Raw genomic sequence first — 49668 nt, forward strand, 5'->3', positions numbered from 1 at the left:
GTACGAGGGCGATCCTCCGCCTTGCGACTGCACGCACCAGACGCCGCGGGCCCCGCCCTCCGGGCGGACGGCGCCACTTTCGAAACACGCCCTAGTGGCCCGACGGTGCCGGGCCGGGCTGCGCAGAAGCATTCCGTACCACTGTCCCGCGCGGACGCGGGCCGCGCCGCGCGTACCCCCGCCGGGTGTCCGCCGGTGGGGTGGCCGACGCGTCCCATCAGGCGAAGGCCCCGGTGGCCGGCGCTCCCGAGTGGAATGGGTGTTGTTGCCGCCGCTCCGACGCCACCCGTACGCCCCACCGGGCGAACGCATGTGTACAGCCCTGTGCCCGCACCGACGAGAGGAACCGGGATGCGCCCCAGCAGCGCCCGACAGGGTACGCGCGACGAGCACCCGCCCGATCCGGCCGAGCCCGGGACCGTCCCGCGCGGGGAGGACGTGGACGCCGACGTACCGGCTGCCGTCGAACGGAGCCTGCGGCAGATCCTGGACGAACGTGTCGCGCAGGCATCGTCCTTGGAGCCGCTGTTCGGCCAGGACCTGGCGGCACGACTGGCCGCCTTCACCTTGGCGGGGGGCAAGCGCACCCGACCACGGTTTCTGTGGTGGGCGCTGCGCTCCTGCGGCGGTGGCGGCGAACCGGCACGGACGAAGGCCGCCCTGCGCATCGCGGCCGCACTCGAACTGATCCAGACCTGTGCCCTCGTGCACGACGACGTGATGGACGACTCCGACCGGCGCCGCGGACGGCCGTCGGTGCACGCCGACATCGCGAGGCGGCACTCGCCGTGCTGCGGCAGGACCGACCGCGGTTTCGGCAGGGCCGCGGCCATCCTGGTCGGTGACCTCGCCCTGGCCTGGGCGGACGACGTCGTGGCCGCCACCGTGACGGAGCCGGCCGCCGCGGACGCCGTCGCCGCCATCTGGCGTGCCCTGCGCACCGAGATGGTGGCCGGACAGTACCTGGACCTGCACGGCCAGGCCACCGGCACACGCTCCCCAGCCGCCGCCGTGCGTGTCGCGTACCTCAAGAGCGCCCTGTACTCCGTCGAACGGCCGATCGCCCTGGGCGCCGCGCTGGCGCGGGCCGATCCGCGCACCACCGCGGCGCTGTGTGCGGCGGGACGATGCTCGGGCATCGCCTTCCAACTGCGTGACGACCTTCTCGGTGCCTTCGCGGAGCCGCAGGTCACCGGGAAACCCTCGGGGGACGACATCCGGCAGGGCAAGCCGACCTATCTCGTCGCCGTCGCCAGGGACCGGGCCGTGGCAGAGGCCGACACGGACGCGCTGACCGTACTCGACCGGTGCGTGGGCGCGGGCCGGCTGACGGAGGCGCAGATGGTGGAGGTGCGGCAGGTACTGATCCGCACCGGAGCCAGGGCCGCCGTCGAGCACCGCATCGAGCAGTTGGTCGCCCGCAGCCTGCGCCATCTGACCGAGGCCCACCTGCGGCACCCCGGCCGCGATCGGTTGCGGGACCTGTTGTGCGCCGCCGCGGGCGTCATGTCCGAACCGGACGTGGCCGCGGGCCCCCGTCGGCCCGGGGCCGGGGCGGAACCGGTCGCCGCGCCGCACGGCCCGGCACGGGGGCGGCCCCGATGAGGACGGTGGCCGGCCGCAGCGATCGCGTCGTGGTCGTCGGCGCGGGCCTGTCCGGCCTGTCGGCCGCACTGCACCTGCTCGGGGCCGGACGGCGGGTGACCATCGTGGAACGCGACCACCTGCCCGGCGGCCGGGCCGGCCGGCTCGACCGGAGCGGCTACCGCATCGACACCGGCCCCACCGTCCTGACCATGCCCCACCTGGCCGACGAGGCGTTCGCGGCCGTCGGCGACCGGCTCCGCGACCACGTCGAGCTGCTGCCCCTGGACCCGGCCTACCGGGCGTGCTTCGCCGATGGCAGCAGGCTCGACGTGCACACCGACGCCACCGCGATGGCGACCGAGATCGAACGGTTCGCCGGGCCGCGTGAGGCGGCCGGGTATCTGCGGCTGCGCGCCTGGCTGACACGGCTGTACACCGTGCAGATGCGCCGGTTCATCGACGCCAACTTCGATTCTCCGCTGGGGCTGTTCACCCCCGACCTGGCCCGATTGGCCGCACTCGGCGGCTTCGGCCGCCTCGACGCGCGCATTCGACGATTCCTGACCGACGAGCGTCTGCGGCGGGTGTTCACCTTCCAGGCCCTGTACGCCGGTGTCGCACCGGCCCGCGCCCTGGCCGCCTATGCCGTCATCGCCTACATGGACACCGTGGCGGGCGTGTACTTCCCGCGCGGCGGCATGCACGCCCTGCCCCGTGCGATGGCCACCGCCGCGGTCGACGCCGGCGCCGACCTGCTCCTCGGCCGTGAGGTCACGCGCCTGGAGCGGTCCGGCAGCCGGGTCACGGCCGTGGTCACCGCCCGGGAACGGATCCCCTGCGACGCGGTCGTCCTCACTCCCGACCTGCCGACCGCCCACCGGCTGCTGGGCCGCGCACCCCGCCGCCCGGTACCGCTGCGACACGCGCCGTCGGCCGTCGTCCTGCATGTGGGCACGGACGCCACCTGGCCGCATCTGGCCCATCACACCCTCTCCTTCGGGGCCGCGTGGCACAGAACGTTCGACGAACTGACCCGGACCGGGAGCCTGATGACCGACCCCTCCCTGCTCATCACCCGCCCCACGGCCAGTGATCCCGCGCTCGCCCCCCGGGGCAGGCACCTGCACTACGTTCTGGCCCCTTGCCCCAACACCGACGTCGGGCCGTCGGCCGCGGCCTGGCACGACCTCGCGCCGCGTTACCGCGACAGCCTCCTGGCCGTCCTGGAGGCACGCGGGCTGCATGGCATCACCCGGCACATCGACGAGGAATGCCTGGTGACGCCCGCCCACTGGGCCGCCCAGGGGCACGCCGCGGGCACTCCGTTCTCGGTGGCCCACACCTTTTCCCAGACCGGTCCGTTCCGCCCCCGCAACGTCGTGCGCGGGACGGACAACGTGGTCCTCGCGGGCTGCGGCACCACCCCCGGCGTCGGAGTGCCGACCGTTCTGATCTCCGGCAGGCTGGCCGCCGCCCGCATCACCGGCACCCCCCGTCGCCGCCGTCCGCACACCTCCCCATCCGGTACGGCAGCGCGCGGCGGCCGCCCATGACCGCGCGGGAGCTGAACGCCGCCGGCATCACCGACCCGGTGCTGCGCTCCGCCTACGCCCGTTGCCGCCGCCTCAACGCCCGCCACGGCCGGACCTACTTCCTGGCCACCCGCCTGCTGTCCGCCGATCGCCGACCGGCTGTGCACGCCCTGTACGGCTTCGCCCGGTGGGCCGACGACATCGTCGACAGCCACCACGTCGCCGGACGCGACGACCGGGCCGCGGCCCTCGCCCGGCTCGACGCGCAACTGCGGCGGGCACTGAGCGGTCGCCGGAGCACCGGCGGCTGCGACGAGCCCGTGGTGCTGGCCGTGGCCGACACCGCTGCCCGCTACACCATCGCCACCGAACACTTCACGGACTTCATGGCTTCCATGTGCAGCGACCTGACGGTCACCGAGTACGCCACCTACGACGATCTCTGTGTCTACATGCACGGCTCGGCCGCGGTCATCGGCCTCCAGATGCTGCCGGTACTCGGCACCGTGAGCCCCCTCGCCGAAGCCGCCCCGCACGCCGCCGCCCTCGGGCGTGCCTTCCAGTTGACCAACTTCCTCCGCGACGTCGGCGAGGACCTGGACCGCGGCCGTGTGTACCTGCCGACCGACCTGCTCAGCGCCCACGGCGCCGACCGGGCCCTTCTGCAGTGGAGCAGGTCCACCGGGCGAGCGGACCCCCGCATCACCGCCGCGCTCCGGGCGGCCGAGGGCCTCACCCGAGACGTCTACCGTCAGGCCGCGCCCGGACTGGCGATGCTGGACCGGTCGGCCCGCCCGTGCATTCGTACCGCCTACACCCTCTACCAGGGCATCCTGGACGCCATCGCCCGCGACGGATACTCCGTACTGCACCGGCGCGCCGTGGTCCCCCGCCGTCGTCGGGCACTCCTCGCCGCCGACGGGCTCGTCCGGGTCTGCGCCGCTCGCCTGGGCGCCCGCCGGGGCAGCGGATGTGCTCCGGGTGCCTCCGTCCCGACGAGGTCCGTCCCGCCGTGGAGTGACGCGAAGGAGACCGGATGAGCCCCGGACCCACGCCGCCCCGTGGACGTTCTCCGCTGCGACTGCGGCGCGGCCCGCTCCCCTGGGCACGCCAGCGACCGACCTGGCGGGAAGCACGGCCCGCGGTCATCGCCTCCGCCGTCGAGCGGGCCACGGCCCGGCCGTCCGGCAACTGGTTCGTCGTGGGCGCCGTCAGGGACGTGCGGCCCACCCGACCGCTGTCGCGGAACGTCGCCGGTCTGGAGGTGGTGGTATGGAGGGACGGCAGCGGGCGCCTGGTGGGCGGGCCCGGCGTCTGCCCCCACCTCGGCGCGCCGCTGGGCGACGGCCCGGTGCACTGCGGCACCCTGGTCTGCCGCTGGCACGGCCTCGCCCTCGACGGTTCCCGATCCGCCGGGTGGGAACCTCTCCCGGTGTACGACGACGGCGTACTGGTGTGGGTGCGGCTCGACGCCGTCGGAGGGGAACACCCGACGCACGCTCCCGTAGTGCCCCTGAGACCTCCGTCGGCGACTGCTCTCCAGACCGTCTGGCACGGTGTGGGACGCTGCGAACCGGTGGACGTGATCGCCAACCGACTCGACCCGTGGCACGGAGCCTGGTACCACCCGCACACCTTCGTCGACCTCACCGTCGTCGAAACCCCGGCCGACACGGAGGACGCGGAGGACGCGGATCGATTCGTCGTGGACGTCTCCTTCCGCCTCACTCGTCGCTTCGTCGTACCCGTTCGCGCGGAGTTCACCGCGCCCGGACCGCGCACCGTGCTCATGCGGATCACGGAGGGCGAAGGAGAGACATCCGTCGTCGAGACCCATGCCACGCCTCTGGGTCCTGACGACCGCGGCGGACCCCGCACCCTGGTCCTCGAAGCCGTGACGGCCACGTCCCCCCGGCCGGGCTTCGTCCTCGCACGCAGAGCCGCCCCCCTCCTGAGGCCCCTCGTGCACGCCGTCGTCGGCCGCCTCTGGCGTGACGACCTGGCCTACGCCGAACGTCGCCGACGTCTGCGTGAGACCGGCCGGTCACCCGGCTGACCGGGGCGGGATCCCGGCCCGTGTGCGGTCAGCCGCCGGTGCCGGGCCACTGCCACGTATGGGTGCCGAGCCACCAGGTGACCACAGCGACGAAGACCAGGACGAAGAGGCTCACGAACAGCGCGCACCCGAACGCGGCAGCCAGGATCCACGCCCGCACACCCCGGCCATCGGTGTTCCGGCGCCGTGGCGGTGCTTCGTTCGGCATGACCTCATCGTCCGTCCCCGGTCGGTGAGCCGCACCCCGACGGGCAGCCCGCGGACGGCGATAACCGGCCGGTTTTCCAAGCGCACTCCCGGTCCGACACGGAATCGCTTAGATTAATCGGCACAACTTTTGCCGCAGAGAGCGGGAGCGGTTGCCGTGGCCCAATCCTTCAGCGAAGATCACGAGCAGTTGCGCGAAGTGGTACGTCGCTTTCTCGCGGAAAAGTCGTCCGAAAGCGACGTCCGGCGCCTGATGGAACAGCCGGAGGGTTTTGACCCGGCTGTCTGGAAACAGATGGCGGATCAACTGGAACTCATGGCGCTGACAATTCCGGAGAGATATGGCGGATCAGGCCACTCTTATGCGGAATTGAGTGTCGTACTGGACGAGATGGGCCGGGCGCTGTTGTGCGCCCCCTACTTCTCGACCGTGGCGCTGGCGGCCAATCTGCTGCTCGCCACACAGGACGAGTCGGCGAAGTCGGACTACCTGCCCGGTATCGCGCGCGGCCGGACCGTCGCCACGGTCGCGATCGCCGAACGGCAGGGGCGGTGGAGCGAGGACGGCATCACCCTGGAGGCCGTCGCCACCGCGGACGGGGTGTGGCGGCTGACGGGGGAGAAGCACTACGTTCTCGACGGCCATGTCGCCGACGTCGTCCTCGTGGTCGCCAGAACCCGGGCGGGAGTGTCGCTGTTCGCGGCCGAGCGGGACACGGCCGGCCTCGTCGCCACCCCGGTCGCCACGATGGACGGGACCCGCAAGCTCGCCCGGCTCTCCCTCGACCGGGTGCCGGCCCGCCTGATCGGCACCGAGGGTGAGGGCTGGCCCGCCGTGGCCCGGATGCTCGACCTGGCGGCCGTCGCGCTGGCGGCGGAACAGGTCGGCGGAGCGCAGCGGGTCCTGGAGATGGCCGTCGAGTACGCGAAGCTCAGGGTGCAGTTCGGACGGCCCATCGGCAGCTTCCAGGCCATCAAGCACAAGTGCGCCGACATGCTGCTCGCGGTGGAGTCGGCGCGTGCGGCGGCCTACCACGCGAGCTGGGCGGTGGCCGAGGGGAACGACGAGGAAGTGCCCACCCTGGCGAGCCTGGCCAAGTCCTGCTGCTCCGAAGCCTACTTCCACGCCGCCGCGGAGAACATCCAGATCCACGGCGGCATCGGCTACACCTGGGAGCACCCCGCCCATCTCTACTTCCGGCGGGCCAAGAGCAGCGAACTGCTCTTCGGCGACGCCGCACACCACCGCGAGCTGCTGGCTCAGCGGATCGGAGTCTGAGAACCGACGGACAGAAGGACGGACGACCGTTGGAACGAGCGCCGGACGAACCTGTGTTCTCACACCTGCCCAGCTCACCCGCCCCCACCGCGCCCCATCGAGCCGCGTCCCACCGGGCCGGGGCCCACACCGAACCGTTCCGCCGACGCGTGCGGGAGTGGATCTCGGCCAACATCCCGGCCGGGCCGGCCGGGCCCGCGCCGTGGTCCGCGCCGGAGGCGCACGGCGCCGCCGGCGACGAGGAGACCCGCCCGGCGGCGGCCGCGGCGTCGTACGCGCGGTGGGAGCGCAGACTGCTCGCCGCGGGTCTGGTCTGCCCCGCGTGGCCGCGACGGTACGGCGGTGCCGCTCTCGGTCCGGACGAGGTGCTGGTGCTTGAGGAGGAGTGTGCGCGGGCGGGCGTCCCGCGGATCGGGCGGGGAACCGGCGAACTGGTCGTGGGACCGGTTCTGCTGGCGCACGGCACCGAGGAACAGCGCTCCCGCCTGCTGCCCAGGATCCTCTCCGGCGAGGACACCTACTGCCAGGCGTACTCCGAGGCGCCGCACGGATCCGACCTCGCCTCCGTGACGACCCGGGGCACGGTGACGGGCGACGAGATCACCGTGACCGGCCGCAAGTCGTGGGTCCACGGTGCCCACCGGGCCACCACCGCACTGGTCCTGTGCCGGACGGACCCCGGCGCCGCCCGCCACCGTGGGCTGTCCTGCGTCGCGGTCCGGCTGGACGACGGTGACACGGAGCTGCGCCCGGTGCGGACGGCGGACGGGGCGCGTGACGCCCACGAGATCGTGTTCGACGGCGCCCGCGCGCCGCTCCGCGACGTCATCGGCGGGCCGGGCGGCGGATGGTCGACGGTCATGACCGCCGTGGCGCACCACCGGGCCGGCCGGGCGGCAGCGGCGCACCTGGGCTTCCAGGCCGAGTTCTGGGACCTCGTCAGCCAGGCACGGAAGTCCGGAAGAACCCGCGATCCCCTGGTCAGGGACCAACTGGCCTGGGCCTACACACGCCTGGCGCTGCTGCGCTGGGCCGCCGTGGACCGGCCGGAGCACGGCGCGGCGTTCGGCGCGACGGGCCCCGAGTCGGCCGTGCCGAGCCTGCTGCGCGCGGAGTACCACCGCCGGTTCGGCGAGATCGCCCTGAACATCACCGGCGCGGCCGGCCTGGTCCGCCCCGAGGCCGGGGAAAGCCCGGAGCGGACGGACCGCTGGCAGCAACTGTTCCTCTCGAGCCGGGGTGACACGATCGCGGGCGGGACCGCCGAGATCCTGCGCGACATCATCGCGGAACGCGTGCTGGGACTGCCGAAGGAGCCACGCACGGGAGGGAGCGGCACGAATGGCGGGAGTTGATCGCTCCCGCCCGCGCGAACGGTCCGCATCACACCGCGTCACTAGGATTCCGCACATGGTCACCACCACACGAGCAGTCCTCGACGTCCTCGACCGCTACCAGCCGCGGACCGCCACCGAGCACACCGACGTGGAACGCGTGCGCGCTCTCGCCGAGGCGGGGGACCCCTGGGGGCGGGAGACACCGCTGCACGTCACGGGATCCGCGTTGATCGTGCACCCGGACAGCGGACGGGTCCTGCTGCGCTGGCACCATCGGCACGAGTCCTGGCTGCTGGTCGGCGGGCACGCCGACCCGGAAGAGTACGATCCGCTCGCCATCGCCCTGCGGGAAGGGCGGGAGGAGACGGGGCTGCCCGACCTCGCACCCTGGCCGGACGCGGAGGTCCGGCACCTCGTCGTCGTGCCGGTGCCGGCGAACAGCCGGGAAGGAGCGCACGAGCACGCGGACATCCGCTTCGTGCTGGCCACCCGGACCCCCGAGGCGGCCCGGCCGGAGAACCCGCAGGCGCCCCTGCGCTGGCTGTCCCCGCAGGAGGCACGCGGACTGATCACCGAGGAGAACATCCACGACACCCTGTCCCGCGTGGAGCCGTTGCTCGCGGGCTGACCCGGCAGGAGGGCAGATGTACGCCGTGCTGTCAGTGACGGACAAGACGGGGATCACCGAACTGGGAGCCGGTCTGAGCCGTCTCGGGATGCGACTGGTGGCCACCAGCGGTACCGCCGGGCTGCTGCGGGAGGCCGGTCTCGATGCGACGGTCATCGGGGACCTTTCCGGCGTGCCCGAGCTGATGGGGGGCCGCGTCCGCGCCTTCCACCCGTCGGTCTTCGGCGGACTGCTCTACCGCCGGGGACACCCGCGGGACGAGGCGGACGTCCGACGGCACCGCGTTCCCCGCATCGACGTCCTCGTCTGCAACTTCCGGGACGTGCCGCCGGACGACAGCACCGACGGCGCGGTGGACTCCATCGACGTGGGCGGCCCCGCCATGGTGCGCGCCGCGGCCAAGAACCACGCCGACGTGCTGCCGGTCGTGGACCCGGCGGACTACGGGGACGTCGTCGACGCCCTCACCGCGGTCGGCGGCGTGGTCAGCGAGACCGGCCTGGCGTTCCGGCGCCGGCTGGCACGGAAGGCGTTCCTCCGCACGGCGGCCTACGACCAGTCGATCCACCGGCTCCTCACCCGGCTGACGGAGACCGGTCAGGCGCCGCCGCGCTCCTGAGCATCTGTCACCCCAGTCGCCCCAGACATCGAGAGTGGTGGTCTTCCGCATGGACATCCGGGCCCTGCACGCACAAGCCCTCCAGTCGACCCACCGGTTCGTCGCCGCCGTCGGCGCGGACCAGTGGGAGGCGCCGACACCCTGTGAGAAGTGGACCGTACGACAGCTCGTGAACCACCTCGTGGCCGGGAACCTGTGGGTGCGCGAACTCGGGAACGGCCGGACCGTCGGGGACGTAGGAACGGAACTCGACGGGGACCTGCTCGGCGACGATCCGTCGGCCGCGCACGAGGCGTCGGTCGCGTCGGCGACCGAGGCGTTCGCGGCCGCCGACGCCATGGAACGACTGTGGCCGCTCTCCTACGGGGAACGGCCGGGCCGGGTCTACGCCCGGCATCGATTCGTGGACGTGCTGGTCCACGGGTGGGACGTCGGCCGGGCCGTGGGCGCGGACCCCCGGCTGCCGGCCGGCCTCGTCGACGCCTGCCTGGAACTCTTCGACAGCCGCCCCCAGTCGTTCGCCGCGTGGGGTTTCGCCGAGGTGGCGCCGCAGCCGGGTGCCGCTCCCCAGGACCGGCTGCTCGCCCTCACCGGCCGTCGCCCCTGACCGGTCCCGCGCCCGGCCCGCAACCGCGGACCGGGCGCGGGACCTCGGTCCGTTCCCCCGGGAGAGCGTTCCCTCACCCGTTCCCCTCTTTGTCCCCGTCCCCGTTTTCGTTCCTGTCCCCGTTCCTCGTCCCGGACGCGCCGTCCGTCTCCAGGCGTGCCAGGACCTCCGCGGTGTGCTCACCGAGCATCGGCGGACGCCGGTACACACCCGAGGGCGTCGCGGTGAAGCGGATCGGGCAGTTCGGGAACACCACGGGACGGCCCCCGCCCGGCTGTTCCACGGCGACGAGCATCTCCCGGGCCCGGACATGGGGATCGTCGAACAGGTCGGCGGCGTCGTTCACCGGCCCCACGGGGACCCGGCCGCCGAGCTCCGCGGCGATCTCCGCCGTGGTCCGCTCCCGCGTCCAGTCGGCGATCACGCGCTGCACGAGTCCGGCGTGGGCGACCCGGTCGCCGTTCGTGCGGGTCCGCTCGTCGGCGACGAGTTCCGGACGCCCCATCGTCTCGCACAGCACCTTCCAGTGGTTGTCCGTCGGGGCGGCGATCGCGCACTGGCCGTCCCTCGTGGGGAAGATGTCGAACGGCACCAGCTGCGGATGACTGTTGCCCGTCGGGCGGCTGACCACACCGGTGTACGAGTAGCGGTAGACGGCGGTCTCGCACAGGGAGACGATCGAGTCGACCATGGCCACGTCGACCATCTGGCCCTCGCCCGTGGCACGCGCGTGGTGCAGGGCGGAGAGCACCCCGATCGCCGCCAGCGTCGCGGGGTACAGGTCGCCGATGGTCGGGCCCACGCGCACGCCGTCGTTTCCGGAAGGACCGGTCATGCTGACCAGTCCGCCCATGGCCTGGGCGACGACGTCGTAGGCCGGCCAGTCCACGTACGGGCTGGCCCCGGTGCGCGGATCGCCGAACCCGCGGATGGACGCGTACACCAGTCGGGGGTTACGGGCGTGGAGCGCCTCGTATTCCAGACCCCACCGCTCCATCACGCCCGACCGGTAGTTCTCCATCAGCACGTCCGCGGTGTCGACGAGCTTCAACAGCCGTTCCCGGTCGGCGGGCAGGCCCAGGTCCAGGACGATCCCAAGCTTGTTCCGGTTGATGCTGGCGAACAGCCCGCCGTAGTCGCGGTCGTCGTCGTCCTTGGTGAACGGGCCGCTGTAGCGGGGCAGATCCCCGGCGGGCGGCTCGATCTTGATCACTTCGGCGCCGAGATCGGCCAGGATCATCGTGCAGAAGGGACCCGACACCGCACGGGTGAGGTCGACGACCCGGACGCCCCTGAGCGGGCCCGAGGGACCGGGCCGCATCGGCGCGGCGTTCTCGTGGCCCGTGAGGTGGTCGGCCCGGCTGTCCGACGTCTCCCGGGGCTCCCGTGGACTATGCCTGGTCAATGCGTTCCGTCCCTTCCAGAGCGCTCACATCGGCGCGGCAGACGTACCGGACGGGGCGGAACACCACGTCCCCGGTGAAGGAGACCGCGGATATCGGGTGCGACGGACGGAGCCGGGGCTCGCCCCAGTCCGCGGCGTCGAAGACCGCAAGCGACGGCCGGCCGCGTTCCGCCGTCGTCACGTCGTAGCCGCGCTCGGCCTGGATGAGCCGGTTTCCGCGCGGCGTGCGGGCCAGGTGCACCGAGTCGGTGAACTGCAGGTCGGCGGCGGCCAGCGGAACGGGGTCGAGGAGCCGCACGTCGAGTACGGGACGGCCGTCGAGGCGGACCGAGGCGGCCGAGCCGTGGTAGCGGCGGTGCAGCTCGACCGCGGCCGGCCGGGTCCGGTGCCCCCACCGCTCGGCGAGCACCGCGGCGGCCTGTTCCCCGTCCACGAAGCACGACACCTGGAACCCCCGGCTGCGGGCGCCGCTGCGGCACACGATGCGGGTCTCGGCCAGCGTGAACGGTCCGGCCACGCTCTCCTCGACGCGCAACACGGTCACCGTGATCGCCGGGGGATTCACCGGATGCAGGGCCGGCGGCAGGACGTCCTGCCGGGCACGGCTGTCCACCTCGTAGACCGCCTGCAGCACCTCCGTGCCGCGGCACACCAGGGATTCCGTGGCGGGGACGGCGACGAAGGGCGCGTTCGCCGCCATCGCCTCGGGGTCGGCGGTTCCGCAGAGCATCAGCGTCCGCCCTCGGCGAAGTGCGGCATGACCTCCGCCGCGAAGAGCCGCATGCTGTCCAGCACCTTTTCCTGGGGTACCAGATTCGCCGTGTTCAGCAAGAAGTTGATGGCGTCCACACCCATGCTCTCCCAGATCTTGACGGCCTTGACGATGTGGTCCGGGTCCCCGATGGCGACGCCCTCGGGGACCGGACGGCGTGCCGCGGGGTCGTCGTCGCGGATCCGCGCGACGCTGCCCGCCGCGAGATTGCCCAGCGACCGGTACGCGGGAGTCGGATAGACCTCCCTCGCCCACAGCAGCTGGCTGTTGAGCATGCCGAAGGCGGAGAACATGGCACCCCCGAACCGGCCCGCGACCGCGTCGTCCTCGTGGCAGAAGAGATAGTTCATGGTGGCCACCTGGTCGTTCACGGTGTGCCCGACCGGGTCGCACTGCTGGATGCGCTTGCGGTACTCGTTGGTGCGCCGCTCCTGCTCCTTGAAACTCGCCGCGGCGACCCCGAGACATCCGATACCCCGGTCGGCCGCGTCGCGCTCAGTGCCGGGCGACGTCACCGTCACCCACAGCGGCGGGTGGGGATCCTGCAGCGGTTTGGGCACGACGGGCCGCTCCGGCAGGGAGAAGGTCGTGCCGTCGTACCGCACGCGTTCCTCGGTCCACATGCGGGGCAGCACGTGCACGTACTCGTCCCACGACATCTTGGTGGTGTCGGGATCGGCCATGAAGCCGCCCAGCTCCGTGATGGTCGACGCGCGAGCCGTGCCCAGGTCCAGTCGCCCGCCGGAGAGGATGTCGAGGGCCGCGGCCCGTTCCGCGACCCGCACGGGGTGGTTGATCTGCGGTACGCACACCACGCCCCCGTGACCGACACGCAGCCGCGACGTCGACATGGCGACGGCGGTGAGGAAGACCTCAGGAGCCGAACAGTGCGAGTACTCCTGGAGGAAGTGGTGCTCGACCGCCCACGCCGTGGTGAACCCCAGCTCGTCGGCGAGCCTGCTCTGCTCCAGGGCGTCCTGGTAGACCTTGACCTCGTCGGCGTGCCCCAGCGGCTGAGGTACCGACAGTTCGAAGAAGATGCCGAATTTCATGCGCGCTCCCGTCAGGCTCTGTCCTGCGGGCCGTCCGTGCCCGTCCCGCCCTTCCCGTCAGTCCACCGGTCCGTCCGGCCCCCGCACCCGCCGTCCCGCGGCCACGACCAGCCGCGGATGCCGCAGGGCCCCGATGTCGCGCAGCGGGTCCCCGTCCACCGCGAGCAGGTCGGCGCGGCGCCCGGCCTCGAGGACCCCGGTGTCCCCGAGGCCCAGCACCGCCGCCGCGCCGGAGGTGGCGGCGACCAGCGCCTGGTGGCGGGTGAGTCCGATGCCCTCCTCGCCCACGAGGGCCGCCAGGTCTGCCGGGAACCCGTCGAACGTCCGCTGGGGGACGCCCGCGTCCGAGCCCGCGAGCATGGGCACCCCGGCGGCGAGCAGGAGCCGGAACACCTCGCGGATGTGCTTGTGCCGGTCCCGGAACCGTGCCGCGATCACATCGGTGCCGTCCCGCATCCGCTGTAGGGCGCCGCTGATCGTGGGCACGAAGGCGACGGAGCGGGCGGCCATCAGGTCGGCGGTGGCCGGGTCGTACTCGATGCCGTCCGCCGTCTCGAACAGGCAGTGTTCGATGGTGCGTGCGCCGGCCTCGGCGGCGAGTCGGATGCTCAACGGGTCGTAGGCGTGGGCCGCGACCGGACGGCCCAGCCGGCCGCTCTCCTCGGCACAGGCCCGGATCTCCTCCTCGTCGAACTGGGGGCGCACCGGGTTGGTGCGGGGCGTGAGGTTCCCGCCACTGACCATGAGCTTGATCCAGTCCGCGCCGTCGCGCACCTGGCTCCGGACGGCCACCCGGATGTCGGTGGGCGAGTCGCACTCGTGGCTGAACCAGTGGCAGTGGCCGCCGGTGACGGTGATCGGCCGGCCGCTCGTCAGCACCCGCGGTCCCGGGAGCCGCCCGTCCAGGACCGCGGCGCGCAGGGGGAAGGCGACCTCGTTGAGGGTCCCCAGGTCCCGCACCGTGGTCACGCCGGCCTCCACCGCGGCCCGGAGGTTGACCACGGCCCGCACGGCGAGCGCCGCGGCACCGGCCCGCGCCTCCCGCTTGTAGTCGCGGACGGGTACGGCCGACCCGCTCAGCGTCAGATGCACATGACCGTCGATCAGACCCGGCATCAGAGTGGCCCCCGGCAGGTCCACCCGGGGCCCTGCCGTGACATCACCCCAGCCCAGGTCCGCCTGCCGTCCGACGGCGGCGATGAGACCGCCGTCGACCAGGACGAAACCGTCGTGGACGGGTTCGGTGGCGATCCCGTCCCAGACCCGGTCTGCCGTGAAGAGCCAACGCCCTTCGCCCTCTTGCTCGTTCACCCGCGCCACCCCTCGACGGCTCCGGCGGCACGCAGGTCCGGCGCCCGGTCGGCGTCGTGCAGTACCGCTTCGACGACCCGGTGCCCGACCCGGTCGCCCAGGGTCAGGATCGATTCCGGATGGAACTGCACCGCCGAGACGGGCAGGGTGCGGTGCTCCACCGCCATGACCACCCCGTCGTCCGTACGCGCGGTGACCTCCAGGCAGTCGGGCACCTCCGCCGCCCGGATCGAGTGGTAGCGTCCCGCGGCGAACCGCGTCGGCAGCCCGGCCAGCAATCTGCCGCCCGTGACGTGGACCCAGGACGCCTTGCCGTGCACCGGCCTGGGCAGCAGGTCGAGCGACCCCCCGAAGTACTCCACGACCGCTTGCAGGCCGAGGCACACCCCGAAGACGGGAATCCCCGACCGCAGAGCCTCGGCGAGCGCCCGGGAGGTGCCGAAGTCCGCGGGTCGGCCCGGCCCCGGGGACAGCACGAGCAGGTCGGGCCGCTCGTCCGCCATCACCCCCGGGCCGAGCGGGGCACGGAACGTCCGTACGTCCGCCCCAGCCTGACGGAAGTAGTCGGCGAGGGTGTGGACGAACGAGTCCTGATGGTCCGCGACCAGGACGCGCCGGTGCGGCGGCCGGGGACCGCGCCGCCCCGTCGCGGCGCGGTCCCCGGCCGTGCGGTGTTCCTCCCCGCGGACCGCGGCGAGCAGGGCGGACGCCTTGAGTTCCGTCTCCCGTTCCTCGTCCTCGGGCACCGAGTCGAAGAGCAGGGTGGCACCGACCCTCACCTCGGCCCGTCCGGACCGCAGCTGCACGGTCCGTATCGCCAGGGCCGTGTCGACGTCCCCGTTGAACGCGACCCGGCCCACCGCCCCGCCGTACCAGCGGCGCGGAGTGGTCTCGTGCTCCTCGATGAACTGCATCGCCCACGCCTTGGGGGCGCCGGTGACGGTCACCGCCCAGGTGTGCGCCATCAGCGCGTCGAGGCCGTCGCAGTCCTTGCGCAGGACGCCCTCCACATGGTCGGCGGTGTGGATCAGGCGCGAGTACAGCTCGATCTGGCGCCGGCCGATCACCCGGACGCTGCCGGGCTCGCAGATGCGGGCCTTGTCGTTGCGATCGACGTCCGTGCACATGGTCAGTTCGGATTCGTCCTTGCGGGAGTTGAGCAGCGTCAGGATCTGCTCGGCGTCGGCGACGGCGTCGCGCCCGCGCGGGACGGTGCCGCTGACCGGGCAGGTCTCCAGCCGGCGGCCCCGGACCCGGACGTACATCTCGGGGGAGGCCCCCACCAGGTGCTCGCCGTCCCCGAGGCTGACGAGGAAGCCGTAGGGCGACGGGTTGTCCCGGCGCAGCGCGCGCCACAGTTCCGAGGGCCGCCGGTCGGTGCCCTCGGAGAACGTCTGGCTGAGGACCACCTCGAACAGGTCGCCGCGGCGGAACGCCTCCCCGGCCTCCGTGACGAGGTCCGCGTACTCGCCGGCCGGGAGGCTGCGGTCCGAGCCGCCCCGGCCGCCGGTACAGGGGGTGCGGGGGCCGTCGCGGCGCATCCCCCGGGTGGAGTCCGTCTCGTCACGGAACTCGTACCGCAGGCGTTCCGCCACCCCCCGGGCGCCGTCGACGACGAGCAGTTCGTCCGGCAGGTACAGGACGAGGTCGCGCTGGCCGGCCGGGCGGGGCAGGCGCAGCCGCGCCGGCTCGAACTGGAAGCCCAGGTCGTAGCCGAACGCGCCGTACAGCCCCGCGTGTTCGTCCGCCGCCGAGTGCAGGAAGTCGCGGACGGCGCGCAGGACGGAGAACACGGACGGACGGCGGCTGCGTTCCTCCTCGGCCGCGCCCACGGCGGGCTCGGCCACGTCCGCCACCAGGTCGGCGCCTTCCCCCCGGACACCGGTCACGTCGCCGGCCTGCCGCAGCACGGGGTCGAGCATGTGCAACAGGGGCGTGCCCCGGTCGTTGAGCGGACTCAGCCGGACCTGCCGCCCGCGTGCCGTCACCCGCAGCGGCGGATCGACGAAGCCGATCCCCCAGCGGGTGTAGCGCCCTGGGTACTCGGTGTCCGAGACCATGACCATGCCGAGCCGCTCGTCCAGCGCCGCGGCCATGTCGTCCAGTTCGGCGGTGTCGGCGGGGAGCCGTTCGCACTCCACCGTCACCCCGCCCGCCGTGGTGAACTCAACGGGCACGGCTCGCCTCCAGGCCGGTGCTCCCGCCGCCGGCCGGAGCCGTGGCGGGCGTCAGCAGGGGGGCCTCGCTCAGGTAGACGGTGTCCGCGCGTTCGGGGCCCACGCCGACGGCCACGATCTCCACGTCGAGCGCGGCGGCGAGGTGGTCGACGTATCGACGGGCGGCCTCCGGCAGCGCGGCCGGTCCGCGCGGCGCCACTCGCGACCAGTCCGTGTCCCCCCAGCCCTCCAGCCGCTCCAGCACGGGGGTGGCCGACGCCAGGTCGGACAGCCGTGTCGGAAAGGACTCGGTGAACCGGCCGTCGATCCGGTAGCCGGTGACCACCATGACCTCCTCCAGACCGGCCAGGACGTCGATGTTGGTCAGACACAGCCGGCGGATCCCCTCGACCTCGACGGCGCGCCGGACCATGGGGACGTCGAACCAGCCCACACGACGCCGTCGGCCCGTGACGGTGCCCCACTCGCGGCCCCGGGTGACCAGGTGGTCGCCGATCGCGCCGTCGACCTCCGCCATGAGCGGGCCGCCACCGACCTGGACCGTGTACGCCTTGGCGATGCCGAGCACGCTGAAGTCCTGGGCGGGCGACGTGCCGGTGCCGACGGTGACACCGCCGGCACCGCTGTAGCCGCTGGTGACGTACGGGTAGGTGCCGTGCTCCAGATCCAGGCCGAAGCTCTGGGCGCCCTCGTAGACGATGTGGTGCCCGTCGGCGCGGACCTGCCGCAGGTACCGCGACACGTCGCACAGATGGGGCTCCAGAAGCCGGCCGGCCGCGCCGTACTCCGCGACGAGCCGGTCGATCTCCTGGGCGACCGGTTCCGGGTCGACGGGACGTCCCAGGACGCGCTCCACGAGGTCGCGCTTCAGCGGCACCAGACGTGACAGCCGGGCGTACAGGAGGTCCTCGTCCAGCAGTTCGGCCATGCGCAGGCCGATCCGCGCCGCCTTGTCCTCCCGGCAGGGGCCGACACCGCGGTTGGTCGTCCCCAGCCTGCCGGTGCCGTGGACGAAGCCCGTGGCCGCGGAGGTGGCGATCTCGGTGCCCCGCCACTCCTCCTCGGCGGCGTCCTGCGCCACGTGGTACGGGAAGATGACGTGCGCCAGCTCGCTGATCCGCAGATCGACGTCGAGCCCGGCCGCTCGCAGCGAGGACAGCTCGTCCAGCAGGGAGACCGGCTCGATGACACAGCCGTTGCCGAGGACCCCGACGGAGCCGCGCAGCACTCCGGCGGGGATCTGCACGAACCGGTACTCGGTGCCGTCCGCCACGACGGTGTGCCCGGTGTTCGGCCCGGCCTGGTAGCGGACGACGGCGTACGCCGATTCGCAGGCGATGTCGGTGTACTTGCCCTTGCCCTCGTCTCCGGCCTGACAGCCCACGATGATCAGGTCCATGCCGCACCCGCCCCGGGCTCCGTGGGGAGGGCGCCGGGCGTCCGGCCGGGGGCGAGGCCGGCCAGCCGGTCCAGCACCCGGCCCAGGTCGTCGGCGCCCCACACCCGGGTGCCGGTCCACAGCTCGCACAGCGACCGGTACATCTCACCCACGAGTTCCACGACCTCCCGAGGGAGGGGATCCGGGGCCGGCCACGTTTGCCTCGGGCGTCCCTCCCGGACCCATTCCTCGACGCGGGACTGGAGGCCGGTGGCCGTGTAGTGGTCGCGCAGCACCTGCTTGCCGACGTGCGCGCCGTCGAGGAGCAGCCGGACCTCGTCCGGTGTGCCCGCGTGGTCCACGAGAACCAGCCGTCCCCCGTCGTCGCGGCCGTACTCGACCTTTCCGTCGGCGAGCACCAGTCCGAGGCCCCTGGCGTGATCGCCCACCACCTCGGCGACGAGCCGGGTGAGTTCCTCCAGCTCGGCCTGCTGCTTGTCGTCGAGCCCGCCGATCGCGGCCGCCTCGTCCCTGCCGACGAAGCGGTCGATCTCCTCCAGCTTGGTGGTGTACTCGATCACCGGACGCTCCAGCACGGTGCCGGGGACGGGGGGACGGGTGAGGCCGATGTCGGACGGGGCCAGCCGGCCCAGCCGCAGGCGGCGCAGCACCGACGACCCCTCGGGGACGAGGGTGCGGAAGATGACCTGGAGCGGGACGAGATGGTTCACGTCCGTCGGCCCGAGCGTCCGCGTCCGCGGGTCGATGACCCTCAGCAGGTCGAAGTCCATCCGGTCGGGCGGACCGAAGCCGCGGAAGTGGGTGGCGACCCCCGCGTCGGCCAGCAGACCGAAGTTGAACGCCGCGATGCGGCAGCACGCCTCGCCCTTGTCCGGGACGGGGTCGGGCATCTTGCCGTAGTGGAAGACCGAGTAGTCGTCGGTGAACCGGAAGGTGCCCGCCCCGCTCCGCCCGTCGGCCGGTTCCCGCCGGACGAGCAGATCCTTCGTTGAGAACCTCTTCGGCACTGCTGCCTCCTCGCGTGCGCCGTCCTGTGGGTTCAGGTGACGGTGGTTCCGTCGTCGAGCACCGGGATCCAGTCGACGTCGGCGGGGTGGTTGCGGGCACCGCTGAACCAGAATTCGCGGACGATTCCCGACTCCCGCAGCTGAGCGAGCCATTCGACGGCGGCTTGCGGACGCCGCGTGAAGGCGTAGCACATCGGACCCTCGGAGCTCATCGCGATGGCGTCGATCTCCTCCCCCCTGCGCGCCTCCTCCAGCAGGAACTTCACCTGCGAGGACTGCATGTCGATCTGCTTCTGCTTGAAGTGGCTCTCGTACGTCAGGAAGTTCACCGCGCGGCAGAAGGCCGGGTAGTCCGTCTCGAGGACGGAGGTGGCCAGGTTCATCAGGACCGCGTGGGCGGTACGGCGGGCCTCCTCGGCCGGGATGGGCAGGGTCCGGGCGAAGAACTCGCGTTCGGTCTCGCCGTGCATCTGGTTGCCGTTCGGGACGATCACCAGCACCGGCCAGGTCGGGAACGGCGCCGAGATCAGCACGGGCGGTCGCTTCCCGCCGCCCGCGAACCGCGTGGGGACCAGATAGCGCTTCGGGTCCTCGGCGAAGTCGTCGGGGTTGCGGTGGCCGCCGTCGACGAGGAAGCCCCCGCGTTCGATGAGGTTGGGGCTGGCGCCGGAGGTGCCGGCCCGGCCGGCCGCCCGAGCGATCTCCGCGGTGCCGACCGACAGGCCGGCGAACTGCGCGTACGCGCGGCCCACGGCGACCGCGGTGGTGGTGCCGGAACCGAAGCCCGTGTGCGGCGGAAGGCCCTTGCGGATCACCACCTTCGCCGGCGGGCCGTCCCACGCCTCCCGCAGCCGCCCGAGCAGTGCGCTCACGGCGTCCACGTGGGCCGAGCCGTTCTCGTCGGCCGTCACCGCGTTCTCGTGGTGCGGCAGGACGACCGCCTCGAGGCCGGGGGAGCGCAGCGCCATGGACGCCATGCCGTTGCGGCGGCCGGTCTCCCCGTTCAGGTCGATCAGTGTGAAGCTGACGCGGCATCCGGTGCGGACACGCACGCCCCATTCCTGCGATACGGCGTCGGGCATGGAGCTCTCCTCGCGTTGGGGGGCGGTGGGTCAGCGGACCGCGTCCACCTCGGGCTCCTCGATCACCAGGTCCTCGTACCGGGATCCCGGTTCGATCAGGCCCCAGCGCCGCATCCAGGCGTGGGCCTTCTCGAACTCCGGACGGGTGTAGGGCTCCGGGGCCACGTACCGCAGCCGCGGCAGATGGAAGTCGTCCGGGGTGATCTCGCCCTCGAAGACCTCCGGCAGCGACTCGACCAGATAGTGCAGATACGGGCGCTTGTCCTCGTTGAGCGCGGTGACCGCCCGGTTGACGGCCCGGTTGCAGGCGGCGTAGGCAGCGCGGTCGAAGCCCGGCGCCGCCAGCTCCAGTCCCGCGTAGTGGGTCTCGATGACCTTCTGGAAGCCCTGCTTCTCGGCCAGGGTGATCCACGGCTCCGACAGGGCGACCGCGGCCGCTTCGCCGGACTGGACGGCCCGGTAGCCGTCGATGGTGTGATAGCCGACCGTCTTGATCTGGTCGGACTCCAGGAAGCCCTCCAGCATCTGGATGGCCGCGTAGTGGTTGCCGTTGTGGAAGCTGACCGCGACCGGGGCGTTCGCCAGGGTCTGGGGATAGATGTACTGCGACCCGGGCGCCGCCATGAGGGCCATGACGGCCACCGACGAGCGCTTCCCAATGATCTTCGCTCCCCGTCGGCTGTCGTGGGCGCGCCGGATCTGCCCCCACTCGCAGGCGCGGTACAGATCGACCTGCCCCTCCTCGAAGGGCACGTGGTTGCGGATCGAGTCGACGAGTTCATGGTCCGCGACCGGTTCGCTGAGGACCTGTTCCGCGCGGTTCCTTATGAATTCCACCGACACACCCTCTGCGGCGAAATAGCCAAGCTCGTCGGCGACCAGCCACGGCAGTGCGAAGACGGCGGATGGGCCGATGCCTTCGGTGCGCACGGTAACCGTCATGAAAACGACCCCTTTCGGAAAGCTGATTCCGTCCCGGATGAACTAATACCAGATTCGAACGGGACTGCCAAGCACTCGTATTTTCACCGGAATTCGGGCAGCCGATATCGCCGCACCGTTCTTCCGGCCGTCGCCGAAAAGATCGTGCTGAAGAAATTCCTTTCACTCGGAAATTCGGGAATCCCGGGCCGGTCGCGGCACGGGGGCACGCGCCTGCCGCACCCCCAGGACCGCATGCGCCCGCTCCGCGCCCAGGCCGAGGCACGCGGAGTGCTCCAGTTCGGAGAGCAGGCCGTACAGGAAGCCCCCGGCGAACGCGTCACCGGCGCCGATCGCGCTCATGACCGGACCGCCCCGCGCCGTGACCCGGTGACGGCCTCCCGGGCCGTGGGCCACCGCGCCGCCCGGACCCAGCGTGACGACGCCGAGCATGCCGTGCCCGGCGAGCACCGCGGCCGCCGCCTCGGCGTCGTCCGTCCCGGTGAGCGCCATGGCTTCCGCCCCGTTGCCGAGGACGACGTCCACCCCGGCTGCCAGCACCTGCGCGAAACGCCGCCGCTGCGCGCGGACGAGCCGCCGGTCGGAGAGCGCGAGGACGCGGGCGGCCCCGAGCGCGGCGGCGCGCCGCAATGCCTCCACGACCGCTTCGCACCCCTCCTCGGAGGCCAGCAGATAACCCTCGGCCAGCACTCCCTGCCAGGACCCGTCACCGGCCAGGCACGCCTCCACCGCCCCGGGCAGCAGCCGCAGCCGCCACCGCTCGCCCTGCCATATGAGGAAGGACCGTTCGCCGTCCGGGAGCAGCAGCACCAGGCACCGGCCGGTCCGCCCCCGACCCGGGGAGGGGGCCGGCACGGTCACCCCGCGTACGGCCAGGTCGTCCCGGATCGCCCGAGCGAGCGGGTCGTCCATCGACGCCGTGGCGAGCACGGCCCGCCCGCCGCCGGCCGCGAAGGCCACGCAGGTGTTCGCGGCACTGCCGCCTGCCGACACCACCGGCCGCGCACCCTCTCCTTCGAGCCGGGCCAGTACCTTCTCCAGCGCCTCGAGTTCCAGGAATCCCGCGGTGCCCGGTGCCACCCCCAGCCGCTCGCACACCTCAGGCCCGACCGGGACCACCAGGTCGGCGAGCGCGTCCCCCAGCGCGACCAGGCCCGCGGGCGCCATCAGAAGTGCTCCACCAGATCGGTGAAGCGGAGCACCGACAGCAGCCGGTCGGCGGTCTCCGGGAACGGGTGGTGCTCCAGTGCCCAGGTGTCGGCGTGCGGCACGTACACCGCGCCCAGTCCGGCGGCGAGCGCCGGTACGATGTCCGACTTGGGGGAGTTGCCGATCATCCAGGTCTTCGCGCTGTCCGCCCGCACGTCCCGGACCACCGTGGTGTACGTCTCGACCGTCTTCTCCGGCACGATGATGATCTCCTCGAACAGCGGGCCGAGCCGCGAGCGTTCCACCTTCGCCGCCTGCTCCTCGTGGTCTCCCTTCGTCAGCAGGATCAGCCGGTGCCGGGTGCGGAGGTCGGCCAGTGTCTCCTCGACGCCCTGGATCAGCACGGGTTCCTGACGCAGGATCCGCTCCCCGAGTTCGGCGATCGCCCTGCCGTGGTCGTCCGGCGCCTTGGTGTCGTGCAGTTGCTCGTAACAGTCGTGCAGGCTGCGTACGAAACTCCTCGCGCCGTAGCCGTGCACCTGGCAGTTGGCCCTCTCGATGTCGTCAAGGACGCGGCGCAGTTCGACCCTTGTGAGCACCTCGTGCCGCAGCAGATCGAGGAACTCCTCGATCGCCTGCTCGAAGTAGATGTTGTTCTCCCACAAAGTGTCGTCGCCGTCGATGAGAAGACAGTGATCCACCATCAAGAAGACCTCCCGGCCCCGTCGTTCGATGTCTGGGTGAACCTTCATTACATCAACTTGGGGATCACCTCTTCGGTCAGCAGCAGGAAGGAGCCGTGGCTCAGTGGAGAGCACAGCAGGTAGTGCAGACCGATCTCCTGCTGAAGGGCCCTGATCCGTTCGACGACCCGTCCCGGGCTGCCGTGGATCACGACGTCGTCCACGTAGCGCTCCACACGGTCCCGGGTGTCCTGCTCCGCTCCGGGCGCCCCGGCCGGGCGGATGCTCCTGGAGTAGCCGCGCCGGGCCGGATCGCTCATGGACGCGACGGTCCACCGCGCGCCGCGCACGGCGATCTCCCGTGCCTCCTCGTCGGTGGGCGCCACGGCGATGAGGCGCGCCATGGGAATGACCCGGCCCTCGACCGGGTGCCCGGCGTCCGCGAGACCGCGGCGGTAGGCCCGGTACTTCACGCCGATGTCACCGTGGCTGGAGTGCGGGTCCATCAGGATCGAGTGCCCGGCGGACGCCGCCCAGGCGACGGCCTCCGGCGAGGAGGCGGCCATCCACACGGGTGGGTGCGGCCGCTGGAGCGGCTTGGGCAGCACCTCGATCCCGTCGAAGGAGTGGAACTCGCCGCGATACGTGACGTGTTCGTCCCGCCACGCCGCGAGGACGATGTCCACGTTCTCGCGGAACAGCGCGTAGCTGCGTTGCAGATCGAGCCCGAACACCCCGAACTCGGTCGGGTCGTTCCCGCGCCCGGCACCCCAGTTGACCCGGCCGCCGGACAGGACGTCCAGCAGCGCGATCTCCTCGGCCAGCCGCAGCGGATGGTGCATCGCGGCCAGTGAGACGGCGGTGCCGATGCGCAGCCGTTCGGTGCGGGCGGCCACCATCGCCCCCATCACGCTCACCGACGGCGTGACCGAGAAGGTGGAGAAGTGGTGCTCGGCCAGCCACACCGCGTCGTAGCATCCGGACCGTTCCATGACGTCGATCCGCTCCAGCGCGCGGCGGTAGACGGTCCCCAGCGGCACCCTGCGGCCGGGCCAGGAGAAGAACTGCAGTACGCCGAAGCGAAGTCGGCCGTTGACTGCTGTCGTCATAACCAGTCACCCCAGTTTCGCCGAGCGCCTGTAGGCCACCTCGGGGTCGGTGAGTACGTTGACGAGGTACGGACGCCCCGCCGCGAAGGCACGACGCAGGGCCGGAGCGATGTCCCGCGGGTCGGCGACGGTTTCGCCCGCCCCGCCGAGCGCCTCGACCACCTGGTCGTAGCGGCAGCCCGGCCGGAGATCCGCGGCCACGTCCGAGCCGTAGAGTGTGCGCATGGGGTGCTTCTCCAGCCCCCAGATCCCGTTGTTGCCGACGACCATCACCACCGGCAGCCGGTGCCGGACCAGCGTGTCGACGTCACCCGCCGAGAAGCCGAACGCCCCGTCCCCCAACAGGAGCACCACCTGCCGGTCCGGGTACCGCAGCCGGGCCGCGACGGCATGGCCGATGCCGCTGCCGAGACAGCCGAACGGCCCGGGGTCGAGCCAGTGTCCGGGCAGGTGCGAGTCCAGCAGCCTGCCCGCGTACGACACGAAGTCGCCGCCGTCCCCGATGACGACGGCGTCGTCGTCGAGCTGGGCCCTCAGCTCCCCGATGACACGAGCCGGATGGATGGGATCGCTGGTGCTCTCGAGTTCCAGCCGCTCGGTGCGGCGGCGGCTGCGCTCCAGCCCGCGCAGCCGGTCCAGCCATTCCTCGTGGTCCACCCGGCGTCCCGGCCAGGTCGCCATGCCGTCGAGGATCTCCCGCAGGTCGCCGGCCGGGGCGGCGGCCGTGGGCACATGGGTGGCCCGCAGACCGGGGTGATCGACGGCATGGACGACGCGCGCGTCCTCGAACCGCCCGAACGACAGCCGGAAGTCGAGCGGCGTACCGACCACCACGACCACGTCCGCCTCCCGCAGCGCGTCCCTGGTCCGGCTGAAGGCCAGCTCGTGGCGGGCGGGCAGACAGCCCCGGCCCTGTCCGTTCATGAACGTCGGCACACGCAGTGACTCGGCGCAGTGGCGCAGCGACTCCGACGCGCCGCCCCACCAGACGTCGCTGCCGGCCACGAGGACCGGACGGCGTGCGGTGGCCAACAACTCCGCGGCCCTGGCGACTTCATCCGGATCGGGCGACAACCGGGCGGCCGGGAGCGGCGGCAGCAGCGTTGTCGTGGCCCGCCGGTGCAGCACGTCGATGGGGACGTCGAGGAACACCGGACCGCGGTGCGCGGTGACCGCCGTCGCCGTGAGCGCCCGCAGCTCGCCGGGTATCTCCTCCGTCGCGGTGACGGTCCTGGCCTCCTTGGACACCGGCGTCACCAGGGGCACGTGGTCGAACTCCTGCAAGGAGCCCGAGCCCCAGCGCCGCTGGGAGGCCCGGCCGGCCAGCACGACCACGGGCGCGCCGTTGGCCTGGGCCGCCGCCAGTCCGCTGATGCCGTTGGTGACACCTGGACCGGCGGTGAGCAGCGCCACCGCGGGACGGCGGGTGAGCCTGGCGTACCCCTCCGCCGCGAAGACCGCCGTCTGCTCGTGGCGGACGTCGACGACCCGCATCCCCGCGGCCGCCGCCGCGTGCAGGACGGAGAAGATGTGACCGCCCGACAGGGTGAACAGGGTGTCCACCCCCTGCGCCCGCAGGGCCGCGACCGCGAGTGCCCCGCCCTCTCCCTCGATCGACCGCGTCTCACTCACAGCGGCCCCGTACGCGCGCACCGGGGAGGACGACCGGGTCGGCCTCCGGGGCGCAGGCCCATAAGGCGGGTACGTCCCCCTCGCCGTCCGGAACGGCGGACTGCGCTCTCATCGCGGCCCAGCGCCCTCGCGCCCCGGCCGACGGCGCTTCACAGGACGACATGGTCGAGGTGCCGCGGTTCCATGTCGAGACCGTTCATGACCTGCCACAGGCAGGCCAGGGCCTTGAGCACGTTGCGCTTCTGATAGGGAGCGAGCTCGCCGGAGTGATTCTCGACGAGGCGGCACAGGGCTTCGTAGACGACGACCACTTCCTCCTCGGGACCACTGAGCCGGGTTCCCAGACGATTCCTCACCTTGCGGCCTCCCTCGCTTCACCACTACCGACGACGACCCGTTCGTCCAGCACCCGCCGTGCCTTGAGTTCGAAGCGCGGCAGCGAACCCGCCGCGACCTCGCGGACGCCGAAACGCAGGCCGCCCACGGCGTCGCTGAGGGACTTCGCGAGGTCCGCGGCCAGCCGCCCGTCGACGCCCCGGTGTCCGGGGACCTCGATGAGCACGTCGATCTCCTCGCGGATGCCCTCCCTGGTGTGCAGATGGATCTGGAACTCGTCGATCTGCGGGTACTCCCGCACGATGCTCTCGATCGCCCGCGGGTAGACGTTGGTCCCGCGGACCAGGAGCATGTCGTCGACCCGGCCCAGGACGCCGCCGTCGTACAGGTCCCACGTCCGCCCGCAGCGGCACCGTTCGCCGGGGACCCGCACCACGAGGTCCCGCGTCCGGTACCGGAGCAGCGGGATGGACCCGCGGCCGAACGAGGTCACGACGCGCTCGCCCGGCTCCCCGTACGGAACGGGTTCCCCGGAGGAGGGGTCGACGACTTCCTCCAGGAAGTTGTCCTCGATGATGTGACCCCCGCCGGGCCGGCCCTCGCACTCGAACATGAAGACGGTGCCGAGTTCGGTCATCCCCGCGGTGTCCGCGGTGCGGGCACCCCATTCGGTCTCGATGAGGCGCTTGGTGGCCGGTATCGACCCGGCGGGCTCCCCGGACAGGACGATGCGCCGCACCGGGCCCGCGCTCAGGTCGACACCGAGCCGCCGGGCCTCCTGGGCGAGACGGAGGGCGTAGGTGGGCGTCGAACACAGCACCGTGGCCTCGCTCTCCAGGATCTCGCGCAGCCGTGCCCCGGTGGTCATGTTGCCGCCGGGGAGCACCAGGCAGCCGATCTTCTCGCAGGCGTAGTGGGCACCCCAGAACCCGATGAAACCGCCGTAGCCGAAGGCGAGGAAGACCCGGTCCTCGGGGCGGACGCCGAAGCCCCACAGCCCGTAGCACCACATGTCCGCGATCCACTCCCAGTCCTCGAGCCCGTCGAGCACGCGGAGCGGGGTGCGTCCGGTCGTCCCCGAGGTGCGGTGCTGACGTACGGCGGTGGCGGGCGGAGCGGCCAGGAGATCACCGTGCGGCGGAGCGGCCGTCTGGGCGTCCATCCAGGCGTCGCGCGTGAAGAACGGTATCCGCCGGACGTCCGCGAGGGACGCGAGTTGCTCCGGGCGGACGCCCGCCTCGCGCAGGAGCCTGCCCTGCAGCCCCCGGGCGCCCAGCGCCCGGTTCACCGCGGTGCGCAGCCGGGCCAGTTGGAGCGCCTCGAGCTGCGGCCGGGGCATGGTCTCGTGACGAGGGTTCCAGTAACCGTTCGGGTCCAAGCCTGCTCCCTGGGGTCGGCTGATCCGGTCGTCGGCCTACTGCGTCTGCGTCCCCACCCGGAGGTCGCGGAAGGGCACGTCGCGGTCGGCCTCCGGCTCCCGGGGCAGGCCGAGCAGCCGTTCCCCGATGAGATTGCGCTGTATCTCGTCCGTGCCGCCCGCGATGGACAGCGACTGCACCGACAGGGCCATCTGCTGGAAGGTGCCGTCGCCGGTCGTCTCCGTTCCGGTGAGCATGCCTTCGGCGCCCAGCAGGGACAGGGCGATGTCGCGAGCCTGCCGCCCGGTGGCGGAGCCGACCAGCTTCCCCAGGGACGCGTCCGGTCCGGGGTTGTGTCCCCGTCGGCGCGCGGACCGGGCCTGCTGGTTGCGCAGGCGGTTGGTCTCCGCCGCCGCGTACACGGCAGCGAGCCGCTGGCGCACGACGGGGTCCTCGGACCGGCGCAGTTCGTGCGCGAGTCCGATCAGCGCGTCGGGTGAGCGGATCCCGCGGCGGACCCGCTCGGACCGCTCCGCCGCGCGGTGCTCCTCGGTCAGCTCCGCGATGGAGCGGTCCAGCATCCCGCCCCGCCGCCCGGGCCGGGCGACGCGCGCGGGTCGCAGCACGCCACCGCCGCCGACCTCTTCGCGTTCGTACGACAGACTGGCCGCGGCGAGCGGCCAGCCCTGGCCCACGGCACCGATGATCTGGTCGGCCGGCACCACCACATCGGTGAGGAAGACCTCGTTGAACGTGGTGCGGCCGTTCATCTGACGGATCGGCCGCACCTCGACGCCGGGCTGGTCGAGGTCGACGACGAAGAAGCTGATGCCCTTGCGCTTCGGGACGGAGGAGTCCGTACGGGCCAGGACCAGCCCGCGATCGGCGTCCTCGGCCTCCCTGGACCACACCTTCTGGCCGTTGAGCGTCCAGCGGTCACCGTCGCGGTGTGCCCGCAGTTGCAGGCTCGCCAGGTCCGAGCCCGCGCCGGGCTCGCTGAACAGCTGGCACCAGGACTCCGCGCCGGCGGCCAGCGCGGGGATCCAGCGGCGCTGCTGCTCGGGCGTGCCGTACTCCAGGAGGACGGGGCCGCCCACCATCTGCCCGACGCCGCCGGGCGGGCCGATCGCGCCGGCTCGCGCTATCTCCTCGGTCATCACCCTGGCGGCACGGCGGTCCAGACCGCGTCCCCCCATTCCGGAGGGCCAGGTGGGAAACGCGTATCCGGCCTCGGCGAGCAACCGCCACCACTCACCGACCGAGAGTTCCTCGCTCCAGTTCTCGCGGAGCCAGTCCCGTATCTCCTGCCGCAGTTCTTCGGTCGGCCAAGATTCCCGATTCCCTGTCACCTGTCGGTTACCTCCGACGAGTCGGTCAAGATTTTATTGCTCGCCTTGCCGCGGAAAATCCACCAACGCATCCGAGGAACCAGAACCGCGCGCGGCGGAACAGACGTGCACAACAAGACCGGGCGTGAACACGGCGATGATGCAACCGGGTGGAATATGCCACGTGGATGCCCGGTGCGCCGCCCAGTGTAGGGTCATCCAGTTGCGGAATCAAAGTGATCCAATTTTCTGGCTCATATCTGTCCACCGAGTGATCCGGTAGCGGGCCGATGCCGTTTTCGGCCACGTCCGGCCGATGGATATCCGGCCGTTCCTTCCGCTCAAACCGCCAGGCGCCGCACCGAGGAGCGCAGCAGAACCGTCCCGGTGGCGCAGACCGCCAGCACCGTGGGCGCCACCGCCCACCAGCCGCCCGCGACCAGCACCGCGAGGCTGACGAGCGGGGGACCGAGCAGCGAGCCGAGGCTGCCGATCTGCGCCAGGAGTCCGTTGGCGAGGTCCACGTCGGAGGTGTCCGAGACGATCGCCGGGATCATCGCGAACGCGGCGGCGACGACGAGTTCGTTGGCCAGTGCCACCAGCAGCGCGCCGACGGCGGCGAGAGCGACCCCACCGGAGTGCAGGAAGGCGAGGGCCGTGCCCAGCGGCATGAGCAGCGCGGCGGCGAACAGTCGGCGCACCGCCACCCCGCGCCGCAGCAGCCATCCGCTGAGGAACCCGCCGACGGTGCCGGCCAGCGAGACGACCCCGGTCAGGGTGCCCGCCGCCGCCGTGGGCACGCCCAGCGTCTCGTGCAGATAGGTGGGGAACAGGGACACCACCGCGACGATCGTGCCGCTGGCGGTGGCGAAGCCCGTGGCCAGCAGGAACGGCCGGCGCAGGCGGCGAATTCCGCGGCCCGCCCGGTCGGCCGGGGCCTTTGCCCTCGGCTCGTCGTCAGCGGCGGAGGCGGGCCGTCCGCCGAGTGTGAGCACGGCGGCGCTCCCGACGACCAGCAGGGTGCACGCTTCGATGACCAGCCAGGTCCGCCAGTCCGTCGCGGCCGACAGCAGGCCGCCCAGGAACAGGCCCAGCGCCAGGCCCACCGGGAAGTACGTGCCCCACGCCGCGAGCGCGGTGATCCGCCGTGGGCCGTCGCCCATGGCGATGATCAGCGCCGGTGCGGCCACGACGACGGCGACGTACCCGATCCCCTCCGCCAGACGCGCGGCGAGCATGGGCGTGAAGTGACCGGCTCTCGACTCCAGCAGCCCCGCCGCCGCCATGACGGCACAGCCGGCCAGCAGCGCCCTGCGGGGCGCGGAGCGGGCGACGAGATAACTCACGGGCAGTCCGAGCAGCGCGGCGACCGCGGTGATGGAGGAGGTGACCAGCGACATCTGGTCGAGGGAGAGGTTCAGTTCGGCGCGCAGGTCCACCGCGACCGGGGCCATTTTCCCCAGTCCGGTGGCGGCCAGCATCCCGCAGGAGTAGAGCAGCGTGAAGCGCCACCAGTACCGCGACGAAGACGCCGTCCCGCTCGACGGGCGCCGGTCACCCGACTGCTTGGTAATTGATCGTTTTGAGGTACACGAATTCGAGAGCGTATCCACGGCAGGGCCCCGAGGCAAGGTGGCTCCCTGCCATCGGACGGAGTCGATTCGGACAACGGCCCCGGGTGGCGGACGGCGAATCGTTTTGCCGTTGCCCGGCGGTCATGACAGCGAAATGGAGACGCAATCCGAGAGAACAGTGAAAGGGTGTTTTTCGGCCTCCGGACAGGAATCGGGGCAGGCACCCCGCAAGGGGCACCGAAGAATCGGGGTGCGCGCCCGGTAATGGGGATTCATCGCGTCGCGGGAGGGGTTGACGGCGACGCCGGGCTCCCGGTTACCTAGAACGCGGCCGGATCCCGCGGACGTCCGCGGCGATGGAGTGCGGTGGACCGGGGCAGAGCACCGGAGCTGCTCCACCGGTGGTCATTCCGATCTTTTCAGAAGGTTCGCACGACAGGCGTCGGGCGGCCGACGCCGGTGTTTTACCGGAGGAGCAGCAATGGTCGGTGACGTGACGCGTCTGCCGCTCAAGTACGGCCTGAACCCGCAGCAGGAGAATGCGGTGGCGGAAATGCCCGACGGCGGCCCGCTGCCCCTTTCCGTCCTGTGCGGCAGACCCTCCGTCGTGAACCTGCTGGACGCCCTGCAGGGCTGGCAGCTCGTGCGGGAGGCGAGCAGGGCGCTCGGACTCCCCGCGGCGGCGTCGATGAAGCACGTCTCGCCGGCCGGTGCGGCCGTCGCCGGTGAGGTCGACGCGGTCACCCGGGCGACGTTCCGGCTGGGCGACGAGGTGTCCGCCCTGGCCTCGGCCTACGCCCGCGCCCGCGACTGCGATCCGCGCTCGTCCTACGGCGACATGGTCGCTCTGTCGCACCCCGTCGACATGGCGACCGCGACCCTCCTGGCCCGGGTGGTGTCCGACGGTGTCATCGCACCCGCGTACGAGCCGGGCGTGGCCGAGATCCTCGCGCGGAAGAAACGGGGCACCTTCCTCGTGCTCCAGGCGGACCCGGCCTACGAGCCGCCCGCCGAGCAGGCCCGGGAGGTGTTCGGGGTCAGGATCGTCCAGGACACCGACCCGGTGTCGCTCGACGCGGCCTCCCTGGCCGAGGGCGTCGAGGGCGCCGTGCGCCCGACCGAACAGGAGATGGGCGACGCCCTGCTGGGGCTCATCACGGTCCGGTACACACAGTCCAACTCGGTGGCCTACGTCCACGACGGACGCACCATCGGGATCGGTGCGGGCCAGCAGTCACGGGTCGACTGCGTACGACTGGCGGGGGAGAAGGCCGACCGCTGGCGGCTCAGACGCCATCCGCTCCTGGCGGAGCCGGAGTTCCCGCCGGCCATGACGCTGCAGGACCGGGTGAACAGCGTGCTGCGGTTTGTCGAGGCCGGCCCGGACACGGAGCCGGAGCGCCCCGGCCCGGTGGGGTTCCCGGCTCTCGCGCTGCCGGCCGAGCCGCTGGATCCCGCCGAGCGACGCGCATGGCTGGCCGGGCACACCCCCTGCACCCTCGTCTCCGACGCCTACCTGCCCTTCCGTGACAACGTCGACGTCGCGGCCGGGCACGGGGTGCGCTGCATCGTCGAAGGCGGAGGGTCGGCGCGTGGCGGGGAGGTCGAAACCGCCTGCGCCGAACACTCCGTCGCACTGATCCGTACCGGACTGAGGCTGTTCAGCCACTGAGCCGTGGAGGCCCGTGTGGAAGCACAAGCACCGAACAGCACGCGCCCCGCCCCCCACGAGGCGGACCGGACCGTACCGTCCGGGTTCGACGACGACATCGACATCGACACGCTCCTGGAGCGGCAGAGCCTCAAATGGGGGCGGCACGGCCGGACGGTACTGGGCGCCTGGGTCGCCGAGATGGACTTCCCCGTCGCGCCCACCGTCCGCGCGGCCCTGCACGACGCGGTGGAGCGTGGCCAGACCGGCTATCCGCTCCGCGACATCCGTACCGGACTGCCCTCCGCCTGCTCGGACTGGCTCGCCCACAGCTTCGGCTGGTCGGTTCCGGCCGAGCGGATCTTCCTGATCCCCGACGTGCTGACGGGGGTCGGCCTCGGCATCGGCGCGTACAGCCACCCGGGCAGCGCCGTCGTGGTCCCCACCCCGGCGTACCCGCCCTTCTTCGAGGTCGTGGCGGCACAGGGCCGACGGGTTGTCGAGGTGCCGATGACCCAGGACGGCACACGGCTGTCGCTCGACATCGACGCCATCGACTCCGCCCTGGCCGAAGGCGCGGGAACCGTCCTCCTGTGCAACCCGCAGAACCCGGTGGGCAGGGTCTTCACCCGGCCGGAACTCCTCGCGCTCAGCCGCCGTGTGGCCGCGCGCGGCGCGCGGGTCGTCGCCGACGAGATCCACGCGCCCCTCACCTACCCGGGGCACGACCACGTTCCCTACGCATCCGTTTCGCCGGAAGCGGCCGAACACACCATCACCCTGACGTCCGCCGCCAAGGGCTGGAACATAGCCGGGCTCAAATGCGCCCAGGCCGTGCTGACCAACGACGACGACGTCCGGCGCTGGCGCGCCCTGCCCTTCCACTCCCGCCACGGGGCCAGCACCCTGGGCATCGTGGCCAACATCGCCGCCTACCGCGAGGGCGACCCGTGGCGCCGCGAGGTCCTGCGGCACCTGGACCGCAACCGCCGGTTCCTGGCACAGGTCCTGGACGCCGAACTCCCGCAGCTGCGCCACACGATGCCGGAGGCGACCTACCTGGCGTGGCTGGACTGCTCCTTCGCGGGCATCGACGACCCGGCCGGCCACCTGCTGCGGGACGCCCGTGTCCGCCTGAGCGACGGCTCCTTCTTCGGCGCGGCCGGACGGGGCTTCGTACGGCTCAACTTCGCCACGTCGCGGCCCCTGCTCGAACGCATCACCACGGCACTCGTCGACTCGCTCCGGAAGGCCGCACGTACGGGCCGGTCCCGGCCGTGACCCACAGCCCGGCACCGACGCTCCGCCCGTCGGGCGCCACCACAACCGACCGGAGGACCAGGACATGCCGGTGACGGACCACCGAGCACCGACCACGGCGCTCGCCCTCACGGTGAACGGGGCGACGGCCGCGTGCGACGTCGACCCGCGCGAGTCGCTGCTCGACGTCCTGCGCGAACGACTGGCGCTGACGGGTACCAAGAAGGGCTGCGACCACGGCCAGTGCGGTGCCTGCACCGTCCACCTCGACGGACGGCGCGTCCTGGCCTGTCTGACACCGGCCGTCCGGACCGGGGGCGCCGCGGTGACGACGATCGAGGGCCTGGCGGACCCGGACGGCACACCGCACCCGGTACAGCAGGCGTTCATCGACCACGACGCCCTGCAGTGCGGCTACTGCACACCGGGTCAGATCATGTCGGCGGTCGCCTGCCTGGCCGAGGGCCACACCGGTGACGACGAGATCCGGGAGTACATGAGCGGCAACCTCTGCCGGTGCGGGGCCTACCCGCAGATCGTGGCCGCGGTCCGTCAGGCGGCACGCGCGGCCGTCGGCCGACCGGGAAGCAGGCCACATGCGTGAGTTCACGTACACGGCCCCCCACACCCTCGGCCACGCCGTCGAGGCACTGGCCCGCGGCGGCGGCGACACGAAGGCCCTGGCCGGCGGCACCAGTCTGTACGACCTGATGAAGCTGGGTGTCGAGACGCCCGGCGCGCTGGTCGACGTCCGCGACCTGCCCGAGCTCGCCGGGTTCGACACCTCGCGACCGGACGAACTGGTATTCGGCGCCGGAGCCCGGATGGCCGACGTCGCCGAGGATCCGGTGCTCCTGCGGGACTACCCGGCCCTCGCCGAGTCCCTCGCCAAGGCGGCCTCCCCGCAGGTGCGCAACATGGCCACCGTGAGCGGCAACCTGCTGCAGCGCACCCGCTGCCCGTACTTCCGCGGCGGTCGGCCCTTCCCGTGCAACAAGCGTGAGCCGGGCAGCGGCTGCGCCGCGCGGGGAGGACCGGACCGGAGCCAGGCGGTGCTGGGCACGAGCGACGCGTGCACCGCCGCCTACCCCGGCGACTGGGCCGTGGCGCTGCTCGCCTTCGACGCCCGCCTCGACCTGTTGGGTCCCTCCGGGCGACGGACCATCCCGCTGTCCGCGCTGCACCGCGAACCCGCGGACAGACCCCATCACGAACACAGCCTCGCGACCGACGAACTGATCACCCGTATCCGGGTCCCCGTCACCACCGCGGGGCGCGGCTCCACCTATCACAAGGTCAGGGACCGGGAGTCGTTCGCGTTCGCGCTCGCCTCCGCCGCGGTGGCTGTCGAACTCGACGGCGACGGGACCGTCGTGGACTGCCGCATCGCGCTCGGTGGCCTCGCCACACGGCCCTGGCGCACTCCGGCCGCCGAGCGGTCACTGCTCGGCGGCCCGCTGACCGCCGACACCGCCGTGCGGGCGGGCCGGATCGCCCTGGCGGGCGCGCGCCCCGGAACCCGCAACGCCTTCAAGGTGGAACTCGGCGGTCGGACCGTCGCCCAGGCCCTCCGCATCGCCGCCGACCGGTGGGCCCGGTGAACGGCGTGCCACCCGCCTCCGAAGGGCGCGTCGACGCCTACGAGAAGGTGACCGGGCGGGCGCGTTACACCGCCGACCGCACCCGGCCCGGCCTGCTGCACGCCGCCCTGTCGACGGCGACGGTGGGACGGGGGCGCGTCGTCGGCGTCGACACCTCCGCGGCCCGCGCCGTCCCCGGAGTCCACCTGGTGCTGACCCGCCTCGACCGCGCCGAGGTACGGCCCCCTGGCTTCCCGGGCGGCGACGGGGGCTACGGATTCCAGAGCTTCCAGCCCCTGCTGGACGACCGGGTGGCCTACCGCGGCCAGCCCGTCGCCCTCGTCGTGGCGGACTCACCCCTCGCCGCGGAGGAGGCCGCCGCCCTCGTCGACGTCGTCCACCAAGGGGAACCCGTGGCGGTCACCCTCGACGGTGAGGGCGCCGAGACGGTGGCGCAGGCCCGGGCCCTGGAGCACCCGCGATTCGCGGACATCTCCCTGGGTGACGCCGAGGCGGTCTTCGCGCGCAGCCAGGTCCGGGTCGACGCGGTGTTCGACTTCGAGCCGCAGCACCATGTGCCGATGGAACTGCCGGCCACCATGGTCGAGTGGCGCGGCGCCACCCTGGTCGTGCACGAGAGCACCCAGAACACCAGCGCCGTACAGCACGGTCTGGCCCGCCAGCTGGGCATCGAGCCCGACCGGGTCGAGGTCGTCTCGCACCAGGTCGGGGGAAGCTTCGGGCAGAAGACCTGGCTACAGTCACATCTGGCACCGATGGCGGTGGCCGCCCGACGCCTGGGCAGGCCGGTGAGGCTCGTCATGCCCCGGTCGCAGACCTTTCACGCGACGACCTTCCGCCCCGCGAGCAGGCACCGTCTGCGGGTGGGGGCCGACCGCGCGGGGCGGCTGACCTCCATCGTGCACGAGGCCCGCCAACAGACCTCCCGCCACGACCTGTTCGGCGCCGACTTCCTCTCGATCACCTCACGTCTGTACGGCGTCCGGCACTACCGCGGTGTTCAGCGGCTGACGCGGACCGATGTGCAGACGCCCGGTTTCATGCGGGCGCCCTTCGAACACGCCGCCGCGTTCGCCCTGGAGTCGGCCGTCGACGAGATCGCGTACGCCACGGGCCGCGACCCGGTCGAGCTGCGCCTGGACAACGACACGGCGACCGATCCCGTGACCGGGCGGCCCTTCTCCTCGCGCCATCTCGCCGAGTGCCTGCGGCGGGGCGCGGCGCGGTTCGGCTGGGCGGCCCGGACCGCCGCGCCAGGGTCGATGCGGACCCCCGACGGATCCCTCGTCGGCTGGGGGGTCGCCGCCGGTGCCTACCGTGCCTCGGCGGCACCGGCCGCCGCCCGCCTGACGGCCCGGGCGAGCGGACGGATCACCGCGAACGTCACGGGCCACGAGATGGGACAGGGCCTCCGCACCGCCGTGGCGCGTGCCGTGGCCGCGGACCTCGGTATCGCGACCGGTCGAGTACGGACCGTCCTGGGGGACACCCGCGGGGTCCCCCAGCATCTGACCGCCGGATCGTGGGGTACCGCCAGCGCCCTGACGGCGGTTCACGCCGCCCTGCGTGAGCTGCGGGCCCGCCTCGGCGTGCCGGCCGGGGGACCGGTGGACCTGGCCGCGGCGGTCGCGGCGACGGGCCGCCGCGAGATCGAGGTCGAGACGCTCACACCGGCCCCCGGCCAGTCCGCGGAGGCCACCGCACGCATGCGGAACGGGGCGTCGGCCCCGGCCGGGCCCGTGTACCCCGAGTTCTCGGCCTTCAGCTTCATCGCTCACTTCGCCGAGGTCCGGGTGGACGCGGCCACCGCGCGGGTCACCGTGCCACGGGTGGTGAGCGTCGTCGACTGCGGCCGGGTCGCGAGTCCGGTGACCGCGGCCGGCCAGGTGCGCGGCGGCGTCGTGTGGGGTGTCGGTGCGGCGCTGCGGGAGGGCAGCGAGCCCGACCCCAGGTTCGGCGGCTTCGTCACCACGGACCTCGCCGAATACGTCGTCCCGGTCAACTCCGACATCGGCCGGATCGACGTCGAGTTCATCGACGAACCCGACTTCCGGCTCAACGCGCCGGGAGTCAAGGGGGTGGGGGAGGTCGCCTTCGTCGGCGCGGCCGCGGCCATCGCCAACGCGGTTCATCACGCCACCGGACGCCGTCCGCGCAAGCTGCCGATCCGGTGCGAGGACCTGCTGTGACCCGAACGCCCCGGACGCCCCGGACGTCAGGCGCGACCGCGCCGCATCAGCAGCAGCGTCAGGGCGAGGTTCGCGCCGCCCGACGTCAGCTGCCCGGCGTAGTACCGCACCATCTCGTTCTCCCGGGACAGGTCGGTACGCGGCAGCCCCGCCGCCTCCCTCGCCGCCGCGAGGATCCGTTCCTCGTCGATGAACTCGTGGACCAGCCCCACGATGCGGGCGCTGATCTCCGCCAGACGTTCCTCACGTCGACGCAGTGCGTCGGAGTCCTCGCGCGCGTCCATCCCGTTCCCTCGGTCCCGGAGTCAAAGAGAGAGGTGTTCCGTCGGTCCGGTGAGCTCCTGCCGCACGGCGGCGGCGCTCCAGCGCCTCGCGAATTCGACGACCTGCGCGGCCAGCGCGGTCAGTTGCCGCTCGCTGCCTACGTCGGTGCAGTCGCCGTCCGGTCCGAAACGCGAGGAGACGTCGTCCAGCGCGACCCCGAGCGGCGTGGGCCATCCCCGCAAGGCGTGGGTCACGTCGCGCAGCGCGGCCAGGGCGGTCACCGCACCCTGCCGTCCGTCCGAAACGGCGACGCAGCCGACGGCCCGTCCGCTGAGGTAGGGGCGCTCGTCCTTGCGCAGCTCTTCGAGGTGGTCGATGCCGTTCTTGACCAGCCCCGAGATGCCTCCGTGGTAGGAGGGGGTGGCAAGCAGCACGCCGTCCGCCTCGGCGACCGCCCGGACCAGCAGTCGCGCCTGAGGGCCGCGGAGGCCGCCCCGTGGGTCGTACAGCGGCATCAGCAGCCGCTCGCCGCCGAAGAGTTCGACCTCGGCCCCGAGCCGTTCCGCTTCGGCCAGGGCGACGCGGAGTGCGTTCTCCGCGGCCGAACGCGGCCGGGGAGAGCCTCCGATACCCACGACCTTCATGGTCTGCCGCATGTGAGCTCACTCATTTCGCATTCGGTTCGCCGGGACCCGGAGGAAAACCGGCGAGTGAAATAATAGGTGCGGTTCGTTACATTTTACGGATCTGCAACAAGCGCTCTCGTGAAGTGACTGAAAAACCTCGATCGGGGGCCTGAGTTCATCGGCCGCAGGCAGTGGAAAGGAATATCGCCGGTTTTCAGAAGGAGCCGGTCTCGCAGCGGCGGACCCAGTCGGTCGCCGCGATCGCGTACGCCGGATCGGGGACGAGCGCGTCCTCGCGTCGGCATGCCTCCACGTACTTGATGGCGTGCGGATCCTCGGTCGCCAGCGCCCGTTCGGAGAGCGTGTCGTAGTCCTGGGGCGGCTCCCCGGGCCGGTGCTCGCGTCGTCCGGTGCCGTAGGCACTGCGGATGGCGGCCGAGAAGCGGACCGCGGCGGCGACGCTCGGCCAGTGCAGATCGTGGGGCACGTACGGCAGGACCAGGCGTACCACCGCGGGCGCGGTGAGCGCGTGGACGAAGGCCATGGGTGTCTTGTGGTCATCGGTGAGATAGCTTTCGGCGGCGGCCCGGGTGAGCCGGCTCAGCATCCTGCCGGCGTCGTCCTCGGGGAGCAGGGAGTCCACGGTCGGCGCGAAGTCCGGTTCGAGCCACACCGTTTCGAGCCGGATCCTGAAGATCATGCCCATGCCCTGATCGCTGCGCAGCTTGGGGACGGCCGCCCACGCCCGTTCCAGGTTCCGCTCCCGCCGTGTCGACGGGGCCGCGGGAAGTTCCTGGTAGCGGGCGGCCCAGTAGCCGAGTCCGCGGGCGAGTTCCTCCAGACGCCACGGTGTACCGGCCTCCGTCAGCATCCGCACCGCGTGACCGGTACGGAGGACGCCGTGGCCCCCTCCCGCGGCGAAGCCCGGCAGCAGCCGCGGCCACCAGCGGGCGAGGACGTCGGTCCACGCGGCGCTGTCGAGTTCCCGCCGGAAGAACTCGGTCCAGTCCCCCAGGAGACGCATGTTGCCCAGGGCGGAACGCCAGTTGTCGTAGGTGATCTCCTGGAAGTGCCCGCACGTGTCGTCGTAGAGGAGCTTCCGGTACGAGGACACCCACGCCCCGATCGCCGCGGTGTGCCCGAGGCGGGCGAGGGACTCCGCGGCCATGGGCCCATGGTTGCTCACACCGGGGCCGAACTCGGGCCCGTAGCCGCCGAGATACCGCAGAGCGCCGTCCAGCTCGTCCACCGTGCCCCCTTAAGATCGCTTCCCTTCCATGGAAGGGCGCGGCCGTCCCTTCGGCAACAGGTGGGATATACATTGGCTCATTCCGGGGCGGCAGGACGGCTTATGGTTCCCGGACGTCGGGCGACGAGCCGATGTTTTTCGGCGACGGGCACGGAGAACGGCGATCTGTCCAGAGCCGGTTTTGTGCAGGCGGCGCCGTCGTCCCGAAGAAACGCGACCGTGCGATCTTGGCTCAATTCATGGGAAATTTCGGAGCCATGGCGGCACATGAAAAAGACAATTGCCTGACGGCGGTTGACGCGGGAATTTGCGATAACTACTGTCTGTCATCGGCCGTGATGCGGACCGTCATCCAGGCGCGGAGCCGGCTCGGCGTTTCGTCCCGTTCCTCCCCGCCGGGCGCCCGAGTCGACGGACTTCATTCGTGCCGTCACCGTTCCGTACCGACGCGTGACGACAGGAGGAGTTCATGATCAAACACATGTCGCCGATCAGCGGAATCGACGCCCATGGCAACCACGTGGTGACCACCGGCTACGACAACCGGGTCATCCTCTGGAACGCGACGACCCGCACGGCCCTCACCGAGGCACGCCACGACCACCTCGCCAACCAGTGCCGGTTCTCCCCCTCCGGTCGCATCGTCGTCACCTCGGGCAGCGACTACTCGGCCCGCTTGTGGTCCGTGCCCGACCTGCGGCTCATCACGGTCCTCACGGACCAGAAGGACGACGTGGAGATGGCCGTCGTCTCGCCCGACGAGGCCAGGGTGGCCACGGCGTCGCGCGACCACGTCGCGCGGATCTACGACCTGGACGGTCGGCTGATCCACCGCCTCCAGGGACACGAGGCCGACGTCCTCTCCGTCGAATGGGTGCGGGGCGGCGCCGAACTGGTCACCACGAGCGACGACGGCACCGTGCGTCGCTGGGACGCCGCCGACGGATCCCAGTTGAGCGTCGTCGACCTCGGGGACGTCGAGACGGACACGGTCGCGGTCCTGGACGTGGACCGCTTCGCGCTGGGCAACGACGAGGGAGAGCTGATCCTGGTCGGTCCGTCGGGTACCCGGCGCCACCGGGTGCACGACGCCGGGATCAAGCGTCTCGCCTACGACGCCGAGGAAGGCGTCCTGCTCAGTTCCAGCTACGACCGCACCGTACGGCTGTGGCGACTGGACCGGGACATGGATCCCGTGCACCTCCTGACGAGTGAGGTACCGGCCGAGGTCTGGCTCCGCTCCTGCGCCAAACTGGACTCCACCCACTGGGTCTTCGGCACCTTCGGATCGAGTTACGCCGTGTTCGACCGGGAGGCCGGCAGCTGGGAACTGACCGCCGTCGAGCCCACCCCCGGCCTGAACGCCGTCGCCGCCACCCCCCTGGGACGGTTCACCGTCGGCGACAGCGGTACGGTCCGGCGCGAGGGCGAGGTGCTGACCGAACTCGGCAGCTGCTGCAACTTCATCACCCCGGTCGCGGGCACGGTCGTCAGCGGAGGCCAGCTCGGCGCCCTGTACGACGCGACCACCGGGGCCGTGCTCCACCAGCACCGTTCCCCGCTCAACTGCGCGGCCGTGCACACGACATCGGACGGTGACACGCTCGTCGTCGGCACCTACACCGGTGAGGCACTCGTCCTGCGGGACGAGACGGGCACCGGACTGAAACTGATCGGTGAGCAGCGCATCCAGCACAACGCCATCAAGGGCATGGCGGTCCAGGGCGACGTGCTCTTCAGTGTGTGCGCCACCGGCGCCGCGAGCTGGCACTCCCTGCCTGACCTGCGGTCCGTCGCCGGCCACGACGAGGCGCACACACGCATCGCCAACGGCGCGGCGGCCCTCCCCGACGGACGGTTCGCCAGCGTGGGCCGCGACCTGACCCTGAGGATCTGGAGCGCCGCGGGGGAACGCGAGGCCGTGGTGACGACTCCGCACCGCAACAGCATCAAGTGCCTAGCGGTCGACCCGCACACCGGCCTGATCGCGACGGGCGGCTACCACGGCCGGGTCGCCGTCTACGACCCGGGGACGGGGGAGTGGGTGGGCGACGAGCGCCCGACGACCGCGGGCATCTCCGCGCTCACCCCGTCCGGTTCACCGGGACGGTTCCTCGCCTCCTCCTACGACGGCCACGTGTACGACGTCCGGGCACAGACCTCCGTGACGTCCGACCGGGCCGGGTGAGCGGCCGATGACGACGACCGACGGGCCGGCGACGGCCCGACTGGCGAGTGCCCCTGTCCCGATCGGTGCCACCCGCATGCAGTTGACCGTCTTCGGACAGACAGGCCCGGACGGCCGCGAGACCGAAGAAGTGGTCACCCTGCGGACGATCGCGCCACGGAGCGAATCCGCGGCTCCGACGCTCGCACGCATCCACAGCGCCTGCTTCACCGGAGACGTCCTCGGCTCCGAGAAGTGCGACTGCGGCCCCCAGCTGTCCGCCGCGCTGGACGCCATCGTGCAGTCGTACAACGGCGTTCTCGTCTACATGCTCCGCCAGGAAGGGCGGGGCATCGGTCTGGCCAACAAGATCCGCGCCTATGCGCTGCAGTCGGCCGGGCACGACACCATCAGCGCCAACCTCGCTCTCGGCTTCCCGGCGGAGGGCCGGGACTTCCGGACGGCGGCGGACTGCCTGCGGCAACTGGGCATCACCCGGGTCCGGCTGATGACGAACAATCCACAGAAGGTCGGGCAACTCGCCGCCCAGGGCATCGTGGTCGAGGACCGGGTCCCGCTCGGCGGCTTCCGCACCCTCTTCAACGAGGAGTACCTCCGGGTCAAGGACCGGCGGATGGGTCACCTCGACGCGCTGGGCACGACCCGCCCGCTCACCGGCCTGCCGCTGGGTCTCTCACCTCGGGGGGCTCCGTGACCCCGGATTCCGTCCCCGGATCCCAGGAGCGACGTGACGTCCCACATCACGCACACCAATCTGGTCGACGCCGACATCAACTCCCTCACCGACCGGGCGGCGATGGGTCTGCCCGACGGCTACGTGGAGCCCAGGGCGGAGCGACTGAGGCACTTCGCGCAGATGGCCGGCCACCCGGTGTCCCGGCTGGCCGCACTCGTCGAGGACGCCTCGCTCACCCTCGAACACCGACTGGCGGCGGGCACCGTCCTGGCCCTCGCGGGCGACCCGCGGATCCGCGTGGACGATCCGGACATGGTGCGGGTCCCCGCGGGCCGGGCCCTCCTCGGCACGCCCGAGAGCGATGTCGACGCGCTGCACGCCGACTCCGCCCGGTTCGGAGTCCAGCGATCCTGGGTGGAGAAGGAATGCCCCCGCCACACACGGCGGATCGTGGCCTTCGGCATCGCCAGGTACCCCGTCACCAATGCGGAGTTCGCCGCCTTCCTCAAGGACACCGGCCATGCCGGGATACCGAGCAACTGGAACTTCGGCCGGTACGAGCCCGCCGCCGCCAACCACCCCGTGTACACGGTCGCGGCGGACAGCGCCGACGCCTACGCGGACTGGCTCGGCCGTCGCACCGGCCGCCGCTTCCGGCTGCCCACGGAACAGGAATGGGAGTACGCCGCGGCCGGGCCGAAGGGCCTGCGCCACCCCTGGGGAGACACCTGGAGCGCTCCGGCTGCCAACACCCTGGAGACCGGCCTGCTCATGACCAGCCCCGTCGGGGCCTTCCCCGAGGGCCGGTCGTGGTGCGGGGCCCTCGACATGGCAGGCAACGTCGAGGAGTACACCAGCAGCACGTACCGCCCCTACCCGGGAGGAAGACCGGTCCACGACGACCTGTACCTCAGGCTCGGCGCCTACCGCGTCGCCCGGGGCGGGGCCTTCAACCGGTTCCGCGACCTGGCCCGGTGCCAGCGCCGGCACGGTCCCTACCCGCGCTCGCTGTACGCGATGGGCTTCCGGCTGGCCGAGGACGTCCCGGCGTCCGGGGAGGACTGACGAGCGGTGGGCACCACTCATGTCTCGCCGGACCGGACCGTCCGTCACCTGCGGTGCGAAGGTTCACCCGGACCCGGTCGTCGGCCGGCTCTGCGCCCCGACCGGTGGGATCCGGGTCCGGGCCGCCGTCACCACCCGGCGGTCGCCCGACCGCGACGACGAGCCCGTTCCCGGCCTCCCCGGACCCTCCTCGCCCACCCGCGCCGCCGCGCCCGCCGACCGCCGCCTGGAGTCCGGACATCGTGCACCGGCACGACCCGAGGTCGTGACCACCCTGTCGGAGGAGCGGCGCGAGCGCCGGTGGCGTGGCCGATACGCCTTGGACCCGCACACCGTCGACGGCGCACCGTCGCCGAAGCCTTCGGCGCCCCGCCACCGCTCGACGACAGGACGGCCGTCACCATCGCCCCCGCCGACGACCTGTACACACCGACCTCCACCCCCGGAGACGCCGTGCGGCGCCCGCCGACCGGCGCCTGCGCTCCGGGCGCCCTGTACACACCGACTTCCGTGCTCGGAGACGCCGTGTGGTGTCCGCCGGGCGCGCCGACGGTCGGCGCCTGCGTTCCGGGCGACGGGTGCACACCGACTTCCGCGCCCGGAGGCGTCGTGTGGCGTCCGCCGGGCGCGCCGACGGCCGGTGCCTGCGCTCCGGCGCATCGTTTTCGAGGGGGTTCGCCACCGCCGGCCGACGCCGCCCGGCCTGCCACCGGAGCCTTGCCGAGCCGACCTGACCAGGCCGCGGCAGCCGGCTCCGCAGCACAGGCGCCCCCGCCGCAGCCCTTTCGCCGAACACCTGGAGTCCCCATGCCCACCCCCGTCATCCTGGACTGCGATCCCGGACACGACGACGCGATGGCCATACTGCTCGCCGCCGGCGACCCCCGAGTGGACCTCAGGGCGGTCACCACCAGCGCGGGCAACCAGACCGTGGCCAAGACGGCACTGAACGCACGGCGCATGTGTTCCCTCGCCAAAGCCCTCGACGTGCCCGTGGCCGCCGGCTACCCCAAACCGCTCACCGGCCCGCTGCTGATCGGCGACGACGTGCACGGCGAAACCGGCCTGGACGGCTGGGACTTCCCGGAGCCGGAAGTGCCCCTCCACCCCGCACACGCCGTCGACCTCATCCACGGTCTGCTGACCGACAGCCCCGAACCGCTCACCCTCGTCGTCACCGGACCCCAGACGAACATCGCGGGACTCCTCGCCCGCCATCCGCAGGACAAGGCGAAGATCAAGGAAATCGTGTGCATGGGCGGAGCCACCCACCGCGGCAACACCCTGCCCTACTCGGAGTACAACATCCTGGTCGACCCCGAGGCCGCCCACGAAGTGCTCGCGAGCGGCATCCCCCTGACCTACTGCGGCCTCAACGTCACCCACCAGGCGCCGGTCACCCCCGACGTGCTGCGGCGCATCGCCGAGGTGGGCAGCCACATCGCCAAGGTGTCGGCGGCCCTCCTCGACTTCCGCTCCGGCACCTACGGCCAGATCTGGGACCTGCCCGACGCACCGCTGCACGACCCCGTCGCCGTCGCCCGAGTGCTCGACCCGAGCCTGGTGGAATGCGTCGACGCCCCCGTCGCGATCGAACTGCGCGGGGAGTTCACCCGCGGCGCGACCGTGATCGACCTCTACCGTGTCACGGGGAGGATCCCCAACGCCCGGGTGGCGACGCGCCTGGACACGGAACGGTTCTGGGACGTGTTCATCGAGGCGCTCACCGCCCTGGGCTGACCAGTTCACCTACGGAGGCTGACCCACGTGCCCGTACCCCCCGTTCCGAAGCCCGGCACCCGCTTACTGACGGCGCTGGCCGGGGCGCAGCTGCTGGTGGCGCTCGACTTCTCGATCATCTACGTCGCGCTGCCCGACATCGGGACGAGCCTCCACTTCTCCGCGGTCGCCCTGCAATGGATCGTGAGCGCGTACGCGATCTTCTTCGCCGGATTCCTGCTCCTGGGCGGCCAACTGGCGGACGTCCTCGGCTCCGGCCGTGTTTTCCTCGCCGCTCAGCTCCTCTTCGCCGCCTCCTCGATCGGCGCGGCCCTCTCCCTTGCCGCGCCGGCGCTGATCGCCGCCCGCGTGGGACAGGGGGTGGCCGCGGCCCTGCTGGTGCCGGCCACGCTGGGAATGCTCGGCTCCGCCTACCCGGCGGGCCCGGAGCGCGACCGCGCAGTCGGCGTGTGGGGCACCACGGGAGCGCTCGGCCTCGCCCTCGGCGTCACGGCCGGCGGTGGCATCCTCGCCGTGGCCTCGTGGCAGTGGATCTTCTGGATCAACGTCCCCATCGTGGCGGTCTGCCTGCTCGCGGCGGGGAACGCGGTGCGCTCGGCCCCGTCCCGGGCCCCGGCTCCCCTCGCCACCAAGGCCGCACTCGCCGCCAGCGCCGCGGTCGTGGCCCTCGTCCTCGCCTTCACGGAGCTCGCCCACGCACGGCCCGCCCTGCCGGTCGTCGGCGCCTCGCTGACCGTGGCGGTCCTCGCGGCCGGCCTCCTCGCGCTCAGCCAGAAGGGACCCAGGTCGCTGGTGCCCCGCGCCCTGCTGGGTGTGCGCACCCTCCAGACGGCCTGCCTGGCCGCAGCCGTGTACATGGCGAGCTTCGGCGCCGAGTTCTACCTCGTCACCCTCTACCTCCAGGAAGTACGCGACTACAGCGCGCTCGCCGCAGGCATGGCCTTCCTCCCCCTGGCCGCGGCCATCACGGCGGGGAACACGGTGGCCGCCCGACTCGCCGGCAGACTGCCGATGAGCCGACTGCTGGCCACGGCCTTCCTCACCGGTGCGGCCGGGCTCCTCGTCCTCGCCCTGGCCGTCGCGATCGACGGCGCCGGCTACGCCCAGGTCATCCTGCCGGGGCTCCTGCTGAGCGGGTTCGGACAGGGGATGGCGTTCACCGCGATGTTCATCACCGGGACCCGGGACCTCCCACAGGCGAGCAACGCGACCGGGAGCGCCCTGGTGACGACGGCCCAGTACATCGGCGGCTCCATCGGCCTGGCGCTGCTGGTCCTGCTCCACGGGGAGCGGCCGGCCGCCGGGGACTTCGCCCTGACGTTCCTCCTCACCGCCGCCCTCGCCGCCGCGGTCGCGCCCGCCGCACTGATCCTCCTCCACCGCACCGGGCGAACGCCCGCTGCGGGGCCCCCACGAGACCGGCTTCCACAGCACAGGACAGGAGGTCACCGATGAACACCGCCCACTTACCCGACCGGACCGGGCTCCCCCCACAGGCCCGGCAGACGGTGGACGACTTCGAGAAGGAACACCACACCCACTTCCGCCACCTGGTCCACTTCGACTCCCTGCTGCTGGAGTCGTTGCACGCCCCCGGCGCCCTGCCCGACAACGTACGGATCGCCTCCACCGGCCGCCCCGACGTGATCGAACGGATGGCCGTCGTCACGACGGTCGCCAACCTCCCGCGGCAGCGCGACACCGACCGCGACCGCTATCTGCAAGCGCTGCTCGACATCTACGGCATGCTCCCCGCACAGGTGCGCCGGAGCGCGTCCGCGCCCGGAGCTACCGTCGTCGCGCCCGAGCGCGAGGGCCGTATCCTCGCCGAGCGGCTCGGCGCGCTGCCCCGGGAACGAGGCTGGACGCCCCAGGCCAAGCGGATGCCGGTGGCCGGGGGACTGCTCGTCGGAGTGGACGAGCGGTTGCCCCCGCAGGCCGGCCGACTGGTCGTCGTCGACGGTGTCGTGGCCAGCGGGGCGACCCTCATGGCGATGCTCCAGCTGACGCTCCGGCCGGGATCCGACGTCGAGATCTTCACCTGCCACGCGACACGGCAGGGCGCACTCGCGCTGGCCAGGTACGCCGAACGGCTCGGGATCACGCTGACCCTCCACGTCGGCCACGTCTCCGGAACACTGAACGGCAAGTTCTACGCCGTTCGACCCGACGCCCCCGACCAGTTGCTGCTGGGCGACGTCGGGGACACCATCAGCCCGGTCAGCCCCGGCTTCACTCCACGCGGACAGCGGCGTGACCACACCTGAACGCCCCGGCCTCCGCGCGACACCGGTTCCGCCCGAGCCCGCCCGCGGGGCCGTGGACCGGTACTTCGCGCTGAGCGCGCGGGGCTCGACCTGGCGCCGCGAGATCTTCGCGGGGGTGTCGACGTTCCTGGCACTCTCCTACATCGTCGTCGTCAACCCGGCCGTGCTCGGCCAGGGCGGCATCCCGCACGCCGCCGCCTTCTTCGCGACGGCGGCGGTCGGCGGCCTCGCCACCATCGCCATGGGCCTGTGGGCCCGGCTCCCCTTCGCGGTGGCACCCGGCATGGAGATGAACGCCATGGTCGCGTTCTCCGTGATCGGCACCCTCGCCTACACCTGGCCCGAGGCGCTGGGCATGGTGTTCTGGTCCGGCCTCGCCATGCTCGTTGTGACACTGCTGCGGCTGCGCGAGGCAGTGATCAACGCCATCCCGCCCGAGACGCGCTCGGCACTCGCCGCCGCGGTGGGTACGTTCATCGGCCTCGTCGGCCTGCAGATCGCCCACCTCGTCACCACGTCCGACGGCCGCCTGTCCGGCCTGGGCGACTGGACGGCGCCGCCCGCCGTCGCCCTGTACATCGGCCTCGCCGTCGCCCTCGTCCTGGACGCCCTCGGTGCCCGTGCGGCGGCGGTCCTGGGCGGCATCGCGGCCGCAGCGGCGTACTGCGCCCACGCGGGCGTCACAACCGGCACCGTCCACGACGGCATCCACGGCAGCGGAGGCGCGCTGTTCCGCCTCGATCTCACCGTCATCACCGACCCCCGCGCGTGGAGCATCGTCCTCGTCCTGTTCGCCCTCGACTTCTTCGGCAGCATCGCCAAGGTGGTCGGCCTGACCGCGCACACCCCCCTCCAGGACGCCGACGGGCGCGTGCCCGGTATGCGCCAGGCGCTGCTCGTCGACGCCGGCGCCACCGTCGCCGGATCCGCCACCGGATCGACCAGCTTCGTGGCCTTCGTGGAGAGCGCCGTCGGCATCCGCGCCGGTGCCAGGACCGGGATCGCGGCCGTGGTCACCGGACTGCTCCTGTGTTCCTGCCTGTTCCTCGGCCCGCTCCTCGCCCATGTCCCCGTGGAGGCCACCACCGGTGCCCTGGTCTTCGTGGCGGCCAAGATCCTCGCCGCGTCCCGCGCGCACGGAGCGGACCGTCCGGCCACGGCCGTCACACTGACGGCGGTGGCCGTCACCCTCGTCACCCTCGCGATCGACCAGGCCATGGCCGCGGCCTTCGTCGTCAGCACGGCCGCGAGCATTCTGCGCCGCCGCCGGCCCCGTCCCGCGCTGTGGGCCACCACCTCGGTCCTCACCGCCAGCGTCCTTCTCCAGTACCTCAACCTCTGAACAGCGCATGCACCCCTATCGAGGAGCCTCCATGTCCCATGACGACGCCCCGCTGCTCGCCGACTCCGTCCGGCAGCCCGACAGCACACCCGAACGGCTGCGCCGCCAGATCGAGTTCATCATCGAGGCGGATCGGCTCAAGGACGTCTTCCGGCAGAGCCCGCTGCTCGCAGCCGACCGCAAGGAGAACGATGCCGAGCACTCCTGGCACCTCGCCCTGATGACCCTGGTGCTCGCCGAGTACGCGGACGAGCCCGTGGACATCGGCAAGGTCCTCGCCCTCGTCGTCGTGCACGACCTGGTGGAGATCTATGCGGGCGACACCTTCCTGTACGACACGACGGCCGCCGCCGACCAGGAGGCGAGGGAACGGGAAGCGGCCGACAAGCTCTTCGCGCTCCTGCCCGCCGATCAGCGGGACCTCTTCAGGTCACTGTGGGACGAGTTCGAGGAACGCAGCACACCGGAGGCCCGCTTCGCCAAGGCCATGGACCGCCTCCAGCCCCTGCTGCTCAACTACGGCAACCGCGGCGGGACGTGGCGCACGCCCGGAGTCACGGAGCAGGACGTGCTGGCCCGCAAGTCCGTGATCAAGGACGCCTCCGCGGACCTCTGGCGGTACGCGCAGGCACTGATCCACACCGGTGCGGACAACGGCTGGGTCCCCCGCACCGACGGAGACTGAGGCGGACCGCCTGCCGCGGCAATGACGGGAGGACTTGGGGGAGGAGAGCGGCACTGATCAGCGGGGGCACACGAAGCATGGGCGCCCCCCTGCACAGGCCATCGTGGCCGAGAGCGGCAACATGGTGATCGGTGACCTCCTCGACGACGCGGGACGGGAACCCGCCGCGAAGCGCGGCCCGAGCGCGCGGTCGGTCAGCCGAGGTAGTCCGCGTGTCCCTCGTCGTCGATCTCGAAGGCGCCATCAGGGATGATGCAGAACTCATTGCCCTCAGGGTCCACCATCACGAGGAACCCCCCGTCGTCGTACAGCTCCAGCCTGCGCCCACCGAGCGCCTCCACTCGTTGCTGCTCGGCCTGCTGAGCAACTGGGACCAGAACACAGCGAGCCGCTCGGGGGCGGTGGCATTGATGATGAGGGCATTCACCTGCATAGGGGAGTCCGTCACGCCCCGATCCTCTCAACGAACGCAAGACCGCACGGCAGCGAGACTCCGACCAGGGGCGATGCCGGGCAGTGCGCACGGTGCGCATAGCCTGGCGCGACCCTCCCCTGCTGCTCCTGGCAGCGGTCGGAGCGGACACGGTCCTGGTGGGTCAGCGCTAGACGAGTAGTTCCGATGTGGCTCAGTGGTCGTAGGCGATCAGCGACCTGGTAACCGGTGCGCCAGTGATGCGGTTGTGCCAGATTGCGCAGG

44 protein-coding genes are annotated in these 49668 nt (G+C 72.1%); 22 read left to right on the top strand and 22 right to left on the bottom strand.

The annotated features are described in order from the left end of the window. The first annotated feature begins 351 nt into the window (after positions 1–351). From AB0F77_RS37725 to AB0F77_RS37740, 4 genes are read left to right on the top strand one after another with little or no spacing between them, the layout of a single operon-like run. Positions 352–1605 (top strand): polyprenyl synthetase family protein, encoded by a 1254-nt coding sequence (locus AB0F77_RS37725; protein WP_361957588.1) that lies wholly within the window; start codon positions 352–354, stop codon positions 1603–1605. After that, positions 1602–3140, top strand: coding sequence for a phytoene desaturase family protein (gene crtI, locus AB0F77_RS37730; RefSeq protein ID WP_361957591.1), 1539 nt, complete (start codon positions 1602–1604; stop codon positions 3138–3140). Before AB0F77_RS37725 ends, crtI begins: the two co-directional genes overlap by 4 nt. After that, entirely contained in the window at positions 3137–4159 is a 1023-nt protein-coding gene (locus tag AB0F77_RS37735; protein WP_361957594.1) for a phytoene/squalene synthase family protein, read from the top strand. Before crtI ends, AB0F77_RS37735 begins: the two co-directional genes overlap by 4 nt. Further along, positions 4156–5175 (top strand): DUF5914 domain-containing protein, encoded by a 1020-nt coding sequence (locus AB0F77_RS37740; RefSeq protein ID WP_361957597.1) that lies wholly within the window; start codon positions 4156–4158, stop codon positions 5173–5175. The genes AB0F77_RS37735 and AB0F77_RS37740 overlap by 4 nt, the downstream gene beginning before the upstream one ends. 28 nt (positions 5176–5203) lie before the next feature. Here the strand turns inward: AB0F77_RS37740 and AB0F77_RS37745 are convergent, their stop codons facing one another. Next, a complete protein-coding gene (locus AB0F77_RS37745) occupies positions 5204–5383 on the bottom strand; it encodes a hypothetical protein (protein ID WP_361957599.1) in 180 nt (59 codons plus the stop codon). 156 nt (positions 5384–5539) lie between these two features. Between AB0F77_RS37745 and AB0F77_RS37750 the strand changes: the two genes are divergently transcribed. From AB0F77_RS37750 to AB0F77_RS37770, 5 genes are all read left to right on the top strand, one after another. Then, positions 5540–6661 carry an acyl-CoA dehydrogenase family protein gene (locus AB0F77_RS37750; RefSeq protein WP_361957602.1) on the top strand — a complete coding sequence of 374 codons (1122 nt, stop codon included), beginning with the start codon at positions 5540–5542 and terminating at the stop codon, positions 6659–6661. A 149-nt stretch (positions 6662–6810) separates the two neighbouring features. Beyond that, positions 6811–8016 (top strand): acyl-CoA dehydrogenase family protein, encoded by a 1206-nt coding sequence (locus AB0F77_RS37755; protein ID WP_361957605.1) that lies wholly within the window; start codon positions 6811–6813, stop codon positions 8014–8016. Between the two features lie 55 nt (positions 8017–8071). Further along, positions 8072–8626 (top strand): NUDIX domain-containing protein, encoded by a 555-nt coding sequence (locus AB0F77_RS37760; protein ID WP_361957607.1) that lies wholly within the window; start codon positions 8072–8074, stop codon positions 8624–8626. Between the two features lie 16 nt (positions 8627–8642). Beyond that, positions 8643–9245, top strand: coding sequence for a hypothetical protein (locus AB0F77_RS37765; protein WP_361957610.1), 603 nt, complete (start codon positions 8643–8645; stop codon positions 9243–9245). Positions 9246–9294: 49 nt separating this feature from the next. Beyond that, on the top strand, positions 9295–9852 hold the full coding sequence (locus AB0F77_RS37770; RefSeq protein WP_361957613.1) for a TIGR03086 family metal-binding protein: 558 nt from the start codon (positions 9295–9297) through the stop codon (positions 9850–9852). 73 nt (positions 9853–9925) lie between these two features. Here AB0F77_RS37770 and AB0F77_RS37775 read toward each other — a convergent pair whose 3' ends face one another. The 17 genes from AB0F77_RS37775 to AB0F77_RS37855 form a co-directional block, all read right to left on the bottom strand. Next, complete coding sequence (locus AB0F77_RS37775) at positions 9926–11257, bottom strand: CoA transferase (protein ID WP_361957616.1); 1332 nt, start codon at positions 11255–11257, stop codon at positions 9926–9928. Beyond that, a complete protein-coding gene (locus AB0F77_RS37780) occupies positions 11244–11987 on the bottom strand; it encodes an acetoacetate decarboxylase family protein (RefSeq protein ID WP_361957619.1) in 744 nt (247 codons plus the stop codon). The genes AB0F77_RS37775 and AB0F77_RS37780 overlap by 14 nt, the downstream gene beginning before the upstream one ends. Continuing rightward, the gene (locus tag AB0F77_RS37785; RefSeq protein WP_361957622.1) at positions 11987–13081 is read right to left on the bottom strand and encodes an LLM class flavin-dependent oxidoreductase; all 1095 of its coding nucleotides are present in this window, start codon (positions 13079–13081) and stop codon (positions 11987–11989) included. Before AB0F77_RS37785 ends, AB0F77_RS37780 begins: the two co-directional genes overlap by 1 nt. A gap of 57 nt (positions 13082–13138) precedes the next feature. Continuing rightward, positions 13139–14392, bottom strand: coding sequence for an amidohydrolase family protein (locus AB0F77_RS37790; protein WP_361957625.1), 1254 nt, complete (start codon positions 14390–14392; stop codon positions 13139–13141). Next, positions 14389–16569, bottom strand: coding sequence for an anthranilate synthase component I (locus tag AB0F77_RS37795; RefSeq protein ID WP_361957628.1), 2181 nt, complete (start codon positions 16567–16569; stop codon positions 14389–14391). The genes AB0F77_RS37790 and AB0F77_RS37795 overlap by 4 nt, the downstream gene beginning before the upstream one ends. Then, positions 16559–17968, bottom strand: coding sequence for an adenylosuccinate synthase (locus AB0F77_RS37800; protein ID WP_361957631.1), 1410 nt, complete (start codon positions 17966–17968; stop codon positions 16559–16561). The genes AB0F77_RS37795 and AB0F77_RS37800 overlap by 11 nt, the downstream gene beginning before the upstream one ends. Then, positions 17959–18975 (bottom strand): phosphoribosylaminoimidazolesuccinocarboxamide synthase, encoded by a 1017-nt coding sequence (locus tag AB0F77_RS37805; protein WP_361957634.1) that lies wholly within the window; start codon positions 18973–18975, stop codon positions 17959–17961. Before AB0F77_RS37805 ends, AB0F77_RS37800 begins: the two co-directional genes overlap by 10 nt. A gap of 32 nt (positions 18976–19007) precedes the next feature. Continuing rightward, positions 19008–20057: a beta-ribofuranosylaminobenzene 5'-phosphate synthase family protein gene (locus AB0F77_RS37810; protein WP_361957637.1), complete on the bottom strand. Its 1050-nt coding sequence runs from the start codon at positions 20055–20057 to the stop codon at positions 19008–19010. Positions 20058–20087: 30 nt separating this feature from the next. Continuing rightward, entirely contained in the window at positions 20088–20999 is a 912-nt protein-coding gene (locus AB0F77_RS37815) for an ABC transporter substrate-binding protein (protein ID WP_361957640.1), read from the bottom strand. A gap of 162 nt (positions 21000–21161) precedes the next feature. Next, positions 21162–22166, bottom strand: coding sequence for a PfkB family carbohydrate kinase (locus tag AB0F77_RS37820; protein WP_361957643.1), 1005 nt, complete (start codon positions 22164–22166; stop codon positions 21162–21164). Next, positions 22166–22852 carry an HAD family hydrolase gene (locus tag AB0F77_RS37825; protein WP_361957646.1) on the bottom strand — a complete coding sequence of 229 codons (687 nt, stop codon included), beginning with the start codon at positions 22850–22852 and terminating at the stop codon, positions 22166–22168. The genes AB0F77_RS37820 and AB0F77_RS37825 overlap by 1 nt, the downstream gene beginning before the upstream one ends. Positions 22853–22899: 47 nt before the next feature. Then, entirely contained in the window at positions 22900–23940 is a 1041-nt protein-coding gene (locus AB0F77_RS37830) for an LLM class flavin-dependent oxidoreductase (protein WP_361957649.1), read from the bottom strand. A gap of 6 nt (positions 23941–23946) precedes the next feature. Continuing rightward, a complete protein-coding gene (locus tag AB0F77_RS37835) occupies positions 23947–25572 on the bottom strand; it encodes an acetolactate synthase (protein ID WP_361957652.1) in 1626 nt (541 codons plus the stop codon). Between the two features lie 149 nt (positions 25573–25721). Further along, a complete protein-coding gene (locus AB0F77_RS37840) occupies positions 25722–25928 on the bottom strand; it encodes a hypothetical protein (RefSeq protein WP_361957655.1) in 207 nt (68 codons plus the stop codon). After that, positions 25925–27286 (bottom strand): AMP-binding protein, encoded by a 1362-nt coding sequence (locus AB0F77_RS37845; protein ID WP_361957658.1) that lies wholly within the window; start codon positions 27284–27286, stop codon positions 25925–25927. The genes AB0F77_RS37840 and AB0F77_RS37845 overlap by 4 nt, the downstream gene beginning before the upstream one ends. 36 nt (positions 27287–27322) lie before the next feature. Continuing rightward, a complete protein-coding gene (locus AB0F77_RS37850) occupies positions 27323–28615 on the bottom strand; it encodes an acyl-CoA dehydrogenase family protein (protein WP_361957661.1) in 1293 nt (430 codons plus the stop codon). A 320-nt stretch (positions 28616–28935) separates the two neighbouring features. Then, entirely contained in the window at positions 28936–30075 is a 1140-nt protein-coding gene (locus tag AB0F77_RS37855) for an MFS transporter (RefSeq protein WP_361957664.1), read from the bottom strand. Between the two features lie 586 nt (positions 30076–30661). On the opposite strand from AB0F77_RS37855, the gene AB0F77_RS37860 reads away from it, so the two are divergent. The 5 genes from AB0F77_RS37860 to AB0F77_RS37880 all read left to right on the top strand — a co-directional run bounded on the left by AB0F77_RS37860 (position 30662) and on the right by AB0F77_RS37880 (position 36869). Next, positions 30662–31840: a phosphoribosylaminoimidazolecarboxamide formyltransferase gene (locus tag AB0F77_RS37860; protein ID WP_361957667.1), complete on the top strand. Its 1179-nt coding sequence runs from the start codon at positions 30662–30664 to the stop codon at positions 31838–31840. 15 nt (positions 31841–31855) lie between these two features. After that, positions 31856–33100 (top strand): MalY/PatB family protein, encoded by a 1245-nt coding sequence (locus AB0F77_RS37865; RefSeq protein ID WP_361957670.1) that lies wholly within the window; start codon positions 31856–31858, stop codon positions 33098–33100. A gap of 64 nt (positions 33101–33164) precedes the next feature. Further along, a complete protein-coding gene (locus AB0F77_RS37870) occupies positions 33165–33683 on the top strand; it encodes a (2Fe-2S)-binding protein (RefSeq protein WP_361957673.1) in 519 nt (172 codons plus the stop codon). Next, on the top strand, positions 33676–34680 hold the full coding sequence (locus tag AB0F77_RS37875) for a xanthine dehydrogenase family protein subunit M (RefSeq protein WP_361957676.1): 1005 nt from the start codon (positions 33676–33678) through the stop codon (positions 34678–34680). The genes AB0F77_RS37870 and AB0F77_RS37875 overlap by 8 nt, the downstream gene beginning before the upstream one ends. Positions 34681–34685: 5 nt before the next feature. After that, positions 34686–36869 (top strand): xanthine dehydrogenase family protein molybdopterin-binding subunit, encoded by a 2184-nt coding sequence (locus AB0F77_RS37880; protein WP_361957679.1) that lies wholly within the window; start codon positions 34686–34688, stop codon positions 36867–36869. Positions 36870–36895: 26 nt separating this feature from the next. Here AB0F77_RS37880 and AB0F77_RS37885 read toward each other — a convergent pair whose 3' ends face one another. From AB0F77_RS37885 to AB0F77_RS37895, 3 genes are all read right to left on the bottom strand, one after another. Next, positions 36896–37153: a chorismate mutase gene (locus AB0F77_RS37885; protein WP_361957682.1), complete on the bottom strand. Its 258-nt coding sequence runs from the start codon at positions 37151–37153 to the stop codon at positions 36896–36898. A gap of 21 nt (positions 37154–37174) precedes the next feature. After that, positions 37175–37789, bottom strand: coding sequence for an NAD(P)H-dependent oxidoreductase (locus AB0F77_RS37890; protein WP_361957684.1), 615 nt, complete (start codon positions 37787–37789; stop codon positions 37175–37177). 184 nt (positions 37790–37973) lie between these two features. Beyond that, positions 37974–39008, bottom strand: a complete 1035-nt coding sequence (locus AB0F77_RS37895) for a hypothetical protein (protein WP_361957687.1) — start codon at positions 39006–39008, stop codon at positions 37974–37976. 469 nt (positions 39009–39477) lie between these two features. Here AB0F77_RS37895 and AB0F77_RS37900 point away from each other — a divergent pair, with 469 nt between their 5' ends. From AB0F77_RS37900 to AB0F77_RS37935, 8 genes are all read left to right on the top strand, one after another. Then, on the top strand, positions 39478–41196 hold the full coding sequence (locus tag AB0F77_RS37900) for a WD40 repeat domain-containing protein (RefSeq protein WP_361957690.1): 1719 nt from the start codon (positions 39478–39480) through the stop codon (positions 41194–41196). A 7-nt stretch (positions 41197–41203) separates the two neighbouring features. After that, a complete protein-coding gene (ribA, locus tag AB0F77_RS37905) occupies positions 41204–41890 on the top strand; it encodes a GTP cyclohydrolase II RibA (RefSeq protein WP_361957693.1) in 687 nt (228 codons plus the stop codon). Positions 41891–41923: 33 nt separating this feature from the next. Further along, positions 41924–42937 carry an SUMF1/EgtB/PvdO family nonheme iron enzyme gene (locus AB0F77_RS37910; protein ID WP_361957696.1) on the top strand — a complete coding sequence of 338 codons (1014 nt, stop codon included), beginning with the start codon at positions 41924–41926 and terminating at the stop codon, positions 42935–42937. A gap of 807 nt (positions 42938–43744) precedes the next feature. After that, positions 43745–44677, top strand: coding sequence for a nucleoside hydrolase (locus AB0F77_RS37915; RefSeq protein WP_361957699.1), 933 nt, complete (start codon positions 43745–43747; stop codon positions 44675–44677). A gap of 27 nt (positions 44678–44704) precedes the next feature. Next, positions 44705–46132: an MFS transporter gene (locus AB0F77_RS37920; protein ID WP_361957702.1), complete on the top strand. Its 1428-nt coding sequence runs from the start codon at positions 44705–44707 to the stop codon at positions 46130–46132. After that, on the top strand, positions 46129–46944 hold the full coding sequence (locus tag AB0F77_RS37925; RefSeq protein WP_361957705.1) for a hypothetical protein: 816 nt from the start codon (positions 46129–46131) through the stop codon (positions 46942–46944). Before AB0F77_RS37920 ends, AB0F77_RS37925 begins: the two co-directional genes overlap by 4 nt. Beyond that, positions 46931–48286 (top strand): NCS2 family permease, encoded by a 1356-nt coding sequence (locus AB0F77_RS37930; protein ID WP_361957708.1) that lies wholly within the window; start codon positions 46931–46933, stop codon positions 48284–48286. The genes AB0F77_RS37925 and AB0F77_RS37930 overlap by 14 nt, the downstream gene beginning before the upstream one ends. A 31-nt stretch (positions 48287–48317) precedes the next feature. Next, positions 48318–48971, top strand: coding sequence for an HD domain-containing protein (locus AB0F77_RS37935; protein ID WP_361957711.1), 654 nt, complete (start codon positions 48318–48320; stop codon positions 48969–48971). Positions 48972–49165: 194 nt separating this feature from the next. Here AB0F77_RS37935 and AB0F77_RS37940 read toward each other — a convergent pair whose 3' ends face one another. Further along, a complete protein-coding gene (locus AB0F77_RS37940; RefSeq protein WP_361957714.1) occupies positions 49166–49312 on the bottom strand; it encodes a VOC family protein in 147 nt (48 codons plus the stop codon). Positions 49313–49668 lie beyond the last annotated feature (356 nt).

It is taken from the genome of Streptomyces sp. NPDC026672 (assembly GCF_040638185.1).
In the GTDB taxonomy this organism is placed as follows: Bacteria; Actinomycetota; Actinomycetes; order Streptomycetales; family Streptomycetaceae; genus Streptomyces.

Bases quoted from the DNA above. Each gene is read 5' to 3' on its own strand.
- AB0F77_RS37725 (WP_361957588.1), top strand. From the start codon at position 352: ATGCGCCCCAGCAGCGCCCGACAGGGTACGCGCGACGAGCACCCGCCC.
- crtI (WP_361957591.1), top strand. From the start codon at position 1,602: ATGAGGACGGTGGCCGGCCGCAGCGATCGCGTCGTGGTCGTCGGCGCG.
- AB0F77_RS37735 (WP_361957594.1), top strand. From the start codon at position 3,137: ATGACCGCGCGGGAGCTGAACGCCGCCGGCATCACCGACCCGGTGCTG.
- AB0F77_RS37740 (WP_361957597.1), top strand. From the start codon at position 4,156: ATGAGCCCCGGACCCACGCCGCCCCGTGGACGTTCTCCGCTGCGACTG.
- AB0F77_RS37745 (WP_361957599.1), bottom strand. From the start codon at position 5,383: ATGCCGAACGAAGCACCGCCACGGCGCCGGAACACCGATGGCCGGGGT.
- AB0F77_RS37760 (WP_361957607.1), top strand. From the start codon at position 8,072: ATGGTCACCACCACACGAGCAGTCCTCGACGTCCTCGACCGCTACCAG.
- AB0F77_RS37765 (WP_361957610.1), top strand. From the start codon at position 8,643: ATGTACGCCGTGCTGTCAGTGACGGACAAGACGGGGATCACCGAACTG.
- AB0F77_RS37770 (WP_361957613.1), top strand. From the start codon at position 9,295: ATGGACATCCGGGCCCTGCACGCACAAGCCCTCCAGTCGACCCACCGG.
- AB0F77_RS37780 (WP_361957619.1), bottom strand. From the start codon at position 11,987: ATGCTCTGCGGAACCGCCGACCCCGAGGCGATGGCGGCGAACGCGCCC.
- AB0F77_RS37785 (WP_361957622.1), bottom strand. From the start codon at position 13,081: ATGAAATTCGGCATCTTCTTCGAACTGTCGGTACCTCAGCCGCTGGGG.
- AB0F77_RS37800 (WP_361957631.1), bottom strand. From the start codon at position 17,968: ATGGACCTGATCATCGTGGGCTGTCAGGCCGGAGACGAGGGCAAGGGC.
- AB0F77_RS37810 (WP_361957637.1), bottom strand. From the start codon at position 20,057: ATGCCCGACGCCGTATCGCAGGAATGGGGCGTGCGTGTCCGCACCGGA.
- AB0F77_RS37815 (WP_361957640.1), bottom strand. From the start codon at position 20,999: ATGACGGTTACCGTGCGCACCGAAGGCATCGGCCCATCCGCCGTCTTC.
- AB0F77_RS37820 (WP_361957643.1), bottom strand. From the start codon at position 22,166: ATGGCGCCCGCGGGCCTGGTCGCGCTGGGGGACGCGCTCGCCGACCTG.
- AB0F77_RS37825 (WP_361957646.1), bottom strand. From the start codon at position 22,852: ATGGTGGATCACTGTCTTCTCATCGACGGCGACGACACTTTGTGGGAG.
- AB0F77_RS37830 (WP_361957649.1), bottom strand. From the start codon at position 23,940: ATGACGACAGCAGTCAACGGCCGACTTCGCTTCGGCGTACTGCAGTTC.
- AB0F77_RS37855 (WP_361957664.1), bottom strand. From the start codon at position 30,075: ATGCTGGCCGCCACCGGACTGGGGAAAATGGCCCCGGTCGCGGTGGAC.
- AB0F77_RS37870 (WP_361957673.1), top strand. From the start codon at position 33,165: ATGCCGGTGACGGACCACCGAGCACCGACCACGGCGCTCGCCCTCACG.
- AB0F77_RS37875 (WP_361957676.1), top strand. From the start codon at position 33,676: ATGCGTGAGTTCACGTACACGGCCCCCCACACCCTCGGCCACGCCGTC.
- AB0F77_RS37885 (WP_361957682.1), bottom strand. From the start codon at position 37,153: ATGGACGCGCGCGAGGACTCCGACGCACTGCGTCGACGTGAGGAACGT.
- AB0F77_RS37890 (WP_361957684.1), bottom strand. From the start codon at position 37,789: ATGCGGCAGACCATGAAGGTCGTGGGTATCGGAGGCTCTCCCCGGCCG.
- AB0F77_RS37900 (WP_361957690.1), top strand. From the start codon at position 39,478: ATGATCAAACACATGTCGCCGATCAGCGGAATCGACGCCCATGGCAAC.
- ribA (WP_361957693.1), top strand. From the start codon at position 41,204: ATGACGACGACCGACGGGCCGGCGACGGCCCGACTGGCGAGTGCCCCT.
- AB0F77_RS37915 (WP_361957699.1), top strand. From the start codon at position 43,745: ATGCCCACCCCCGTCATCCTGGACTGCGATCCCGGACACGACGACGCG.
- AB0F77_RS37925 (WP_361957705.1), top strand. From the start codon at position 46,129: ATGAACACCGCCCACTTACCCGACCGGACCGGGCTCCCCCCACAGGCC.
- AB0F77_RS37935 (WP_361957711.1), top strand. From the start codon at position 48,318: ATGTCCCATGACGACGCCCCGCTGCTCGCCGACTCCGTCCGGCAGCCC.